This is a genomic window from Azospirillum sp. OGB3, from assembly GCF_014192915.1.
In the GTDB taxonomy this organism is placed as follows: Bacteria; Pseudomonadota; Alphaproteobacteria; order Azospirillales; family Azospirillaceae; genus Azospirillum.
Genome location: NZ_JACHYN010000015.1, coordinates 55,970 through 113,640 on the forward strand (window position 1 = coordinate 55,970; position 57,671 = coordinate 113,640).

Consider the following 57,671-nt stretch of genomic DNA (forward strand, 5'->3'; position numbering starts at 1 on the left):
ACCGTCTCGATGTAGACGGCCCCGCCCAGGACGAAGCCCGCCTGGATGCCGATCACCGGGATCACCGTCACCATGGCGGCCCGCAGCGCGTGACCGAACACCACGCGGCGTTCCGTCAGCCCCTTGGCACGGGCGGTGCGGACGAAGTCCTGGCGCAGCACCTCCAGCATGGCCGAGCGCGTCAGCCGGGCGATCACCCCGGCGGCCACGATGGCGAGCGTCGCCGCCGGCAGCGCCAGATGCCACAGCAGGTCCGGCAGGTCGCCGCCGCCGTAGATGGAGACCATGCCGCTCACCGGCAGCAGGCGCCAGCGGACGGCGAAGACCAGGATCAGCAGCAGGCCGAGCCAGAAGGTCGGCATGGAGATCCCCACCAGGACGGCCAGAGTCACCAGCTTGTCGGCAAGGCCGAACTGCCGCACCGCGGACAGGATGCCGGCCAGCAGCCCCAGCACCGACGCCAGCACCAGCGCCGCACCGGCCAGCACCAGCGTGGCGGCGAAGCGCTCCGTCACCTCGTCGAGGACCGGCCGGTTGAGGCTGGAGGAGCGCCCGAGATCGCCCGTCACCACATTGCACAGCCACGTCGCGTAACGCACCGGCAGGCTGTGGTCGAGGCCGAGGTCCTGGCGGAGCCGCGCCACGTTCTCCGGCGTCGCGTAGGGGCCGAGGATCGCGGTCGCCGGATCGCCGGGGATCAGCGCCATGATCAGGAAGACGATCACGCTGAGCCCGAACAGCACGGGGACGAGCGCCGCGACGCGGCCGAGGATGTAAGACCCCACGGGCGCCCCCTCAGTCCTTCGACACGCGGTCGAGCCGCAGGAAGAAGGACGGCTCCAGCGCGAAGCCGCGCACCGCCGCCGTGGTGACGGCGTTCTGCTTCCAGTGCGCGACGAAGGCCCAGGGCGCGTCCTCCACGATGATCCGCTCGGCCTGCCGGTAGAGCGCCCCCCGCTCGTCCCGGTCGCCGCTGCGCCGCGCCTGTTCGAGCAGCCGGTCAAGCTCCGGGTTCGCGTAGTAGCCGGAGTTGAAGCCGCCCGCCTCCGGCAGGGCGCCGGAGCGCAGGGTCAGGTACGGCAAGGTGTCGGGATCGTTGGTCATCCAGGCCATCTCGGCCATGTCCGCCGCCTCGCCCAGACCGCCGTTCACCCGCGCCAGGAAGCTGTTCCACTCGTAAGTTTCGATGGTGACGGCCAGCCCCACGGCGGCGAGGTTCGCCTGGATCGCCGTCCCCATGGCGACGGGGTCGAGCATGCCGGACCCGCCCTCCGCCGCATAGAAAGTGAGCTTGGCCCCCTCCGCCCCGGCCTCCTTCAGCAGTGCCCGCGCCTTGTCCGGGTCGTAGGGATAGCCGGTGACCGCGGGGTCGGTGGCCCAGGCGAAGGCGGGGGCGGTCGGTCCCTTGGCGGGTATCGCCGTGCCCTGCAAAATACTGTCGGCGATGGCCCGCTTGTCGATGGCGTGGTTCACCGCCTGCCGGACCCGCCGGTCCTTCAGCGGCCCGTGCCGGGTGTTCAGGATCAGGAACCAGAGATGCGGGCCGGCCTGCTCGTGGACCCGAAAGCCATCGCCGTCGCGGAACTGGGACAGCGCGTCCGCCGGCACCTCCACCATCACGTCCAGGCCGCCGGCCAGCATCTCCATCGCGCGGGTGTTCGGGTCGCTCACCGGGCGGAAGATCACCGCGCGCAGCTTGGCCGGCGTGCCCCAATAGTCCGGGTTGCGCTCGATGGTCAGGCGCCGGCTGCCCTGCCACTCGACGAAGCGGAAGGGGCCGGTGCCGACCGGCTTTCGGCCGAATCCCCTTCCTTCCTTCAGGACGGCGGCGGGCGAGACGATCAGCCCGGTCGGGTAGGCGAGGTTCGAGAGAAAGGGCGCGAAGGGTTCCTTCAGCGTGATGCGGACCGTGAGCGGGTCCGGCGCCTCGACCCGGTCGATGGCCGCGAAGAAGAAGGCCAGCGGGAAGGGGCCGGTGTCCGCGGCGGGATGCGCCTTGTCCAGCATGCGGTCGAAGTTGAACTTCACCGCCTGGGCGTCGCAGGGGGTGCCGTCGTGGAAGGTGACGCCCGGCCGCAGCGCGAAGCGGTAGGTCAGCCCGTCGTCGGAGACGGTCCAGCGCTCGGCCAGCGCGGGCTCGACGTCCAGGGTTCCGGGACGGTAGCGGACCAACCCCTCATAGAGGTTGACCAGGATGCGGAAATCGTTGGTGGCGGTGCTGACCGCCGGGTCCAGCGACGCCGGTTCGGCGATCTGGCCGACGACCAGCACGTCCTTCGGCACCGGCGCCGCCCGGAGAGGCACGCCCGGCAGGGCGAGAAGGGCGCCGAGGAGCAAGCCCGCGAGCGCGCGTCGGATTCCGGTCATTGCGTCCCAGCCGTCGAAGTCGATCCGACCTTATCAATGCCGGGAGGCGGACGTTGTTGCGCCGCTTCCGCTCCGCCAAAGGTGCGTTGCGGATCAGTCCGGCTCGCGGCAGGCCGCGAGAACCTGTCCGCGCAGCCAGCGGTGGGCCGGGTCGGCGTCCTGCCGGGGGTGCCACATCTGCGTCACCACGACCTCGCCCAAGACAGTGGCCAGACCGGCGGGAAACGGCAAGGTGCGCACCCCGGCCACGCCCGCGGCGAGCTGGCGTTCGGACACCAGGGCGGTCAGGTCGGAAGCGCGGACGATTGCCAGGGCCGCCGGGAAGCTCGGCACCACCGCCACCACCTTGCGCGTGAGGCCCAGGGCGGCCAGCGCCTCGTCCACCCGGTCCCGCACCAGCCCGCGCCGCGAGGTCAGCACATGGCCGCAGGCGGCGTACTGTTCCGGCGTGACCGTCTCCCGCCGGGTCAGCGGGTGGCCCTCGCGCACGGCGGCGACCAGCCGGTCGCGGAGCAGGCTCTGCACCTTCAGCTCCGGCGTGGTTTCCGAATGCACCCCGATGTCGAGGTCGATCAACCCGTCGCGCAACGCCTGCGCGTCGCGGGTGCCCCGCGGCGCGAAGCGCAGCAGGACGCCGGGCGCCTCGGCGGCGACGCGGCCGACCAGCCGGGCGGCGTAGACCTCGATGAAGCTCTCGCTGGCGCGCAGGGTGAAGCTACGCTCCAGCCGGGCGATGTCGATGGCCTCCGCCGGACGCAGCACCGCGCGGACCTCCTCGGCGAGGCCGGGCACCCGCTCCCGCAGCTGGATGGCCCGCGGCGTCGGGACGAGGCCGCGCCCGGCGCGGACGAGCAGCGGGTCGCCGGTGACCGCGCGCAGGCGCGCCAGGGTGCGGCTCATCGCGGACTCGCTGAGGCCGAGCCGCCGAGCCGCCTTGACGACGCTGCCCTCCGTCAGCAGCGCGTCGAGTGCCAGGAGCAGGTTGAGATCGGGATCGGCCATGGGTGCCGAGGCTAACACAGGGCGTCCCGTGCAGGAATAACCTGCACAGGCGGCGTCTTCCGCCATGTCCGGAGGAGAGCAAAATTAATCCAATTCTTGTTGGAGACGCCAATGCCCCGTTCCACCACCGCCCGGACACCCGATTCCCCACAACCCGACGGGCTGCCCATGCCCCGCCGCGCCGTGGCCGGTGCGTCCGTCATCGCCGCGATCGTGCTCGTCGTGCTCGACGCCGCCATCGCCAACATCGCCCTGCCGACCGTCGCCAACACCCTTGATGTCGCGCCTGCCGACACCGTCTGGATCATCACCGCCTACCAGTTGGCCCTGGTGATCGCGCTCCTGCCCGTCGGCGCCCTTGGGGAGAGCCTCGGGCACCGCCGGGTGTTCGCTGGCGGGGTGCTGCTGTTCACCGCGGCCTCCGCCGGCTGCGCCCTGGCGCCGACGCTGCCCTGGCTGATCGCCGCGCGCTTCGTGCAGGGGCTGGGCGGGGCGGCGGTGATGGCGCTGGGCGTCGCTTTGCTGCGCTTCGTCTACCCGCAGCGGCTGCTCGGCGCCGCCATCGGCTGGAACGCCCTGGCCATCGCGCTCGCCTCGGCGGCGGGACCGACGATCGGGGCGGGCATCCTCGCCGTCGCCCCCTGGCCGTTTCTGTTCGCGGTCAACATCCCGGTCGGGATCGTCGTGCTGGCGACCGCCCGCGCGCTGCCCGCCGTCGAAGGCAGCAGGCGCCGCCTCGACCCCGCCAGCGTCGCCCTCAACGCCGGCTTCTTCGCCGCCCTTGTGATGGGGGCCGAGACCGTCGCGGCGCAGCCCCTGCGCGGCGGCGCGCTGCTGCTGGCCGCGGCGCTCTGCCTCGCCGGGCTGGTGCGGCGCGAGAGGAACCGCGAGGCGCCGCTGGTCCCGCTCGACCTGCTGCGGGTGCGCTCCTTCCGCCTGTCGGTGATCGCCTCCGTCCTCTGCTTCACCGGCCAGATGGCCGCCGCCGTGGCCCTGCCCTTCTACCTGCAGCACGGACTCGGCCAGGGCATCGTCACGGCGGGGCTGTTCCTGGTGCCGTGGCCGCTGGCGACCGCCGTCGCCGCCCCCATCGCCGGCCGGCTGTCCGACCGCGTCGGCACGGGCTGGCTGTGCGCGGTGGGCGGCCTGCTCCTCGCCGCCGGCCTCGCTTTGGCGGCGGTCTGGCCGCTGGAGGAGGACCCGCGGCCGCTGCTGGTCTTCATGGTGATGTGCGGTTTCGGCTTCGGGCTGTTCCAGACGCCCAACAACCGCAATATGCTGCTGACCGTGCCCAAGGCGCGCAGCGGCGCCGCCGGCGGGATGCAGGGCACCGCGCGTCTGGTCGGGCAGACCGTCGGCGCGGTGCTCATGACCGTGCTGTTCTCCTTCCTGACCGGCCCGGAGGCGGCGCCGCGCCTCGGCCTCGCCCTGGCCGCCGCCCTCACCCTGGCGGGCGGCCTGACCAGCCTGCTGCGCGTTCCAGCGAAAGGTGCAGCGGAGGCCGTGGAGGCGCCAGCCCTCCGGTGATCGTCAGCCGCGCCGCGCGGCCTCGATCGCGGCGACGTCGATCTTCGTCATGCCCATCATCGCTTCGAAGGCGCGCCTCGCTTCCTCGCCGCCAGCCGCCAGCGCCTCGGTCAGCACGCGCGGCGTGATCTGCCAGGAGACGCCCCAGCGGTCCTTGCACCAGCCGCAGGCGCTTTCCTGCCCGCCGTTGCCGACGATGGCGTTCCAGTAGCGGTCGGTCTCCTCCTGGTCGTCGGTGGCGATCTGGAACGAGAAGGCCTCGGTGTGTGTGAACGTCGGCCCGCCGTTGAGGCCGAGGCAGGGAATGCCGGCGACGGTGAACTGGACCGTCAGCACGTCGCCCGCCTTGCCGGACGGGTAATCGGCGGGCGCGCGGTGAACGGCCCCCACCGCGCTGTCGGGAAAGACCGTGGCGTAGAAGCGGGCCGCGGCCTCCGCGTCCTTGTCGTACCAGAGGCAGATGGTGTTCTTGACGGTCGTCATGGCGTGTCCCTTCCCTGTCGGTGCGTTGCCGATGCGCGTGAGGATACGCCCCCGCCCTTGTTGACGGGAAGGTTGCAATCCCTTTCGCAGAGGTGGCCCATGAGCGACCCGAAGAAGCCGGACGACGCCGGCATGCATCCCCCGCGCAGCTACGACCCCGACAGCCAGAAGCCGGCCAGCGACCGTGACGAGGCCGCGCCCGGCACGCCGGGAACCGGCGAGGACATCGACCCGAAGACCGGCGAGACCTTCACCGAGGGCATCGGCGGCGCCTGATCAACACTTACCCGCCCAGCCCTCATCGTCCGGCGGCTAAAGCCTGCATGGTCACGCGGGCGGCGCTGGCGATGTGCTCGTCGTAAAGCTGGCGCGTGCGCACCGTGTCGCGGGCGGTCATCGCCTCGAAGATCTCGCGGATTTCGCGGATCGTGTTGGGCAGCCGCCCCGGCTCGGCCAGCGACACCCCGCGCAGAAGCTGGATGCGGTTGTGCAGAGCCTTGAGGATCTGCGCCATCGTCGGGTTGCCGCAGCCGGCGATCAGCGTGTCGTAGAACATGGTCTTCGCCGTGCGGATGCGCGACGGCACGCCTTCCACCGCCGCCGCCTCGAAGGCCGCCATGGCGTCGGCGAGGTCCGCCCACTGCTCCGGGCTGGCCCGGGCGACGAACTCCGCCGCCGCGAGGCTCTCCAGCGCCCCGCGCACCTGATAGATCTGCCGGACATCCTCCGCCGTCAGGGTCACCACCTCCAGCCCGCGCTGGGGCACGTTGTGGACCAGCCCCTCCGCCTCCAACTGGCGCAGCGCCTCCCGCAGGATCGGACGGCTGACCTGCAACGTCTCGCACAGCTCGCGCTCGACCAGCCGGTCGCCGGGGGAATAGCGCCCGTCGGCGATGGCCGCGCGCAGCAGGTCGATCACCTGCTGGCGCAGGGGAGCGGCGACGCGGACAATATTTATCGGCAAATTTGACATAAAATTTCTCTTCTTGTCAGACAGTATGACGAACTGCTTGCGCCACACTACCACCTTCGATTAGCATACGTATCAACGGCGGTCCAAAGCGGCCAACGCCACACCCACCACACCATATCATCACCTCGCACACAGGAGGCAGGCGTGCAGCGGAGTGCACAAGCGAGCGCCGATTCAAAAAGCGCCGGCGAGCCTGCGGCGGCGTCCGACCCCAACCGGCAGAGGCGCCGCGAGCGGCTGCTGCAAATCGGCACGCTGGTCCTGCTGCTCGCCGTCTGGGAATTCGCGGCGCGCGACGCGAACAAGCTGCTGGTCGCCGTGCCCAGCGACATCGCCATCGCGACCTGGGAGCTTCTGCTGAACGGCGAGCTGCTCTCGGCGACGCTGGACAGCATGTCGACCTTCGTCCTGGGCTTCGTCATCGCCTCGGTCATCGGCATCGTGGTCGGCTTCGCGATGGGCACCAACCGCACGGTGGAGGTGATCCTCGATCCCTACATCAACGCGCTCTACGCCATGCCGCTGGTGGCGCTGATCCCGATCCTGATGCTGTGGGTGGGCATCGGCTTCCTCGCCAAGATCACCATCATCATCCTGTTCGCGGTCTTCCCGGTGATCATCAACACGGTCACCGGCGTGAAGAACGTGGACCGGCATTACCTGGACATCGGCAAGGCCTTCATGGCCTCGCGGTTCATGGTCTACCGCCGGATCATCGCGCCCTATGCCCTGCCCTACGTGGCGAGCGGCCTGCGCATCGCGCTCGGCCGCGGCATCATCGCGATGATCGTGGCGGAGTTCCTGACCTCCATCTCCGGCCTCGGCGGCCTGATCATCAACTACACCAACGCGTTCGAGACGGCCAAGGCCTTCGCCCCGGTCCTGGTGGTGGCCCTGCTCGCCAACGCGCTGACGGTTCTCGTTCAAAAGGTCGAAGAGCGTTTCGGCCGTTGGCGCCGCCGCTGAGCGGCGCGCCTCCCCCACACCCCACGCGCCCCACACCACACCGGATTGAGGAAGGAAGAGGGATCATGAGCATGATGTCCCGTTCGCTGAAGGCCGCCCTGCTGGCGGGTGCCTTCTCCGTGGCGATGAGCACCGCCGCGCTCGCCGCCGACGCGCTGAAGATCGGCATGCCGGCCAAGATGTTCCTGAACCTCGTCGAGTTCGTCGCGCAGGACCAGGGCTTCTACGAGAAGAACGGCCTGACGGTGGAGCTGGTGCACATCGCCGACAGCTCCATCCCCGTGCGCTCCCTGATCGCCGGGGAGCTGGACATCAGCCAGGCCGGCATGTCGGAGACGCTGGCGGCGGCCGACAAGGGCGGCACGCTGAAGACCATCGGCGGCGTCCACACCGGCCTGCACTACGCCTTCTACGCCAACGCCGCGTCGGGCGTGAAGGACGTCACCGACCTGCCCGGCAAGAAGGTCGGCATCTCCTCCCCCGGCTCGCTGCCGCACGTCGTCATCACCGCCCTGATGCGCCAGGCCGGCATGAGCGAGGACCAGATCAAGTCGGTCCAGTGGGTCTCGCTGAAGGGCTCCTCGGCCCGCATCAACGGCATCCTGACCGGCACCATCGACGCGACCGTCTCCAACTACGACCCGAAGGCCGCGCACGACAAGAACGCCAAGGTGCTGTTCGTCGTCTCCAAGAAGCTGCCCAACTACGTGATGACCCCCTGGGACGTCAACGACGCGACCATCGCCAAGAAGCGCGACGTGCTGAAGCGCTTCGTCAAGGCGGAGTTGGAGGCGACCCGCTGGATCTTCGACAACGAGAAGGGCGCGCTGGACGTCGCGAAGAAGCACTTCGACTACAACGACGAGCAGCTCGCCGAGTTCTACGAGTTCTACAAGCTCGGCGGCATCTGGAACCCGAACGGCACCGTCACCGCCGATCAGGCCAAGTACATGCAGGAGCTGAACGTCGAAGGCGGCCTGCAGAAGGCCGTCCACCCGGCCGAGAAGGTGCTGGACACCAGCATCGTCCAGGAAGTGCTGGCGGACATCGGCACCTACAAGCCGTAAGCCCGCCGGGGCCGGCGGCGCACCCGCCGGCCCTTCCCCCTTTCCCAACCTCGCCCGCCGTCCCGCTTCAAGACCCGGTGCCGTCCCATGCCCAAGCTGTCCGTCCGCAACCTGACCAAGCGTTTCCCGGTGTCCGGAGGGCCGTCGATGACGGCGCTCGACGGCGTCGACCTGGACGTGGAGGAGGGTGAGTTCATCGCCTTCGTCGGGCCCAGCGGCTGCGGCAAGACCACGCTGCTGCGCATCATCCAGGGGCTGGAGACGGCGACCAGCGGCGAGATCCGCATCGACGGCAAACCGGTCACCGGCCCCGGCCACGACCGCGGCTTCGTCTTCCAGCAATACGGCCTGCTGCCCTGGCTGACCGCCGCCCAGAACATCGGCTTCGCGCTGGAGGCCAAGGGCATCCCCGCCGCCCGCCACGGCGAGACGACGGAGCGCGTGCTCGCCACCGTCGGGCTGAAGGGCTTCGGCGACCGCTTCCCGCACCAGCTGTCCGGCGGCATGCAGCAGCGCGTCGGCATCGCCCGCGCCCTGGCGATCGAGCCGGAGATCATGCTGCTCGACGAGCCGTTCGGCGCGCTCGACGCGCTGACCCGCGAGATTTTGCAGAACGAGATGCTCGGCCTGACCGAGCGCATGGGCAAGACGATCCTCTTCGTCACCCACAGCGTGGACGAGGCCGTCTGCCTCGCCGACCGGGTGGTGGTCATGTCGCCCCGCCCCGGCCGCATCCGCGAGATCGTGCCCATCGACATCCCGCGCCCGCGCGCCAGCCTGGGCGAGGCGCTGCGCGACACGCCGGAATACGTCGCCAAGCGGCACCAGCTGTGGACCCAGCTGATGGATCTGGTCTGAGCGCCCCCCTTCTCCGGAACCCAGGAGGTCCCATCGTGTCGGTCACCCCTGACGATCACGAGTGGCAGTACAACCCCCGCCATTCCGTTCCCGACTTCGCGCGCCACGCCGCGCGCGCCGCCGAGCTGAGCCGCGCCGCTCGGGAACGGAACGCCGGACGGTACGACATCGCCTATGGCGACAGCCCGCTGTCCACGCTCGACGTGTTTCCGGCGAACGCGCCCGGCGCCCCGCTGCACGTCTTCCTGCACGGCGGCTACTGGCGCGGGCGGGACAAGGCCGACTACAGCTACGTCGCCGACGCGCTGGTGCCGCGCGGCGTCACGACCGTGGTCATGAATTACGACCTGTGCCCGGCCGCGACCCTGCCGGAGATCGCGCGGCGCACCCGCGAGGGCCTGCGCTGGATCCACCGCAACGCGGCCTCGCTGGGCGGCGATCCCGACCGCCTCACCGTGTCGGGCCATTCCGCCGGGGCGCATCTGATCGCCATGGCGCTGGCCGAGGACGCCGGGGCCGACCGGCTGGAGGATGGCGCCATCAAGGCCGCCGTCCTGATCAGCGGCATCTACGAGCTGGAGCCGGTGCTGGGCATCACCGTCAACGAGACCATCGGGCTGCGCCCGGAGATGGTCGACGGGGTCAGCCCAATGCGCCACCCGCCATCCACCGCCACGGCCCTGACGGTCGTCGTCGGTTCGGCGGAGACGCCCGCCTGGATCGCCCAGTCGCGCGACTTCGCCACGCTGTGCCGGGGCCGCGGCTCGCGCTGCACCCACCACACGCTGGCCGGGGAGGATCACTTCTCGATCATGGCACGGATGGAAAAGCCGGACGACGCGCTGTCGCGGCTGGTGCTCGACGCCGCGGGAGTAAAAGAATGATCGTCATCGATGAAACCGCCGCCCGCCGTCTGGTCTCCCCCGCCGACGCCATCGACGCCATGGAGATGGCCTTCCGTGAGGTCTCGCGCGGGCAGGCGCGCAACTTCCCGGTGGTGCGCGAACGGCTGCTGCCGGGGCCGGACGTCTACGGCATCAAGGCCGGCGGCGACCTCGCCATCGGGCTGCTCGGTCTGAAGATCGGCGGCTACTGGACGGGCAACCGCGCCCGCGGCCTGACCAACCACCAGTCCACCACCGTGCTGACCGACCCGGAGACCGGCTGCCCGACGGCGCTGGTCAGTTCCAACCACCTGACCGGGCTGCGCACCGCCGCCGCCTGCGCCATCGGCATCCGCGAGCTGGCCCGGCCCGACGCCCGGGTGCTCGCCCTGATCGGCACCGGCGGGCAGGCGGCGCACCATCTGGAGGCGGCGCTGCTGGTGCGCCGCTTCGACCGCATCCTGGTGGCCAACCGCGACCGCGCGCGGGCCGAGGAGTTGGCCGCCTCCTTCGCCGGGCCGGTCCCCGTCGAGGTCGTGGACGCCGAGACCGCGGCGCGCAATGCCGACGTCCTCATCACCCTGACCACGGCGCGCGAGCCGGTGGTCCAGGCCGGCTGGGTCCGCCCCGGCACGCACATCGGCGCCATGGGCGCCGACACCGTCGGCAAGCAGGAGCTGGACCCGGCGATCCTGCTCGGCGGCGCCGTCTGGGTGGACGACTGGGCGCAGGCCTCGGCGCTCGGCGAATGCCAGCACGCGGTCGCCCATGGCCTGACCCGCGAGACCATCCGCGGCACGCTGTGCGATGTGCTGGAGGGCAAGGCGCCCCGCCGCGCCCACGCGGACGAGATCACCGTCTTCGATTGCACCGGCATGGGCATCCAGGATCTGGCGATCGCCGCCTGGGCCGTCCGCGCCGCCGAAGCTGCCACCGCCGCCGGCGACGCCGGCTTACCCATCCACCGCATCGATTTAGCGCGCTGACCCGCAAGAGGGCGCGACCGAGGCCGACATGCAGTTGAAGAATGTGCGGATCGCCGGGAAGATTCTCGGCATCGTCGTGGTGCTGGGCACCGTATCGGTGTCCACCGCTTTGGTCAGCGGCTACGGCCTCGCCACGCTCGGCGGGGAGCTGAACCGGGTCGAGGAGGCGGGTCGCGAGGCGACGCAGGGCGCCCGGCTGAACCGCTATCTGGTCGAGCTGAGCCGCGCCGAGTACCAGATGGGCGCCAACCCGGCCAGCGTCGCCACCATCGAGGCCGTCGTCGCCGACCGCAAGGCCGAGGTCCGCGCCCACCTGGAGCACGCCCGCGCCGCCGCCGACGCGCAGCAGCGCCCCCTGCTGGACGGCATCGAGACACAATACGCCGCCTATGTCAGCAGCCTGGACGCCACGGTGGCGGCGGCGAAGAAGCACGCCGATATGGGCATCACCTACGCCCGGCGCGAGGTGCTGAACAACGTGTCCGGCAGCCAGGAGCAGGTGGAGGCGCTGATCCGCGCCGTCCAGGACTACAACGGCCTCACCGTCGCCAAGACGGCGCGGATTTCCGAGGAGGCGGAAGCGCTGGCCAACCGGACCACCTGGCTGATCGCCGCGGTCGCCCTGCTCGGCATCCTCGCCAGCGGCCTGATCGGGCGCTGGCTGTCGGCGCGCGGCATCGTCGGCCCCATCGTCGAGGCGGTGTCCTGCCTGCGCCGTCTGGCCGGCGGCGATCTGGCGGTGGTCATCACCGGCGCCGACCGCCGCGACGAGGTCGGTGACATCGCGCGGGCGCTCGCCGTCTTCAAGGACAACGCGCTCGACCGCCAGCGCATCCAGGAGGAGCAGGAGGCCGAGGCCCGGCACAAGCTCGACCGCGCCGAGGCGGTCGGCGCCACCATCCTGCGCTTCGACCGCGAGGTCGGCGAGGCCCTGCATGTGATGAAGGACGCCGCCGCCGCGCTGGAGGCCACCGCCAATTCCCTGTCCGCCGGGGCGGAGCAGGCGTCGGAACGGATGACCGTCGTCGGCGCCGCCGCCGAGCAGACCGCCGCCAACGTCCAGACGGTCGCCGCCGCGACGGAGGAGATGACCTCCACCGTACAGGAGGTGTCCCGCCAGATGAACGAGGCGCGCGGCTTCGCCGACGAGGCGACGCGGCAGGCCCAGCAGGCCCAGGAGCGGGTCGGCGCCCTGACCGAATCCGGCCAGCGCATCAACGAGGTGATCGACCTCATCCAGGGCATCGCCAGCCAGACCAACCTGCTGGCGCTCAACGCGACCATCGAGGCCGCCCGCGCGGGCGAGGCCGGCAAGGGCTTCGCCGTGGTGGCGAGCGAGGTCAAGCAGCTCGCCAACCAGACGGCGCAGGCGACCGACGAGATCCGCGGTCAGGTCGGCGCCATGCAGGAGACCATCGGCGGCGCCGTGTCGGCCATCCAGACCATCGCCACGGTGATCTTCCGCCTGAACGAGATGGCCACCGCCGTCGCCGCCGCCGTCGAGCAGCAGGGTGCCGCCACCGCCGAGATCGGCCGCAACGCCGTCCAGGCGGCGCAGGGCACGGCGGAGGTGACCGGGACCATCGGCACGCTGCGCATCGCCTCCGAATCGACGGCCGCCGGATCGGCGCAGGTCCTGCAATCCGCCCGCGAGGTGGCCGGCCGCGCCGTGGCCCTCAAGGGCAGCGTCGACGCCTTCATCGCCGAGGTGAAGACGGCCTGATCGTGTCCTCCAATCAATCGGCCGTGATCAATCGGTTGAGCGGCGCGCCGGCAACCGCCAGAATGCGGCGGGCGAGACGACCGGCGGCCTCCGCCGGTTTCCCTCCTGTGGGCTTTACCGCAGGACCGGTTGGGAGAGGATCACGATGACGGTTGACGGCGCGGCTCGGACCATGAGCTTTGGGTCACTCTATCGCCATGGGATGGCCCGGGTCGCCGCCTGCACGACGCCCTGCACCATCGCCGACCCCATGGCGAACGCCGCGGCGGTGCTGGACAGCGTGCGGGAGTGCGACGACCAGGCGGTCGCCGTCGCGCTGTTCCCCGAGCTGGCGTTGTCCGGCTACGCCATCGACGACCTGTTCCTTCAGGACTGCCTGCTCGACGCCGTGGAGAAGGCCGTCACCCACCTCGTGGAGCAGTCGCGCAATCTGATGCCGCTGATCCTCGTCGGCGCGCCGCTGCGCCACGCCGGCCGGGTCTACAACACGGCGGTCGCCGTGCATCGCGGCCGGCTGCTGGGCGTCGTGCCGAAGGTCCATCTCCCCAATTACCGGGAATTCTACGAGCGCCGCCATTTCGCGTCCGGCGCCGGCACCGAGGGCGGGACGATCCGCATCGGCGCCCAAGACGGTGTCCTCGACGCCCCCTTCGGCCCCGACCTGCTGTTCCAGGCGGACGACCTGGACGGGCTGGTCGTCCATGCCGAGGTCTGCGAGGACCTCTGGGTCGCCGTCCCGCCCAGCTCCGGGGCGGCGCTGGCCGGGGCGACGGTGCTGGCGAACCTGTCGGCCAGCAACATCACCATCGGCAAGGCGGAGACCCGCCGCCTGCTCTGCCAGTCGCAATCGGCGCGCTGCATCGCCGCCTATCTCTACTCCTCCGCCGGGGCCGGGGAATCGACCACCGATCTGGCCTGGGACGGGCAGGCGTCGATCTTCGAGAACGGCGAGACGCTGGTCGAGACCGAGCGCTTTCCCAAGGGCGCCCAGATGGCCGTCGCCGACGTCGACCTCGACGTGCTGCGCCAGGAACGGCTGCGCATGGGCACCTTCGACGACAACCGCCGCCTGCACGGGACGGCCTTCCGCCGGGTCGCCTTCCGCGTCGATCCGCCCGGCGGCGACGTCGGGCTGCGCCGCAATGTCCCCCGCTTCCCCTTCGTCCCGGCGGCGCGGGAACGGCTGGAGCTGGACTGCTACGAGGCCTACAACATCCAGGTCGCCGGGCTGGTGCAGCGGCTGCGGGCTACGGGCATGCCGCGCATCGTGATCGGCGTGTCGGGCGGGCTGGATTCCACCCACGCCCTGATCGTCGCCGCCCGCGCCATGGACCTGCTCGACCGGCCGCGCACCGACATCCTCGCCTTCACGATGCCGGGCTTCGGCACCAGCGACAAGACCAAGGGCAACGCGCTGCGCCTGATGAGCGCGCTCGGCGTGTCTCACCACGAACTCGACATCCGGCCCGCCGCCAACCAGATGCTCAAGGATATGGACCACCCCTTCGCCCGCGGCGAGGCGGTATACGACGTGACCTTCGAGAACGTCCAGGCGGGTCTGCGCACTGACTACCTGTTCCGCCTCGCCAACCAGCGGGGCGGCATCGTGCTGGGCACCGGCGACCTGTCGGAACTGGCGCTGGGCTGGTGCACCTACGGCGTCGGCGACCAGATGGCCCATTACAACGTCAATTCGGGCGTCCCGAAGTCGCTGATCCAGCATCTGATCCGCTGGGTGATCGGTTCCCGCCAGTTCCAGGACGAGGTTCTGGGCACGCTGGGCGACATCCTGGCGACCGAGATTTCGCCCGAGCTGGTCCCCGCCGGCAGCGACCGCGCCCTGCAGAGTTCGGAGGCCGTCGTCGGCCCCTACGAGCTTCAGGACTTCCACCTGTTCCACACGCTGCGCTACGGGCTGCGCCCGTCGAAGATCGCCTTCCTCGCCCTGCACGCCTGGTCCGATCCGGCGCGCGGCGACTGGCCGGCGGGCTATCCGGTGGAGAAGCGCAGCGCCTACACGCTGGCCGAAATCCATTCCTGGCTGCGCGTCTTCATCCAGCGCTTTTTCGGCTTCAGCCAGTTCAAGCGCTCGGCCATGCCCAACGGGCCGAAGGTGACGGCGGGCGGCTCCCTGTCGCCGCGCGGCGACTGGCGCGCGCCATCCGACGGCAACGCCCGCATTTGGCTGGAGGAGCTGGAGCGCGAGGTGCCGAAGGAGTAATCGCTACTCCGCAGCGCCGGTCCGTTCGTTCATCACCAGCCGCCCGGCCGGCCAGGAGCGGACCAGCCCGGCGGCGCGCAGTTCCGGCAGGGCGCGGGCCACCGCGTCGTGCGAGAGGCCCGTCGCCTCGACCAGCGCCGGCCCCGATTTCGCCCCGTCCGCCAGGGCGCGCAGCACCGCCGCGGTCGGTGTCCCATCCTGGGCGAGTGCGGCCTCGCTGCGGGCGGGCCGGTTCGCCCGGCCGGCGGCGACCAGCGCGGCGATGGCGCGAAGCTGCCCCAGCCGGTGCATCGCGTCGGGGCTGCGGTCCTCGCGCAGCGCCAGCGCCGTGTGGCAGCGGGCAACCTCCCGCGCCAGGGCGGCGAGGTTGGCAACCCGATCCTGCACGAGGCACAGCGCCGCCTCTTCCGCCAGCGTGTCCAGATCGGCGTCGGCCTCGTCCCAACGGCCGGCCGCGACGGCGTCCCGGATATCGTCGGCCAGGGTCCGATACGCCTCCCCGCTCATGGACAGCCCTCCGTGTTCAGCTCCGGCCAACGTTGCGGCTCCCAGCGCGCCGCGACGCAGCCGGGCTCCGGTGCGTCGATGGGAAGCGACAGCCGGCGGATGCGCGAGGATTGCGCCGGATCGGCGCGCGGCTGGAAAAACAGCGCGACCCCGCAGTCGGTGATGCGCTTGTCCTCCTCCCCGTCGGCGTCGCAGACACGGTTGAAGCGGTGCGAAAAGGCCATGCTGTTCGCCACCACCACCCGGCAGGACCCGGCGCGCGAGGACTCGTCGCCGGCATGGGCCTGCCACCGCTCCTCCGTCAGGCCGGCGTCCATCACCGGGGTGACGATCCAGTCCAGCAGCTTGGCCCGGCACAGCCACGCCGCCGGCCGCTCGCGCCCAAGGTCCTCGCAGATCATCACCGCCAGCCGGCCCATGTTGGGCAGCTCGACGACGATGACGCCGTTCCCCGGCGCAATGAACTCCTTCGCTTCGTCGAGCAGCCTCCCATCCGGGCCGCGCACGTCGTAGGAGCGGCACTGGTCGGCGTCGAGGTCCCAGCAGTGCAGCTTGGTCTGGCGAAAAATCTCGGCCCCCGTCCGGTCGAGAAGGACCGCCGTGCTGCGCGGCTTCCCTTCCCCCTCCCCGTCCTGACGGACGCCGACGAGGACATAGCGGATCGGCCCGTCCACGGCCTGCCGCCGCACCGCCGCCTGGATGGTGTCGAGCGTCGCGGCATCGGCGGTAACCTCGGGAAAGACGACGATGGTCGCCCCTTCGGCGGCCAGCGCGTCGATGGCCGACGCCGCGCGGGCGCCGAGATCGCCGGGAACCGCGGCGTACCAGTCCGCACCGTCCTGGGAAAAGGTCCGCAGGGCGAGGTCGTCCTCGGCCAGGGCGAGCGGAACGACGCCGACAATGGGCGTCCATTCAGGATCGCTGGGGCACTGGTCGGCGACCTCGGCAACGCGGTGGAAGGCCAGCGAGACGGGCCGTTCGCCGTCCTCACCGTGGGGGCACTCCGCCGCGAGGGTCGGCGGCAGCAGGAGCAGGGTTTGGAAGAGGTCGGCCACATCGAAGGACTCGCGCAGGGGCGTGACCTCCCGGATGTTCACCGAGCGGTCGAACAGGCCGGGCCGCAGGATGAGCTGGCCGTCGGCAACGTCGCTGTTGAAGCGCCCGTGCCGCTTGTACCATTGCCGCGCCCGCAGATGACCATCGGACAGGGCGGGTCGCGACAGGACGCGTGAGGCCAGCGGCGCGAACCATTGGTCGATGGCCTGGGCCGCCAGCACACACCGGTCCAGTGGCTTTCCCTCGTCGGACGTGTCGATCCAAGACTTGAGAGCATCGGCGCCGTCGTCAGCCTCGAACAGCGCCATCAGCCGACGCAGAGCAGCACCCGCATCGTGCGGCGCGAATTCCAGGCGCAGCACGGCGCGCTCGGTCTCCTTCGGGTCTTGATCCAGTTGGTGCCGCAGCGCAACGAACAGATCAGCCAGATGCATGCCTTCAACCACGCAATGCGACGGGACGGAGCGGGCGCGACGGGAGCTATCGGCATCCCCTCTCCCCGGAGGGGAGGGGGCTAGGTCACCTCAAGCACCCAAGCCCATCCTGTTGAACAGCACGGCGGCGGCTTGGTTTCGCGGTTACGTTGTCGAGCGGGGACCGCTCCCGGCCCCAGGTCGCCCCGCCGCGGCATCCCTTTTGACAAGGAACGAAATGGGGTTAGCCGCCCTCTCGCTTAGCGATGCATTAACCATGATCGCCTGACCATCGCTCTCAGACAGCGTGCCTCGACGAGGCGAACCAGGGGAGCGTGGCTCATGACGGGACGGGTGCTTGGCGGAGTGTTGGCCGCTTGGGTGTTGTGGAGCGGTGCCGCCGCCGCGTCGGCGCTGTGCCCGGTCCCGCCCGGTGCCGATTCAGCCGCCGCCGGACTGGCGCACAGCCGGGCCGCCCTGGCCGCCGGTCACCCGCTGACCGTCGTCGCCATGGGGTCGTCCAGCACGGAAGGCGTCGGGGCCACCACCATCACCGCCACCTACCCCGCCCAGCTCGACGCCATTCTGGAGCAGCGTCACGCCGCCTCGGCCATCCAGGTCCTGAACAAGGGCATCGGCGGCGAGACGGCGGGAGCCAACCTCGTCCGCTTCGACAAGGACGTGCTGGCCGCCAAGCCGGACCTCGTGGTCTGGCAGGTCGGGACCAACGACAGTTTCCAGAAGGTGCCGCTCGACGCCTTCGCCGCCACCCTGCGCGACGGCATCGCCCGCATCCGCAAGACCGGCGCGGACGTCATCCTGATGAACCCGCAGTCCTTCCCTGGCGAGGCCAAGGTCGACTCCTACCCCGCCTACGCATCCACCGTGGTGGCGCTCGCCCGCGAACTCGACGTGCCGGTGCTCGACCGCTACCGCATCATGGCGTGGTGGCTGGAAAGCCGGCACTTCGCCGCCGATCAGGTGCTGAGCACCGACGGCCTGCACCTGAAGGACCTCAGCTACCGCTGTCTGGCGGAGTTCGTCGCCGACATGATCGACACCCCGCGGGTGGTCAGCGAGAAGACCGCGGCGCGCTGAGCCCACAGCATACGTTCCCAGGCAAGGGCGCCGGCGGTCATGCCACCGGCGCCCTTATGCTGTCACACGACCAGTTGCGCGCCGAGGAACTGCCGGAGTTCCGGGGTGCGGGGGTTGCCGAAGACCTCCTCGGGCGGGCCGATCTCGTGCACGCGGCCCTGGTGCATGAAGACCACACGGTCGCAGACCTCGCGGGCGAAGCGCATCTCGTGGGTCACCATCATCAGCGTCATGCCGTCGGCGGCCAGCTCCTTCACCACCGCCAGCACCTCGTTCACCAGCTCCGGGTCGAGGGCCGAGGTGATCTCGTCGCACAGCAGGGCCATCGGCTGCATGGACAGTGCCCGCGCGATGGCGACGCGCTGCTGCTGCCCGCCGGAGAGCTGGTCGGGGTAGGCGTCGAACTTGTGGCCCAAACCCACCCGCTCCAGCATGCGGCGGGCCATCGCCTCCGCCTCGCGCGCCGGCGTCTTCTTGACGACCATCTGCGACAGCATGACGTTGCGCCCCGCCGACAGGTGCGGGAACAGGTTGAACTGCTGGAAGATCATGCCGACCTTCAGCCGCAGCGCCTTCAGGTGCAGGTCGTCGTTGATGAGCTGGGCGCCGGCCACCATGATCGAGCCGTCGTCGATCATCTCCAGCCCGTTGACGCAGCGCAGAAGCGTGCTCTTGCCCGAACCGCTCTTGCCGATGATGGCGACGACCTCGCCGCGCTCGACGTCCAGGTTGATCCCCTTCAGGACTTCGACGTCGCCGAAGCGCTTCTTCACCTCAGTGATCGCGATGAGCGACATTGAGCTTCCTTTCCAGAATCTGGCTGCTCTTGGACAGGGGCCAGCACAGCGCGAAGTAGATCAGGGCGACCAGCCCATAGACGGTGAAGGGTTCGAAGGTCGCGTTGGTGACGACCGTGCCGGCCTTGGACAGCTCCACGAAGCCGATGATCGAGGTCAGCGCCGTGCCCTTCACCACCTGCACGGAGAAGCCGACGGTGGGCGGGACGGCGACGCGCACCGCCTGGGGCAGGATCACGTAGCGCATCTGCTGGACGTAGCCCATGCCGAGGCTGGCCGACGCCTCCCACTGGCCGCAGGCGACCGATTCCACGCAGCCGCGCCAGATTTCCACCAGGAAGGCCGCCGTCCACAGGATCAGCGCCAGCCCGGCGGCCAGCCAGGCCGGAACGTCGATGCCGAACAGGCCGAGCCCGAAGAAGGCGAGGAAGAGCTGCATCAGCAGCGGCGTGCCCTGGAACAGCTCGACATAGCCCTGGACGAAGATCCGTCCGGCCCGCGCCTTGCCGATCCGCAGGTAGAGCAGCGCCATCCCCAGCAGACCGCCGCCGACGAAGGAGACCAGCGAAAGAACGACCGTCCAGCGCGCCGCCAGCAGCAGGTTGCGCAGGATGTCCCACAGGGTGAAGGTCATCATCGCGCGGCCCTCCGTGGGAACAGCATCCGCCCGACGCCGCGCAGCGCCTGCCGCAGCGCCAGCGCCAGCAGCAGATAGAGGCCGGTGGTCAGGAAATAGCTCTCGAAGGCGCGGAAGGTCCGCGACTGGATGAAGTTGGCGGCGAAGGTGATGTCCTCCGCCGCGATCTGCGACACCACCGCCGAGCCGAGCATGACGATGACGATCTGCGACGACAGCGCCGGCCAGATCCGTTGCAGCGCCGGGATCAGGACGACGTGGCGGAAGGTTTCGAACCGCGTCATGGCGAGGCTGGCCCCGGCCTCGAACTGGCCGCGCGGGGTGGCCTCGATGCCGGCGCGGATGATCTCGCCGCTGTAGGCGCCGAGGTTGACGACCATCGCCAGAACCGCCGCCTGGAACTCGGTCATCTGCACGCCGAGCGACGGCAGACCGAAAAAGATGAAGAAGAGCTGGATCAGGAAGGGCGTGTTGCGGATCAGCTCGACATAGGCGACGACCGGCGGGCGCAGCCAGCGCGGGCCGAGCGACCGCGTCCAGGCGCAGGCGATGCCCAGCGCCACCCCGAACAGCGTGCCGATCAGGGTCAGTTCGACCGTCGTCACCAGACCCTTCAGGATGACGGGCCAGTATTCGGCGATCCACGAATAATCGAAGCGGTAGGTCATGCGGCCCTCCGGTCAGCCCTCCGTACGCCGGGACGCCGCGGTGGCCGAAGCCGCCCGCGCCGCCCCGGCCCTATGGTCGTCAGAGGTCCTTCGGCAGGTCGGCGGACAGCCACTTCTGCGCGATGGCGTTCAGCGAGCCGTCGGCCTTGGCCGCCGCCAGGATGCCGTTCAGCTTTTCCAGCAGGGCCGGCTGCTCCTTGCTCAGGCCGATGTAGCAGGGGGAGTTCTTGATGAGGAACTTCAGCTCCGGCCGCTTCGGCGGGTTGCGGGCGAGGATCGCCGCCGCCACGACGTTGCCGGTCGCCACCACCTCGACCTGACCGGACAGGAAGGCGGAGATGGTGCCGTTGTTGTCCTCGTAGCGCTTGATGACCGCGTCGGCCGGGGCGATCTTGGTCAGCTCCAGATCCTCGATGGCGCCCCGGGTCACGCCGACGGTCTTGCCGGCCAGATCCTCCGGCTTCGCGGCGGTGACGCCGGCCGGGGCGAAGACGCCGTTGAAGAAGGGCGCGTAGGCGTCGGTGAAGTCGATGACCTTCTCGCGCTCGGCGTTCTTGCCGAGGCTGGAGATGACCAGATCGACCTTGTTGGTCTGCAGGAAGGGGATGCGGTTGGCGCTGGTCACCGGCACCAGTTCCACCTTCACGCCCATCTTGGCGCCGATCAGCTTCGCCACGTCGATGTCGTAGCCGAGCGGGGTCATGTCCGGGCCGACCGAGCCGAAGGGCGGGAAGTCCTGCGGGACGGCGACGCGCAGCGTGCCGCGCTTCGTGATGTCCTGCAGGGCGTCGGCCCGCGCGGCGGGGGCCTGGGCGATGGAAAGGCCGGCGACGGCGGCGACGGCCAGGGCGAGCAGGGTCCTGCGCTTCATGTCTCTAACTCCTCCGGTTGGTCTGGATGGAATGGTTTTGTGAAAGGGGTCAGGCGGGGGCGCCGGGCGAGAGGATCTCGCGCAGGCCGGCCAGGGGATCGGGGGCGGCGGCGAGGTCGAGGCCGTCCTCGACGCGCCGGATGTGCTCGTCCATCAGCCGCGCCGCCCCGGCATAGTCGCCGTCGGCCAGCAGCGTCACGATGCCGGCGTGGTCGTCGCTGGACGCCGCGGCGTCCTGGTCGGACTGGTAGAGCATCGAGACCAGCGTCGTGCGCGCGGTCAGGTCGCGCAGGATGTCGGTCAGGAAGGCGTTGCCGAAGGCGTGGGCGAGGTGGATGTGGAAGTCGCCGAGCAGGCAGGTGCGCGACCCGACATGGCCGGAGTGCAGCGCCTCGCGCTCCTCCTCGACATGGGCGCGCAGGTGGGCGACGGCGTCGCCGGGCAGCGTGTGCAGATCGCGCAGCATCCCGGTCTCGATCACCCGCCGCGCCTGGAAGGCGGCCCGCGCCTCCGTCGCCGAGGGCTCGACGACGAACCAGCCGCGCCGGGCGCTGACATGGACGATGCCGCGCGTCTCCAGCCGCATCATCGCCTCGCGCACGCGGGTGCGGGACACGCCGTAGACCTCGGCCAGCTTCGCCTCGCCCAGCCGGGTGCCGGGCCGCAGCCGGCCGCCCAGGATGGCGGAGATCACGCTGTCTTCGATGCTGTCGGAAAGCTGGGTCATCAAGCTGCCGCACCAATCTTGTATACAAGACTGTTGAGCAAGCGGCGTGCCAACCGGAAAGGCGCGGAAACGCTGGCCCCCGGCCCTTGTTGCGATCAAAAATTGGGCATGGCGTCGACCTGATTAAGCCTTATGCACTTTTCTGCGGCATCGCTTCGATCCGCCTGCTCCGAATGGCGAAGGGCGGCGGCGGATAAGGCGGAACCAACGGCCGCCAGCTCCAGTTGGGTTGAGGGACTCTCCCGCTTCGCAAAGAGGACCGTTCCCATGGCTCGTGCAGCCACCCATTCCCTTGCCGTCGTCACCGGGGCGTCCACCGGCATCGGCCTCGAACTCGCCAAAGAATGCGCCCGGAACGGCTTCGACCTGCTGATCGCCGCCGACGACCCGGCCATCGAGGAGGCCGCCAAGGAGCTGCGCGCGCTCGGCGTCACGGTCGAAGCGGTGCAGGCGGACCTCGCCACCCTCGACGGCGTCGACACACTGTGCGCGGCGGTGAAGGGCCGGCCGGTCGACGCCCTGCTCGCCAACGCCGGCCACGGGCTGGGCCACGGCTTCCTCGATCAGGACTTCCAGGAGGCCCGCCACGTCATCGACACCAACATCACCGGCACGCTGTACCTGATCCAGAAGGTCGGGCGCGGCATGCGTGACCGCAAGCAGGGCCGCATCCTGATCACCGGCTCGATCGCCGGCTTCATGCCCGGCACCTATCAGGCGGTCTACAACGGCACCAAGGCCTTCATCGACTCCTTCTCCTTCGCGCTGCGCCACGAGATCAAGGACTCCGGGGTGACGGTCACCTGCCTGATGCCCGGCGCCACCGACACCGAGTTCTTCGAGCGCGCCGGCATGGAGGACACCAAAATCGGCCAGGGCAAGAAGGACGACCCGGCGATGGTCGCCAAGGTCGGCTTCGACGCGATGATGCGCGGCGACGGCGATGTGGTGGCCGGCTGGAAGAACAAGCTGCAGACCGCCATGGCCGCCGTGACGCCCTCCGGCGTGCTGGCCGAGCAGCACCGCAAGCAGGCCGAACCCGGTTCCGGCCACCACTGACGCTCGGCACGCCCGCCCCCTTTCCCCACCCCCCACGGAGGAGCTTCCCATGAAAGCCCTGGTCTGGCACGGCACCGCTGACGTCCGTTACGACACCGTTCCCGACCCGGAGATCGAGCAGCCCCGCGACGCCATCGTCAAGGTCACGTCCTGCGCCATCTGCGGTTCGGATCTGCATCTCTACGACCACTTCATGCCCGGCATGGAGAAGGGCGACATCCTGGGCCACGAGTTCATGGGCGAGGTCGTCGACGTCGGGGCCGAGGCCAAGAGCGCCCTGAAGGTCGGCGACCGCGTCGTCGTCCCCTTCACCATCTGGTGCGGCGAGTGCGACCAATGCCGCCGCGGCAACTATTCGGTCTGCGAGCGCTCCAACCGCAACAAGGCGATGGCCGACAAGCTGTTCGGCCACACCACGGCCGGGCTGTTCGGCTACACCCACCTGACCGGCGGCTATCCCGGCGGGCAGGCGGAGTATGTGCGCGTCCCCTTCGCCGACCGCACCCATGTGAAGATTCCGGACGGGCTGACCGACGAGCAGGTGCTGTTCCTCGGCGACATCTTCCCCACCGGCTGGCAGGCGGCGGCGCAGTGCGACATCCAGCCGACCGACACGGTGGCGATCTGGGGCTGCGGCCCGGTCGGGCAGATGACGATCCGCAGCGCCATCCTCTTGGGCGCCAAGCAGGTCATCGCCATCGACCGCGTGCCCGAACGCCTGTCCATGGCCAAGGCCGGCGGCGCCATCACCATCAATTTCGAGGAGGAAAGCGTCGTCGAGCGGCTGAACGAGCTGACCGGCGGCAAGGGTCCGGAGAAATGCATCGACGCCGTCGGCATGGAGGCGCACGCCACCGCCACGCTCGATTCCATGTACGACCGCGCCAAGCAGGCGCTGGCTCTGGAATCCGACCGCGCCCATGTGCTGCGCGAGATGATGTATGTCTGCCGCCCCGCCGGCACGCTGTCGATCCCCGGAGTCTATGGCGGGCTGATCGACAAGGTCCCCTTCGGCATGTCGATGAACAAGGGCCTGACCTGGCGCATGGGCCAGACACACGTCAACCGCTGGACCGACGACCTGCTGCGCCGCATCCAGGAGGGCCAGATCGACCCGTCCTTCGTCATCACCCACACCGTGGGTCTGGCCGACGGGCCGGATATGTACCAGACCTTCCGCGACAAGCGGGACGGCTGCATCAAGGTCGTGCTCAAGCCGTAACCGGGAGGTGCATCATGGCGTATTACCGACGGAATTCGTCCGCGGACCGGATGGCCCGCGGCCTGGGCTGGTTCAGCATCGGGCTGGGCGTTGCCGAACTGGTGGCCGCCCGCCGTCTTGCCCGCTGGATGGGGATGGAGGAGCAGGCCGGGCTGATCCGGTCCTACGGCGCGCGCGAGGTGGCGACCGGCGTCGGCCTGCTGGCGATGGGTGACGCCCGTCCCTGGATGTGGGGACGGGTCGCCGGGGACGCGCTGGACCTCGCCACGCTGGCGTCGGCGCACCACGACGGCAACCCTCGCCGGGAGAATGTCGCCACGGCGTTGGGCGCGGTCGCGGCGGTGACGGCGCTCGACGTGCTGTGCACGGCGATGCTGCACCGGGAGGAGGCGGCGGCGTGGACTCCGCCCCGCGACTACAGCGACCGCACCGGCCTGCCGCGCCCGCCCACCGCCATGCGGGGCGCCGCCAAGGACGCCCCGATCCCCGCCGACATGCGGACCCCGGATATCCTGCGCTTCCAGCCGGCTTGAGCGGCTCGGTCATAGCCCTCTCCCCCCTGGGGAGAGGGGACAACACCCCCTCAGCAACACCCCGCCTTGCCGGCGCCGTAGCGCGCCTGCAGACGGTTGTCGAGGAACTCGGTGTAGGTCATCGCCGACTGGTCGGGGTGCCGGGTCCGCATGTGCTCCAGATAGGTGTCGTAATCCGGCACCCCGATCATGAGCTTGGCCGTCTGCTCGAAGTAACCGCGGAACCGGCTGAGGTTGCTTTTCAAGCCGCTCATCGGTGGTCCTTTTCCAATAGACCGTTCCCTCACTCCCGAAGGAGTGAGGGAACGGTGTGACCCTGCTCAATCCCCCGCCCGCGCGGTGGCGCCGCCGGTCGGGATCTCCCGGGTGGTCGGGCGGTCGCTGCGCAGCGCCTTCAAGCAGGACAGGATGCCGAAGACCAGCACCGCCAGCACCACCAGAACGAACAGCGAGGCCAGCGCCGCGTCCAGGTAATCGTTGAAGATCACCTGCCGCATCTGCTCCATCGAGGTCGCCGGAGCGAGCAGCCGGCCCTCGTTGGCGGCGGTGCTGAACCGCTCGGCGTGGGCGAGGAAGCCGATCGCCGGGTTGCTGTGGAAGACCTTCTGCACACCCGCGGTCAGGGTGCAGATCAGCAGCCACGCCGCCGGCACCATGGTCACCCAGGCGTAGCGCTCCCGCTTCATCCGGAACAGCACCACCGTCGCCAGGATCAGGGCGATGCCCGCCAGCATCTGGTTGGAGATGCCGAACAGTGGCCAGAAGGTGTTGATGCCGCCCAGCGGATCGACCACGCCCTGATAGAGGATGTAGCCCCAGGCGGCGACGCACAGGCCGGTGGCGATCAGGTTGCCGGCCCAGGACGCCGTGCGCTGCAGCGGCTTGAAGAAGACGCCCAGCAGGTCCTGCAGCATGAACCGCCCGGCGCGGGTGCCGGCGTCGACGGCGGTCAGGATGAACAGCGCTTCAAACAGGATGGCGAAATGATACCAGAAGGCCATCATGCCCTTGCCGCCGAACAGATCGGAGAAGATCTGCGCCATGCCGACGGCCAGGGTCGGCGCGCCGCCGGCCCGCGACAGGATGCTCACCTCGCCGACGTCCTGCGCCGTCTGGGTGATCATCTCCGGCGTGATGACAAAGCCCCAGTTGTTGATGACCTGGGCCGCCGACTCCGCCGTGGTGCCGAGCAGCGCGGGCGGGCTGTTCATGGCGAAGTAGATGCCCGGCTCGATGCAGGAGGCGGCGACCAGCGCCATGATGGCGACGAAGGACTCGGTCAGCATGCCGCCGTAGCCGATGAAGCGGGTGTGGAGTTCGTTCTCCACCATCTTCGGCGTGGTGCCGGAGGAGATCAGGGCGTGGAAACCCGACACCGCGCCGCAGGCGATGGTGATGAACAGGAACGGGAACAGGCTGCCCGACCACACCGGGCCGGTGCCGTCGACGAAGCGGGTGACGCTGGGCATCTTCATCGGCGGCGCGACGAGCAGGATGCACAGCGCCAGCATCACGATGGTGCCGACCTTGAGGAAGGTCGACAGGTAGTCGCGCGGAGCCAGCAGCAGCCACACCGGCAGCACCGACGCCACGAAGCCGTAGCCGATCAGGATCCAGGTGATCTGGATGCCGGTTAGCGTGAAGACCGGCGCCCACGTCTCGCTCTGCGCGACCTGTCCGCCGAGCAGGATCGCGGCGATCAGCAGGAAGAAGCCGATGATGGAGATTTCGCCGATCCGGCCGGGGCGCAGGAAGCGCATGTAGATGCCCATGAACAGGGCGATCGGCACGGTGGCGGCGACCGTGAAGAAGCCCCACGGGCTGTTGGTCAGCGCCTTGACGACGACCAGGGCCAGCACCGCCAGGATGATGACCATGATCATGAAGGTGCCGAACAGGGCGATGACGCCGGGGATGTCCCCCAGCTCGGCCTTGATCAGCTCACCCAGCGAGCGCCCGTCGCGGCGCATCGAGACGAACAGGATCATGAAGTCCTGGACCGCCCCGGCGACCACCACGCCGGCGAGAATCCACAGCATGCCCGGCAGGTAGCCCATCTGGGCCGCCAGCACCGGGCCGACCAGCGGGCCGGCGCCGGCGATGGCCGCGAAATGATGGCCGAACAGGACGTACTGGTTGGTCGGGACGTAGTCCAACCCGTCGTTGTGACGCATCGCCGGAGTCGGGCGCGCCGGGTCCAGCCGCATGACGCGGGTGGCGATGAACAGACTGTAGTAGCGGTAGGACACCAGGTAAGTACAGACGGCGGCCACGACCAGCCAGAGGGCGTTGATGGTCTCGCCGCGCGCCAGGGCGACGGTGCCGAGCGCGAAGGCGCCCAGCACGGCGAGGACCAGCCACGGCGCGTGATTGAGGATGCGGGGCATGCGTACTCCTCCCAAACGATTCGCAATCGTTGAAAAGCACGATGAACCTGATGAATACGATGGAGAATCATCCTCTCATCACGCCCGAACGGAAAGAGCAAACTCACCGGTCGCGACAAAATGGGCCAAAAATAAGGCCTACCCTCAATTTGAGCGGGCAGCCCGCCGCCCCCGGGCGATCAGCGCGCCATGGACGACTCCGGCGCCCAGGCTGGTGTGGCCGCTGAACATGACGAGGCCGAGTCCCCAGCCCTGCCACGCCACAAGCAGGCCCAGAGCCCCCAGAAGGGACGCCGCTCCGCCGACGCGCAGGGCGACCGTCGCGGGCGCCGGCAGCGCCCGTCCGAACAGGTCATGCTGCGGGCGATCCATGGCGACGGCCAGCGCGGCGAACCCCGTCAGGCACAGGATGAAGGACGACAGGTGGATCATGCTCATCCCTCGCGCAACACGGCGGCGCCGGCGGGTTTGTTGACGGCTTTGCGGGCGGGCCGTGTCTTGGGCTGGTGGCGGAGCGTGCGGACCGCCAGGACGGCGTGGAGCGCCGCCAGCGCCCAGCACATCAGGTCCATGCCGGCGAACACCCAGTCGCCGTCGGCCAGGCTGCGCCAGAGCGGCCGCTGCGTGGTCGCGGCGTTGAGCACGGGCAGCAGCGCCAGCAACGCCGCGGCCAGCCACAACTGCTCGACCCAGGCCTTCTTCGCCGGGCGCAGCACGCCGTGCAGCAGCGTCAGCGCCCAGACGATGAAGAAGCCGTGGATCTCCCAGTTGGCGCGGTCCGCCAGGGTCTCTGGCAGCAGGCGGTTCGCCCAGAGGAAGGCCGCCATGGCGACCGACAGGCCGGCGATGCTGGCGATGTTCAGCCGTTCCACGACGTGGAAGCCGATGTGGGGCCGGGCCGGATCGGGCAGCTTCTGCCGGCGCTTCACCGTCCACATCACCAGACCGGTGCCCACCATGGCGGTGCCGGCGAGGCTGACGAGGAAATAGAGCCAGCGCGTCACGCTGTCGCTGAAACGCCCCAGATGCAGGGCGTAGAGCACGCCGCGCGTCTCCGCCGCCGGCCCCACCCCTTCATGGACGGCCAGCAGCTTGCCGGTGGTCCCTTCGAATTCCAGATATTGCGGGCTCATCGAAACGCGCCCGCCGTCACCCCGCGCCACCGCCACCCGCGCCGCCGCGTCGCCCGGATGGGTGGCGGTGACCCGCCCGACGCCGTCCCGGCCCCAGCGCTCCTGGGCCTGGCGCACCATGTCCTCGATCGAGGCGAGCGGCGCCTTTTCGCCGCTGGGCTTGCCCGGCTGGATGAAGGCGCTGAGTTCGGCGTTGAGCTGCCGGCGGTCCTCCGCGGTCTTGATTCCCGCCTGCTGGCCCCAGGGCATGTAGAGCGCCATCAGAGTCACCAGTCCGGTGTAGGTGATCATGGCGTGGAACGGCAGCCCGAACACCGACAGCGCGTTGTGCGCGTCGAGCCAGGAGCGCTGCCCCTTGCCCCAGCGGAAGGTGAAGAAATCGACGAAGATCTTCTTGTGGGTGATGACCCCGCTGACGATGGCCACCAGCATGAACATGGCCGCGATTCCGGCGATCCAGCGCCCCCACACCACCGGCATGTAGTGGAACTGGAAATGGAAGCGATAGAAGAAGTCGCCGCCCAGCGTCGCGCGCGACGACACCGTCCGCCCGGTCGCCGGGTCGAAGTTGCCCTCGCCGAAGCCGCGCTGCCCGGGAGCCGCCCCGGCGGTGCGCCAGAAGGCGTAGACGCTGTTGTTGCGGGCGTCCGGCAGGCGCAGGCTCCATTGTGGGCTGCCCGGCACCAGGGCGACCAGCTCGTCGGCCACCCGCTGGGCCACCAGGGCCTGATCCGGAACCCCGCTCAGCGCCGGCAGTTCGGGGCGCATCCATTGCGACAGCTCGTCCTTGAAGTAGGACACCGTCCCGGTGAGGAACATCGCGTAGAGCACCCAGCCGAGAAGCAGCCCGACCCACGTGTGCAGGTCGGACATGCTCTGGCGGAGGCCGCGGCCGTCGGGGCGCGCTTGCTGGTCCGTCGTCACGCTCGGGCTCCCCATCACCAGACCGACCACGCCGCCAGCAGCAGCGGCGCGGCCACGACAAGAAGGCCCGCCCAGGCGCGCAGGGCGCTGCGGACCGCGAAGACCCAGATCACGGCGGCGGCGTAGATGACGAAGCTCGCCATCTCGCCGGTGAGCACCGCCTGGGGCTTGCTCATGGGAAGGGCCAGCACCGCCACGCTGGCGAGTGCCGCCAGCGCATAGCCGCCGAACAGGGCGGCGACTATGCGCGAGACGAGCGGGCCGCCCCAAGCATCAAAGGCTGCGCGCACCCGTCCGGCCACGGAGGTCATTTGTTGGGCGTCGCCGCCGGGCCGGCGGGGACCGGCGCCAGACCCTCGGGGTGGACGTAGGTCACCGTGGTGACGTAGCTGACGCCGTCATACTTCTCTGCGCCGTTGGCGCCCTGGCGCTCGCCGGGGGTGCGCTCGTTCAGGCTGACCTCGGCCACGTAGGTGCCCTTCCACGGCAGGTCGAAGGTGACCAGACCCTGCTCGTCGCTGTGCTCCTCCTTGGCCCAGCCGGACTGGGTGACCAGCATCACCTTGGTCTTGGCCTTGGGCTGGCCCTGGAAGACCAGCTTGAACTGGCCCGGCTTGCCGGTGGGCACGAGATCCAGCGCCAGCTTCGGCGCCTGCTCGGCGAAGCCGGTGATCAGCCGCGCGGCGGGATGGAACCAGTTGGTGGTCTCCTTGTCGCCCTGCTTCCACGTGTAGAGCGGGTAGAGCGTGTCCTCGGCGACGATGCTCTCGCCGTTGGCGGCCTTGAAGGGCAGCGCGAAGCCGTCGGCGGTCTTGGCGGCCTCGGCCTTCTGCTCGCCCTTGGCGGAGAGGAGGGTGCCGGCCGGCTTGCCGAACTTGTCGAGCAGGCCGGGCGAGACCTCGCGCAGGTTCTCGCCGAACTCCCCGAAGCGGATCGTGGCGTTGCCCTGCTCGGGCTGCTCGATCCAGATCTGGTGGGCTTGGGCGGGCATGGCGATGGGCATGGCGAAGCCCAGCGCGGCGATGAGGGCAAGCGACAGTTTGTTCATGATGAAATCCAGGAAGATCGGGAGGTTCAGAAATCGACGGTGGCGGACAGCAGCACGGTGCGCGGCGAACCGACGGTCACGTAGGTGCCGGTGGTCAGCCAGTACTCCTTGTCGAAGAGGTTCTCGACGCTGGCGCGCAGCACGACGGGCTTGCCCGACACGTCGGTGGTGTAGCGGGCGCCGATGTCGAAGCGGGTCCAGCCGTCGAAACGCAGCGTGTTGGCGTTGGTCAGGTAGGAGCCCGAGGTGTGGATCACGCGCCCGTTGAGGGCGAGGCCCTCGACCCACGGGGTGTCCCAGTCCAGGCTGGCGGAAAAGCTCTTGTCCGGCACGCCGGCGGCGTCGTTGCCCTCTTCCGAGGCGACGGCGGTCTTCGTCAGCTCCGGCTTCAGGAAGGTCGCGCTGGCCATGGCGCGCAGGCCGGGGAGGATCTCGCCATAGGCGGACAGTTCCAGGCCGCGGTTGCGCTGCTCGCCGTCATAGGCCAGCTCGTTGGACGCGGTGCGGATTGAGCTGGGGCGGGTGATCTGGAACACCGCGGCGGTGGTCGTGATGGTGCCCCAATCGACCTTGACGCCGCCCTCGAGCTGCTTCGACTTGTAGGGTTCGAGCACCGCGCCGGTGTTGGCGTAGCCGGCGCCGACGATGGTGCCGCGCGACAGGCCCTCGGCGTAGTTGCCGTAGACCGCGACGTTCTCCAGCGGCTTGACGACCAGACCGGCGAGCGGCGTCGTGGCGCTGGCGTCGTAGTTGCTGGTCTGCGCGCCGGTCGTCGTGCTGTAGCCCTTCACCTTCACCGTCTGGTCGCGCACGCCGAGCGTCAGCAGGACGCGATCGTTGACGAAGGACAGCGTGTCGGCGATGGCGATGCTGCTCAGCGTCGTCTCGGCCGACTTGCGCGGATCGGTGCGCGGCGCGGTGATGACGGGCAGCGGCGCCGGGTTGTAGATGCTCGACGGGGCCGAGCCGGCGGCCTGGATGTAGGCGTTGCCCTCCTCCCGCTGGAAGCCGGTGTATCCGATGTTGACCTGATGGCGGACGGGTCCCGTCTCGAAGCGCAGGCGCGCGCCGGCCGTGCCGCTGACCGTCTCGCTGTAGGAGTCGTAGTAGGAGTTGCGGACCGTGAAGTTGCCGAGCGCGTTCACGGCGGGGTTGGACTGCGGGAACACCTGATCGTTGGTGCCGTCCCGGTAGCCGATGCCGGCGTAGGCGGTCAGCCAGTCCGTCACGTCGAACTCGATGTTCGAGGCGATGGTCTTGTCCTTCTGGACCAGCGTCGTGTTCGGGTACCAGTTGCTGCGCGCGTCGGGCGGCGACGGGATGGCCGTCGTCGTGGACAGGATGCTGATCTGCGGGCGGAAATTGTCGGTGTCGTCGCGCTGGATGATGCCGTCGAGCGACCAGCGCAGCCGCTCGCCCCGGTAATCCACCGCCAGCGAGCCGAGGCCGGTCTTGACGTCGCCGTCCTTGATCGAGGCCTCGCCGCCGCGCAGCAGGCCGTTGAAGCGCACGCCCCAGGCGTTGTTCTCGCCGAAGCGGCGGCCGGTGTCGACATGCACGCCGAAATTGGAGTCGCTCTGGTAGAGCCCGGTCACGCGGGTCAGCGGCTGGTCGCCGGCCCGCTTGCTGAGGATGTTGATGCCGCCGCCGATGCTGCCGTTGGGGGCGATGCCGTTCATCAGCGCCCCCGGCCCCTTCAGCAGCTCGATCCGCTCGATGATCTGCGAGGGCACGCGGTTGGAGGACACCAGCCCGTACATGCCGTTGAAGCCGACGTCACCCGACGGAACGGCGAAGCCGCGAATCTGGAACGTGTCGTCGAAGCCGTTGCCGCCCGTGGTCGTGCGCACCGACGAATCGTTGACCAGCGTGTCCGCCGCCGTGCGCGCCTGCTGGTTCTCGATCAGTTCTGAGGTGTAGTTGGTCGTGCTGAACGGCGTGTCCAGCGTGTTCCTGGTGCCCAGCAGGCCCAGCGAGCCGCCGCGCGCCACCTGACCGCCGGCGTAGGGCGGCGGCGGTTCACCGGGAAGCGCTCCGGCGTTGGCCGACACCTGGACGGAGGGCAGCACCGTCGCCCCGGCCGGCGCGTTCACCACCGGCGCGGACCCTTGCGCGACGATGCCATACCCCGACGGCGTGCCCGCGATCTGGTAGCCGCTGCCGTCCAGCAGACGGCGGAAACCATCCTCGACCGTCGTCGTTCCGCGCAGCCCCTGGGAGGTTTTGCCCCGGACCTGCGCCGGGTCCACGGCGATGCTCACTCCGGCCTGGGCGGCGAAGCTGCGCAGCGCGGCGTCCAGCGGCCCCGCCGGCACGTTGGCGTTGATCGTGCGCGCCGCCGCCGTCTGGGCCTGGGCGGCCGGCGCGAAGGGAAGGCCGCCCGCGAGGACGGCGCTGGCAAAACAAACGGCCACGGCGACCGGGCGCAGCCCCGGTGCGAAGACGTCATGCGCGGCGCCGCGGCGGCGGGCGGTCAGGCGCAGGGCGTCCTTGCCGCAAGATTGAAGCATCGTGCCAGATCCTCTACCAAAAGGTGTACATGTGGCGCAGCGTTAGCGACCGGCACCCTGTCCGTTTCACAAAAGCCGAACGTCCGCGCTGATCGCCTGAATGCGAATGATTTTCATTCTAAGCATCAGGGTGAGGATCGCGCAAGGGGGCAACGTCACCGTCCTGGTGATCGTGTGCGCCTTTATACCCCTGATATCATTATGGGAATTTCGGGTGCCTCAACGCTCCCTCCCTTCCGGGGAGAGGGTTGCGAGGCACCTTCAGGCGCTGCCCCGCACCAGCAATTCGAACCCCACGTCCTGGGTGCGGTTCTCCACCTCGCCGCCCTGCATCCGCCGCAGCAGGAGGTTGGCGGATTCCGTGCCGATCTTGCGGCTGGCGATGGCGATGGTGGTCAGGCCCGGCGTCAGTTGCCCGGCGATGTCGTAATTGCCGAACCCGGTGATCGCCAGATCCTTCGGCACCGAGATCCCCAGGCCGCTGCAGGCCAGCAGGGCGCCGGAGGCCAGCACGTCGCTGACGAACACCACGGCGTCGGTGTCGGGATGCTGCTCCCGGACCAGCTTCAGCAGTTCCACGCCGGTCGCCATCACCATCGGCCCGCTGGCCACCGTGACGACTCGCGGCGCCACGCCCGGGAAATGACGTTCGTGGGCGTCCTGGAAGCCTTTCAGACGCTCCTTGGCGCGGTGGTCGCCCGGCTTCATGACGCCCGTGAAGGCCAGCCGGCGGTAGCCGCGCCCCACCAGATGGTCGACCACGCTCATCAGCGCGGCGTGGTTGGAGAAGCCGACCAGCATGTCGACGGGGCGGTTCGTCCAACTCCAGCTTTCGACCACCGGCACCCCGGTGCGCTTCAGGAGGGCCGTGGTCTCCTGGGTGTGGCGGGTGCCGATGATGAAGAAGCCGTCCGGGCGCCGCCCGCTGAAGCTGCGAACCAGCGATTCCTCGCGCCCCGCCATATAGTCGGTGTGGCCGAGGAAGACCTGATAGCCCTCCGGCAGCAGGACGTCGGTCAGGCCCTGGATGGTTTCCGCGAAGATCGAGGCGGAGATGGTCGGGATGATCGCCGCCACCGTCATGCTGCGGTTGGAGGCGAGGTGGCTCGCCGCCAGGTTCTGCACGTAGCGGGTTTCGCGAACCGCTTCCTCGATGCGGGCGAGCGTGTCCGGGCCGACGCTGCGCGGATCGCGGAGCGCGCGCGACACCGTCTGCGTGGAGACGCCGGCGGCCTGCGCCACATCGGCCATCGTCACCGCGCGGGTCGCGGAGCGCCGCCGTGACTCCGCCTTCCTGAGCGAAAGCTGTCCTTCGTCCGACACCTGGGATGACCTCTTATCCTGCCTCCGCCGGCCCGCCTTCGGGCACCGGCCGGCCGCCTTCTTGTGCATGGCCGCGCCCGCCGTTGCAAGCCGGGTGCGGCCCCGTTTCCACAATCCATAGCGCATTTCATGTTAGCGGTCACGTGAACGCTCACGTTATCGGTCACGAAAGATGCTTGATTGCCCCAACCAATCATGTTACCGGTCACGTTAGCGGTCACTCCGAACAAACGCGAAGGCGGACGATCCGGGGACTGCGGGGAGGAACACCGCGGCGGCCCGATGGCCGGACGGCGGGCAAGCAACAAAGACAAGCAACGAAGCAGGCAAGACATGAGCGTTCTTGCGGACAGCGTCGCCTGGATCACCGGCGGCGGCAGCGGAATCGGGGAGGCCGGCGCGCGGGCACTGGCCCAGGGCGGTGCCACCGTCGTCCTGTCCGGACGGCGCGAAGACGCGCTCCACCGCGTGGCGGAGTCCATCCGCGCCGCCGGCGGCAGGGCCGAGACCGCGGTCCTCGACGTGGCCGACGAGGCGGCGGTGCGGCGCGTGGCGGCGGCGATCCTCGACCGCCACGGGCGAATCGACACGCTGGTCGCCAGCGCCGGGATGAACCTGCCCAACCGCAGCTTCCGCGACGTCGGGACGGAGGGCTGGCGGCGGCTGGTCGACGTCAACCTCAACGGCACCATGCACGCCATCCAGGCGGCGCTGCCGTCGATGAGGGAACGCCGGTCCGGCACCGTCATCATCGTGTCCTCCTGGGTCGGGCGGCACGCGCTCGTCCTCGGCGGCCCCGGCTACAACGCGACCAAGCAGGCGCTGGTGACGCTGAGCCACAGCCTGAACATGGAGGAATGGCGCAACGGCCTGCGCTCCTGCGTGGTCATGCCGGGCGAGGTGGCGACCGACCTTCTGGGCCAGCGCCCCTCTCCGCCGCCGGCGGAGGAAATGGCGCGCCTGCTCCAGCCCGAAGACCTGGGCCGCACCATCCGCTTCGTGGCCGAGATGCCACCCCACGTCTGCGTCAACGAAATCCTCATCAGCCCCGTCTGGAACCGCGCCTTCTTCACGGAAGCGCCGGCGACCAACGGCTGACCGAACCCTTCCTTCCGCCCCATCCCTCCACGTGGCCGGCGGACCCACGGCAACAAGACCCGGACATCATGGACAAGAAACGCAACATCCTCAGCGGTTACCGTGTGCTCGACTGCTCCATCGCCATGGCCGGCCCGCTGGCGGCGCAGCGCCTGGGCGACCTCGGCGCCGACGTGGTGAAGGTGGAGCCGGTGACCGGCGAGTGGCAGCGCCACACCGCGGCGGGCGGCATCACCGGCAACAAGGTGAACGTCTCCTTCCTGTCGCTGAACCGGAACAAGCGCTCGCTCGCCGTCGACCTGAAGAACACCGAGGGCAAGGCCCTGCTGATGGAGCTGGTCAAGACCGCCGACGTGTTCCTCCAGAACTACCGGCCCGGCGTCGCCAAGCGCCTGGGCGTGGACTATGAATCGCTGTCGGCGATCAACCCGCGCCTGATCTACCTGTCGATCTCCGGCTATGGCGAGACCGGCCCCTACGTCCAGCGCCCGGGCCAGGATCTGCTGTTGCAAGGCATGTCCGGCGCCATGCTGTCGGCGGGCCGCGAGGGCGAGGCCCCGACCCCCGCCGGCCAGTATCTGGTGGACGCGATCACCGGCTACACCGCCTTCGAAGGCGTGCTGGCCGCCCTGCTCCACCGCGAGCGCACTGGCGAGGGCCAGCTCGTCCAGGTGAACATGCTGGACGCCATCACGACGATCCAGATGCAGGAGCTGTCGGTCTTCACGGTCGGCGGCAAGCCGCAGACCCGCTCCGCCGAGCCGCACGCCCACGTCTACATCCGCGCCCCCTACGGCGCCTTCGCGACCAGCGACGGCTTCATCATCGTGGCCTTCCCGCCGCTGAAGCTGCTGGGCGAACTGATCGGCGAGCCGTCCTTCCTCGACATGGAGGACGAGACCGACAGCTGGTCGCGCCGCGACGAGATCTTCGCCAAGACCCGCGACCGGCTGACCGCGAAGACCTCCGCCGAGTGGCTGGAGCTGTTCAACGCCGCCGGGGTTTGGGCCGGGCCGGTCTATGGCTACGCCGACCTCGTGAACGACCCGCAGATCAAGCACAACGGCACCTTCGTCGAGTACGACCACCCGACCGAGGGCCGCGTCAAGACGCCGGGCTTCCCGATCAAGTTCTCCAAGACCCCGTCAGAGGTCGAGCGTGGCGCCCCCCTGACCGGCGAGCACACCCGCGAGGTCCTGGAGGCCGCCGGCTTCACCGCCGAGGCCGTCGACCGCCTGCTGGCCGCCGGCGTCGTCGCCGCGACGGAACCGGAGGCGGAGGAAGAGGAGGTTCGGGCATGCGCTACCGCGCGCTGACCTGGGACCACCCGCGCGGCTACAATGCCTTGGCGGCAGCCGCCGCAGGGCTGGACGAGGGGCGCGACGGGCTTGCCATCGACTGGGACAAGCAGCCGCTCGAAGGCTTCGAGGCCCATCCGATCGGCGACCTCTGCGCCCGCTACGACCTGATCGTGCTTGACCATCCCCATGTCGGAGAGGCCGTCGCGGAACGCGGCCTGATCCCGCTGGAGGACCTGTTCACCGCCGAAGACATCGCCGGCTGGCAGCGCGACAGCATCGGGCCGAGCCTCGCCAGCTACCGCTTCGCGGACCGGCACTGGGCGTTGCCGCTCGACGCGGCGACGCAGGTGATGGCCTGCCGCGCCGATTTGCTGGGCGGGCCGATCCCCGTCACCTGGGCGGAGGTGGCGAGCCTGTCCGAGCGGGCGCCGGTCGCCCTGTCGCTGGCCGGGCCGCACGCCTGCCTGACCTTCCTGTCCATGGCGGCGGCCTTCGGAGATCCGCCCGCCGTGGCCGATCCCGACCGGCTGGTCTCGGCCGAGATCGGGGAACGGGTGCTCGACCTCATGGCGACGCTGGCCGGGCGGATGCCGGCGGCGGTGCGAGGGCTGAACCCAATCGGGCTGCTCGGCCACATGGCCCGCACCGATGACGTGGCGCTCTGCCCGCTGGTCTACGGCTACGTCAACTACGCCGCCCCCACGGCGGCGGAAGACAAGCCGGTCGCCTTCGCCGACGCGCCGCGCGCCACGGCGGACGGGCGTCCCGGCTCGACGCTGGGCGGCACCGGCATCGGCGTCTCCGTGCGCTGCGAGGTGACGCCGGCCCTGCTCGACCATCTGCGCTGGCTGCTCGGCGCCGAGGCGCAGCGGACCTTCATCCCGGCCCACGACGGCCAGCCGAGCCGCCGCGACGCCTGGGCGGACGAGGCGGTGAACGCCCGCTGGGGCAGCTTCTACCGCAACACCGCCGCGACGCTGGAGGCCGCCTATGTCCGCCCGCGCCACGCCGGCTACATCGCCTTCCAGACCGACGCCGCCGCGATGATCCGCGACGCGCTGGCCGAGGGCACGCCGCACGCCGCCTTGCTCGACCGCCTGCAACACCGCTACGCCGCCAGCCGTCCGGCTGCTGGCGCCGAACGATAAGGCCCATCCCATGGACTCGCTCAACACCCCCGATCCGGCGCTCGGCGCGGTCACCGTCACGGTGGACGGCTTCGTCGCCACCATCACGCTCGACCGCCCGCAGAAGCTGAACGCGGTGACCCCGGAGATGGCCGCGGAGCTGGTCGCCGCCGTCGCCCGCTGCAACGCCGACGACGACATCCGCTGCGTCGTGCTGACCGGCGCCGGGCCGCGCGCCTTCTGCTGCGGCTCCGACATCCGCGAGCTGGACCGCTACGACACCGCCTGGAACTTCCGCAACCGCGAAGACTATTGCGACGCCATCCGGGGCCTGCGCAAGCCCAGCATCGCCGCAGTCAACGGCTACGCCTTCGGCGGTGGGCTGGAGACGGCGATGAGCTGCGACATCCGCATCGCGTCGGAGAACGCGCAGTTCGGCGCGCCGGAGATCAAGCTCGGCTGGATCGGCGGCGGCGGCGTCGCGGCCTTCCTGTCGCACTCCATCGGCACCTCCAACGCCGCGATGATGATCCTGACCGGCGACCCGATCCCGGCGGACAAGGCGCTGGCCTGGGGCCTCGTCAGCGAGGTTGTGCCCGCCGACCGGCTGCTCGCCCGCGCGCAGGAGATCGCCGCCATCGTCGCCAGCCGCGCGCCCATCGCGGCGGAGACGGCGAAGCTGAACCTGAAGGCCGCCCACACCATGCCGGTTGAGAAGGCCATCGAGTACGAGCGCGACCTGCAGACCATCTGCTTCGCCACGGCGGACGCCGCCGAGGGGCGCGCCGCCTTCAAGGAAAAGCGCAGCCCGGTCTTCCGGCGCAAGTAAGACGAGGAGCGGACACCATGAGCAAGCGACCCCTTCCCCTCGACCCCGCCGCCGCCCTGCCCACGGACGAGGGCGCGCTCCTGGTCGGGCGCGCTTGGCGTCCCGGCGTCGGCCCCTCGGTCATCGCCGTGCGTGGCCGGGACGTCTTCGACATCACCAGCCGCGACGCGCCCACCGTGCGCGATCTGGTGGAGACCGGTAGCGCCGCGGCCATCGCCCGCGACGTGCCCGGTGAGTGGATCGGCACCGCCGCCGCCATCCTCGCCAACTCCGACGAGGACCGGCGGGACCCGGAGCGGCCCTGGCTGCTGGCTCCCATCGACCTCCAGGCGGTGAAGGCGTCCGGCGTGACCTTCGTGGTCAGCCTGCTGGAGCGCGTCATCGAGGAACAGGCGCGCGGCGCCCCGGACAAGGCGCTGGCCATCCGCGCCGACATCGACGCGCTGATCGGGCGCGACCTCTCCAGCCTGAAGCCCGGCTCGCCGGAGGCCATGGAGGTCAAGAAGGCGCTGATCGCCCGCGGGGTGTGGTCGCAGTATCTTGAGGTCGGCATCGGCCCCGACGCCGAGATCTTCACCAAGGGCCAGCCGATGTCGGCGGTCGGCACCGGAGCCCATGTCGGCATCCCGCCCTATTCCGTGTGGAACAACCCGGAGCCGGAAATCGCTGTGCTCGCCTCCAGCCGCGGGGAGATCGTCGGGGCCACGCTCGGCAACGACATGAACCTGCGCGACGTCGAGGGGCGCTCCGCCCTGCTGCTCGGCAAGGCGAAGGACAACAACGCCAGCGGCTCCATCGGCCCCTTCATCCGTCTGTTCGACGACCGTTTCACGCTCGACGGCGTGCGCAGCGCCGAGCTTGGGCTGGTGGTCGAGGGCAGCGACGGTTTCCGGCTGGAGGGCTCCAGCTCCATGTCGCAGATCAGCCGCGACCCGGTGGAGCTGGTGGAGGCCACCATCGGCGAGAACCACCAGTATCCGGACGGCTTCGTCCTGCTGCTCGGCACCATGTTCGCGCCGGTCGAGGACCGCGACCGTCCGGGCGAGGGCTTCACCCACAAGCTGGACGACGTGGTGACCATCACCGCCCCGGCGCTGGGCAGCCTGACCAACCGGGTCCGCCATTGCGCCGACTGCACGCCCTGGGACTTCGGCGCCGCCGCGCTGATGCGGAACCTCGCGGGCCGCGGCCTGCTCGGCTGATGCCGCCCCGAGACCGAGAGCAGAGAGACCAAGAAAGGACCCGCCCGTGACCCTCACCGGCATGATGCTGATCGGCGCCGAGAGCCACCGCGGCCGCAACGGCGAGATCCACGCCATCGACCCGTCCACCGGGGCGACGCTGGAACCCGCCTTCGGCGGCGGCGGGGCGGCTGAGGTCGACCGCGCCTGCCAGCTCGCCTGGGACGCCTTCGACCGCTTCCGCGAAACCGCGCCGGAGGACCGCGCCGTCTTCCTGGAGGCGGTCGCCCGCAACATCCTCGACCTGGGCGACGCTCTCATCGTCCGCGCCATGGCCGAAAGCGGCCTGCCGCGCGCCCGGCTGGAGGGGGAACGGGGCCGCACCGTCGGCCAGCTTCGCCTCTTCGCCGCGGTGGTGCGGGAAGGAAGCTGGATCGGCGCCCGCATCGACCCGCCCCAGCCGGAGCGCGCACCGCTGCCCCGCCCCGACCTGCGCCAGCGCCGCATCCCGCTCGGCCCGGTGGCGGTGTTCGGCGCCAGCAACTTCCCGCTGGCCTTCTCGGTGGCCGGGGGCGACACCGCGTCGGCCTTCGCCGCCGGCTGCCCGGTGGTGGTCAAGGCCCACTCCGCCCATCCCGGCACGTCGGAGCTGGTCGGCCGCGCCGTCCAGGCCGCCGTCGCGGAATGTGGCCTGCCGGAGGGCGTCTTCTCGCTGATCTTCGGCGCCGGCTCGTCGGTGGGCACGGCGCTGGTCGCCGACCCGCGCATCAAGGCGGTCGGCTTCACCGGGTCGCGCCGCGGCGGCGTGGCGCTGATGGAGGTGGCGGCCAAGCGCCCGGAGCCGATCCCCGTCTATGCGGAGATGAGCAGCATCAACCCGGTCTTCCTGCTGCCGGCGGCGCTCGCCGCGCGGGCCGAGGCGCTGGGCAAGGGCTTCGTCGCCTCGCTGACCATGGGCGCCGGGCAGTTCTGCACCAACCCCGGCATCCTGCTGGGTGTCAACGGGCCGGACCTCGACCGCTTCGTGGCCGCCGCCGTGGAGGCGCTGGGCGGCAGCGCGGCGCCGACCATGCTGACGCCGGGCATCCACGCCGCCTTCGACGCCGGGGTGGCCGCCCTGGCCGGCAACGCCCGCGTGGCGACGCTGGCCCGCGGGCTGGACGGCGACGGCCCCAACCGGTGCCGGGCGGCGCTGTTCGCCACCACCGCCGACGCCTTCCTCGACGATCCGGCCCTGCGGGAGGAGGTGTTCGGCGCCGCCTCCCTGCTCATCCGCTGCCCGGACCTGGACTCCTTGCGCGCGGTGGCGGAACGGCTGGATGGCCAGCTCACCGCGACCCTGCACATGGACGCGGCGGACACCGGGGCGGCGGCGGCCCTGCTGCCGACGCTGGAACGCAAGGCCGGCCGCATCCTGGCCAATGGCTGGCCGACCGGCGTCGAGGTCTGCCACGCCATGGTGCATGGCGGCCCTTTCCCGGCCACGTCGGACGGCCGCACGACCTCGGTCGGCACGGCGGCCATCGAGCGGTTCCTGCGGCCCGTCTGCTACCAGGACATCCCGGCCGACCTGCTGCCGGAGGCCCTGCGCGACGGCAACCCGCTGGGGCTGTGGCGCCGGTTCGACGGAGCGTTGTGCCGGCACTGAACCCCGACCACCGGCCCGCATACTCTGGTATGGTTCCGGGATTGCGGGCCAAACCAACCAAAAAAGACAGCAAACGAACAAATTCAGAGGAGGACGCAGCATGAAGCCGTTTCTGAGCGCAATCACGGGCATCACCCCAATCCTGGCCGGCGGGCTCGCCGCCGCCCTGGCGCTGGGCACCGCGTCGGTCGCCCTGGCCCAGTCGTCGGGCAAGACGGTGGTGACCTTCGCTGCGTCCCACTTCGCCGAGGTCGGCCGCGGCGACCGGCTGAAGGCCTGGGTGGAAAAGTTCAACCAGTCCCAGCCCGACATCGAGGTGAAGCCGGTCACCATCCCCTTCTCCTCCTTCGCCACCACCATCTTCACGCAGATGGGCGGCAACGGCGGCCCCGACGTGATCCGCTTCGACCTGCCGGAATTCTACGCCGCGGTGGCCGCCAAGTCGGTCCTGCCGATCGACGACATCGTGAAGGACGGCGCCCACAACTTCACCGCCGCCGACCAGTACATGAAGATCGAGGGCAAGCGCTACGGCTTCGCCTTCGACACCGCCAACTACGCGATGGTCTACAACGCCGCGCTGCTGCCCAACGGCACGCCGCCCAAGACCTTCGAGGAGTTCGTGAAGCTCGGCAAGGAGGCGACGAAGGACGGCAACTACGGCTTCGCCTTCCGCGCCACGATGGCCGAGCGCGGCGGCGTCTGGTACGACCTGACCAACTTCGTCTACGGCTTCGGCGGGCGCTGGTCCAAGCCGGACGGCACGCCGACCTTCAACAGCCCGGAGGTCGTGGCGGGCGTCGCCGCCTACAAGACCGTCTATGACGCCGGCATGATCCCCAAGGGCACCGACGCCGCCACCTACCGGCGGATGTTCTGGGAAGGCAAGGTCGCCATGGAGATCGACAACGGCGGCGTCGCCACCATCCTGACCTCGCAGGGCAAGGCGCACCCCATCGCCGCCGCCCCGTCGCCCTTCCCGCACAAGGAGCAGGGCATGATCCTGGCTCCGGTGACCATCAACGCCAACACCAAGGTGAAGGACGCCGCCGGCAAGTTCCTGCAATGGGCGCTCCAGCCGCAACAGCAGCAGGAACTCCAGACCCTGCTCGGTGCCGCCAACGTCGCGACGACGGTGGAGCGCACGCCGGAGGAGCTTCAGGCCATGCCCTGGCTGAAGGTCTACGACGCGCAGACCCCGAACAGCGTCCCCGCCCTGCCGCAGGGGCTTGAGACCAAGGCGCCGGAGATCCAGCAGATCATCGTCCAGCAGCTCCTCAAGGTGCTCCAGGGCGGCGTCGCCCCGCAGACCGCCATGGACGAGGCGCAGCGCCTGATCACCGCCCGCGTGCTCGCCCAGAAGTAAGGCTTTCACCGGCGGCGCCCCGGCGCCGCCGGTCCCAACTCCGGATACCGCATCATGATGAGCAGGACCGTGAGCCAGCCCAGGGCCGCCGCGCGGCGCGCGCCGATCGACCATGGCCGCTGGGTTCCCGCACTCTTCGTCGCCCCGGTGGCGCTCTACCTCCTGGTCTTCCAGGGCTACCCGCTGGTGCAGGAATTCCTGCTCAGCGTCACCTCCACCTCGCTGCTCTCGCCCGGCCAGCAGACCTATGTCGGGCTGGACAATTACCGCGAGCTCGTCTTCGACCCGGAGTTCCATCAGGTCCTGCGCGTCACCGCGGTCTACACGCTGGTCTGCGTGGTCGCCTCCATCGGGCTCGGCCTGCTGGCGGCGCTGCTGCTCGACGGCACCTTCCGGGGGCGCGGCATCGCCCGCGCGCTGGTCACCATTCCGTGGGCCGCCCCCCCGGTCGCCGCGGCGCTGATCTTCGTGTGGATGTTCAACGCGCAGTACGGCCTGTTTAGCCACCTCGCCCAGTTCCTGGGCTTCGTCGACGGCGGGGTGAACTGGCTGGACGAGCCGTCCTTCGCCCTGCCGGCCATCCTGATCACCACGATCTGGCAGATATTCCCCTTCTCCTCCGTGGTCATCCTGGCCGCCCTCCAGGGCGTGCCGTCGGAGCTGCGCGAGGCGGCGGTGATCGACGGGGCCGACCGGCTCAGCATCTTCCGCGCCGTCACCTGGCCGACCATCCGCCCGTCGGTGGCCCTGCTGACCCTGCTCATCACCGTGTGGTCGCTGCGCCGCTTCGACGTGATCTGGCTGATGACCCAGGGCGGCCCGCTGGGCGAGACCAACACGCTGGTCATCGACCTCTACCGCCGCGCCTTCGTCTACCTCGACCTCGGCCGGGCGGCGGCGGTCGGCATCATCGGGCTGGTCGTCGCGATCCTGGTGACGCTGGTCTATTTCTGGCTGTCGACGCGGGCGGAAAAGGCCGCCGGAAAGCGGTGATGTCATGAAACACAATTCCACGGCCCGCACGCTCGCCGTCCTGGTCCTCCTCGGGGTGGCGGCCTTCCCGCTCTACTGGATGCTGGTGACCTCGCTCACCCCGTCGGAGCGGCTGTTCGACGACACGCCGAACCTGCTGCCGACGCTGTCGCAGATCGGCACCTACGCCGCCGCCTTCACCGAGACCTCGCTGCGCCAATGGCTGGTCAACAGCCTGATCGTCGCGGTCGGAACCACGGTGCTGAGCATCCTTTTGTCGGTGCTGCCGGCCTACGCGCTGTCGCGCCTGACCTTCAACGGCAAGCTGCTGCTCGGCTTCGCGCTGTTCATGACGCAGATGCTGCCGGAAGCGATGCTGGTGGTGCCGCTCTACGACATCTTCACCAAGCTGTCGCTGCTCAACACGCTGCTCGGCCTGATCCTGGCCAACACGGCCTTCACGGTGCCGGTGGTGACCTGGATCCTGAAGGGCGCCATCGACGGCGTGCCGTCGGAGATCGAGGAAGCGGCGCGGGTGGACGGCTGCTCCCGCCTCGGCATCGTGCTGGCGGTGGTGGTTCCGCTGATCGCGCCGACGCTGGCGGCGGCGGCGGTGATCGCCTTCTTCCACGGCTGGAACGAGTATGTCTTCGCCCAGACCTTCATCAGCGACGACGCCCTGCGCACCGCCTCGGTCGGCCTCGCCAGCTTCGTGGGCGAGCTGAGCACCCCGGTGCACACGGTCATGGCGGTCGGCTTCATCTACACGCTGCCGGCGGTCGTCTTCTACCTGTTCGTCCAACGCTACGTGGTCGCCGGCATGACGACCGGCGGCGTCAAGGGCTGACCGTGGGCCGATCCCGCCCCCCTTGCACCGACACGCCCGAGAGATAAAAGGGAAAAGCCCATGGCTATCAAACTGCAGAACGTCACGAAGTCCTTCGGTTCGCTGACCGTGATCGACAACGTGAGCCTGGAGGCCGGCGACGACGAATTCCTGGTGCTGCTCGGCCCGTCGGGCTGCGGCAAGTCCACCATCCTGCGCATGATCGCGGGGCTCGAAACGGTGACCAGCGGCGAGATCCATCTCGGCGGCAAGCGGGTGGACGAGCTGCCGCCCAGCGACCGCGACATGGCCTTCGTCTTCCAGTCCTACGCGCTCTACCCGCACATGACGGTGCGCCGGAACATCGCCTTCCCGCTGATCATGCGGCAGTTCCGCTGGTGGTTCCACGTCCCCTTCATCGGCGACTACTTCAAGCGCCGCATCGAGAACTCGCCGGAGGTGCGGGAGCTGGTGGAGCGCACCGCCGACACGCTGGCCCTGACCAAGGTGCTGGACCGCCACCCGCGCACCCTGTCGGGCGGCCAGCGCCAGCGCGTGGCGCTCGGCCGCGCCATGGTGCGCGAGCCGTCGGCCTTCCTGATGGACGAGCCGCTGTCGAACCTCGACGCCAAGCTGCGCACCGCCATGCGGGCGGAGATCACCCAGCTTCACCAGCGGGTCGGCGGCAACTTTGTCTACGTCACCCACGACCAGATCGAGGCGATGACCATGGGCACCCGCATCGCGCTGATGCGCGACGGGCACCTCCAGCAGTACGGCACCCCGCGTGAGATCTACGAGAAGCCGGCCAACACCTACGTCGCCCGCTTCATCGGCACGCCGCCGATGAACCTGATCGACGCCGAGGTCGAGGGCATGACCGTGCGCATCGGCAACAGCGTCCTGCCGTTGCCGGACAAGGCGGAACGGCCGGGCGGCAGCAGCCGCATGAAGGTCTGGCTGGGCCTGCGCCCCGGCGCGCTCGCCATCGTGCCGCAAGGCCAGGGGAAGAGCCTGCCGGGCACGGTCACCCTGGTCGAGCATGTGGGGGCGGAATCGCTGATCTCGGTGAAGCTGTCCGGAGTCCACACCGCCCATGACGACGATGGTGGCCTGACCGACGAGGTGATGGTCTCCGTCCCCGGCTACAGCGAGCTGCGCGTCGGCGAGGCGGTCGGGATCGACTGCCTGCTGAAGGACTTCTCCCTGTTCGAGAAGGACAGCGGCGTCCGCGTCGGCGGGCGGGCCGCGGAGGATTTCCTGGCCGGCGGACGCGTCGGCACCATCCGGACGGCCTCCTGACGCGATCCGTGCGGACGGCGCCGCATCCGCCATCCCAGAATGGGTTGGCGGATGCGGCGCCATTCCCGAACACTACTTTTCAAAAAGGCAACTCCGCCCCTTTTACAACCAAATCCTCAAATATGTCAATAATTGACAATTTGCTTCCGCATGATCCAAAATTCATGCAGTAACCATCCCCGCCCTGCGGGGATTTCGTTGTTGTATGTCCACCGATCCAAGAAGAATTAACTTCCGATCAGCCGAAAGATCGGCATCGTTCAGAATTTCTTTAACAAATCACTTTGTTATTGGCCTTCCCGATACGCGACCGCCGCGATGGCGAGAGGGCCACTATGCCGGACACCCTGGACGCCACCGCCCCGCTCCTGACCATCCCCGATGCCCTGGCGTCCGAAGCGGCGGCGGTGCTGCTGGGCGGCGATCCCGCCGCGCTGAAGGCCGTGCAAGAGAAACTGGCGGCGGCGCTGACCGGACAGGGCTTGCCGGAAGGCGCAGCGGGCAGCGTGGCGGACGGCTGGATGCGCGACGTCGCGGCGGGGGTCGGCGCCAGCGCCACGCCCGACGACGCGATCGCCCAGGCAAGCCGGATCGCCGCCGGCACGGCGGCGCGCATGGCGGAAGCCGCCCAGGAATCCGCGGCGCTGACCGGGGAGCAGCGCCTGGCCGTCGCCCTGGCGCAAGGGCAAGGCCTCGGGCAGGGATCGGGGCCGGGCGGCGCGAACGATCCCAAGGCGGCGTCCGACCTGTCGGCCGCACTGTTCAGCGGGGTGATGGACCCGGCGGCCCGCCCGGCGGGCGCCGCCGACCCGATCGCCGCCCTGTCGCAGGCTCTGACCGCTCCTCCCACCGCTCCGGCGGCAGCGGACACCGTTCCCGTCTCGCCGTCCGACAAGCTCGCAGCGGCGCTCGCCTCCGGCGTTGGGGTGCAGGACGCGGTGACGGCGCTCGGCCCCGGAGCGGGCGGTCACTTCGCCGAAGCGCTGGAACACGCCCTGTCCAGCGGCGCCGACGCCGCAGGCGCCATCGCCGAAGCACAGGCGTTGAGCGCCGCCGGCGCAGTCCAGACCAATTCCGTGGCGGTCGAGCAGACCGATGGCGCGCGCCTGCTCGGCGCCCTCGCCGCCGGCAAGACGGATGGCGCGGGCGGCAACCCCGCTTTCACCAGCGTCCTGAACGACGCGCTGGCGCAGGGCGCGCAGCCAGACGCGGCGCTCGGCGCCTCGTCCCGGGCGCAGACGGACATGGCGGCCCGGCAGGAGGCCGCCGCCGTGCCGGCGAAGCCGGCGGACGCGCTGGTCGCCTCGTTGTCGTCCGGGCAGAATGTGGCGGCCACCGTCAAGACCTTCGCCGCCGCCGCCGGGATCGACGGCGCGGCGACCGGCGGCTTCGGGGAGGCGCTGGGGCGGGCCCTGTCCAGCGGGACGGACATGTCCGGCGCGCTGGGCTCGGCGCAGCAGGCCGTCACCACCGCGCTGGCCCTGTCGGCGGAAAGCGCCAAGGGCGTCAAGAGCGACGGGCTGATCGCGGCGCTCGCCAGCGGGCAGAACGTCCAGCAGGCGGTGCAGGCGCTCGGCGGGTCCGGCGCCGCCTTCAACGCTGCGCTCGGGCAGGCGCTGGCGGACGGGCGCGCCACCGGACCGGCGCTGGCCGCCGCCCGCCAAGCGGCGGAGACGGTGCAGCAGAACGCCCAGGGCAGTGAAGTTCCCGTTTCCGCCGAGAACAAGGCGCTGGCCGATCTCGCCAACCCGCCGCCCGCGGGAGAGGCGGCCAAGGAAGGCGCCAAGGAATCCGGCGACAAGAACGCCGGGGAGAAGGCCGCCGAACAGGTCGCCGAAGCCCCGGCCGAGGGCAAGGAGGGCGGCGAGAAGGAAGTCGCCAAAGAAGAAGACGCCAAGGAGGACGGGGCCAAGGAGGACGGGGCCAAGGAGGACGGGGTCAAGGAGGACGCAAAGGGCGAAGCCGCCGACGCCACTCCGGCAGAGGGCGAGGCGTCTCCGGCCCCGGGCAAATCCAGCATGGGAAGCGAACCCGCGCTGAAACCGATCAGCTTCGACGCGGCCGGGACCGTCAAGAGCGCCGACACCGCCGTGCCGAGCGCCACGGCCCCCGCCCCCTCCACCAGCCTCACGCCCGCTGCCCCGCCGGTCACCAAGACGCTGACCAGCGACCCCTTCGCCGTCGCCGCGCAAATCCAGCAGCAGGTGGCCCGCGCCATCGAGGCGGCCGCCGCCACCCAGCCCGCGACGGTGCCGCCGGTGGCGGCCCCCACCCTCTCGACCGGCTTCGACGCGGCGGCCTTCGCGAAGGCCCTGGCGATCGCCGAGGGCACCGCGGCCCCGGCCGGCTTCGCCGTCTTCCACCTGATCGAGGCGATGTTCCGGCCCGGCGAGGCCGGCGGCAGCGTGATCGGCGTTGCCGTGGTGGCCAACCCGGACTCCCCCTTCGGCGTCTGGCAGTACAGCCTGGACGGCGGCGCGTGGCTGGCGGTGGGCGCGGTCGGCGACGGCGCGGCGCTCGTGCTTCCGGACAGCGCCCTGCTGCGCTTCCTGCCGGCCGCCAACTGGAACGGCATCGCGCCGTCGCTCGGGCTGCGGGCGGTGAACAGCGAGTGGGCCGAGGGCTTCAGCGGTGCCGAGCACCGGTTGTTCACGCTGACCGGTGTCGGCGGCACAACCCCGCTGTCGGGGGACGTCGCTCCGTTGACGCTGGAGGTGACCCCGGTGAACGGCGCCCCGGTGACGACCGGTGCGCAGGCGGTCCTGCCCGCCGTCTCGGAAGACAGCGCGGACCCGGCGGGCGCCGGCGTGGCGTCGCTGTTCGGCGGGCTGTTCTCCGACCCGACCGACGCGGTGTTCGGCTCCGCCGGCAACGGCTTCGCCGGCGTGGCGGTGGTCGCCAACCCGGCGGACGCCGCCCAGGGGCAATGGCAGTATTGGACCGGCTCCGCCTGGAGCGCCGTGGGAGCGGTGTCGGACGGCAACGCCCTGCTGCTGTCCGCCGACGCCAAGCTGCGCTTCGTTCCCGCCACGGACTGGAACGGCGTGCCGCCAAGCCTGATGGTGCGCCTGATCGACGATTCGCAAGGACCGCTCACCAATGGCGCACGGGCGGACGTGACGGGTGCCGGCGGCGACAGCCGCTACAGCCTCGGCACCATCACCCTGACCACCGCGGTCGGCGCCGTCAACGACGCCCCCGTGGCGACGGGCACGACGGCCACCCTGCCGACGATCGCCGAGGACACCACCAACCCGGCGGGCGCCACCGTCACCAGCCTGTTCGGTCAGCTGTTCTCCGACGCCGCCGACGCGGTCAACGGCGGGTCCGCCGCCAACGGCTTCGCCGGCGTGGTGGTGGTCGGCAACGCCGCCACCGCGGCGCAAGGCGCGTGGCAATACTGGACCGGCACGGCCTGGGCCGCCATCGGCGCGGCAAGCGACTCCAACGGACTGCTGCTGTCCGTCGGCACGGCGCTGCGCTTCGTCCCCACCGCCAACTGGAACGGCACCACGCCGGCCCTGACCGTCCGGCTGGTCGAGGACGGCGGCGCGCCGCTGATCACCGGCAACCGCGTCGACCTGACCAACGGCGTCGGCGGCAGCACCGTCTACAGCGCCGGGACCATCGCCCTGACCGGCGCCGTCACCCCCGTCAACGACGCGCCGGTCGCCACCGGAACGACCGCCACCCTGCCGACCGTCGCCGAGGACACCGCCAACCCCACGGGCACCACCGTCTCCAGCCTGTTCGGTCACCTGTTCTCCGACCCGGCGGACGCGGTTGGCGGTGGCTCCGCCGCCAACGGCTTCGCCGGGATCGCCATCGTCGGCAACGCGGCGACCTCGCAGGGCGTCTGGCAATACTGGACCGGCACGGCCTGGGCGGCCGTGGGCGCCGCCTCGGACGGCAACGCCCTGCTGCTGGCGGCGAACACGGCGTTGCGCTTCGTTCCCGCCGCCAACTGGAACGGCACCACCCCGGCTTTGACCGTCCGGCTGATCGACGACTCCCAAGGGGCCGTGACCAGCGGCGGGCGGGTCGCCCTGGCGAGCGTGGGCGGCGACAGCCGCTACAGCGCCGGCACTGTCGCGCTGACCGGCACCGTCACTCCGGTCAACGACGCGCCGGTCGCCACCGGCGCCGCGGCCACCCTGCCGACGCTCGCCGAGGACGCCGCCAACCCGGCGGGCGCCACCGTCACCGGCCTGTTCGGTCACCTGTTCTCCGACGCTGTCGACGCGGTCAGCGGCGGGTCGGCGGCCGACACGCTGGCCGGCGTCGTGGTGGTCGGCAACGCCGCCACCGTAGCGCAAGGGGCATGGCAGTATTGGACCGGGACGGCCTGGGCCGACATCGGCGCGGTCAGCGGCGGCAACGGCCTGCTGTTGGCGGCGAACACGGCGCTGCGCTTCGTTCCCGCCGCCAACTGGAACGGCACCACCCCTGCCCTGACCGTCCGGCTGGTCGACACGTCGCACGGTCCGGTCGCCAGCGGCGCACGGGTCGACGCGACGAGCGTCGGCGGCAGCACCGCCTACAGCGCCGGCACCATCGCGCTGACCGGCACCGTCACCCCCGTCAACGACGCGCCGGTGGCGACAGGGACGACGGCGACCCTGCCGACCATCGCCGAGGACACCGTCAATCCGACGGGCACCAGCGTCACCGCCCTGTTCGCCCACCTGTTCTCCGACCCGGCGGACGCGGTGGCGGGCGGCTCCTCCGCCAACGGCTTCGCCGGCGTCGCCATCGTCGGCAACGCGGCGACCGCCGGGCAGGGCGTCTGGCAGTATTGGTCCGGTTCCGCCTGGATCACCGTGGGCGTGGTGGCCGAGGGGGCGGCGCTGGTCGTCGCCGCCAGCGCGCTGCTGCGCTTCGTTCCCGCCGCCGACTGGAACGGCACCACCCCGGCCCTGACCGTCCGGCTGATCGAGGACGGCGGCGCGCCCGTCGTCACCGGCGGCCGCGTGGACCTGACGACCGGCGTCGGCGGCAGCACCGTCTACAGCGCCGACACCATCGCCCTGACCGGCACCGTCACCCCCGTCAACGACGCGCCGCAGATCACCGCCGGCACGACGGCGCTGGCGACGGTGAAGGGCGTGGCGGTGGCGGTCACCGGCCTGTCGGTGTCCGACGTCGACGCCGGCGCGCTGCCGATGCTGGTCACGCTGACCGCCGGCCACGGCACGCTGACCCTGGCCGGCGCCGGGTGGGACGCCGACATCACCGGCAACGGCACGGACAGCGTCACCATCCGCGCGACGCTCGCCACCATCAACGGGATGCTCGGCGCCGCCAATGGGCTCCTCTACACCGCCAGCGCCTACACCGGGGCCGACGCCATCCGGATCGTCGTGAACGATCTCGGCAACGGCGGGGCCGGCGGGCCGCTGACCGCGACCGCGACCATCGGAGTCACCGTGGCGCCGCCGAACGCCTCCCCCGTCCTGATCGACACCAACCTCGACGTGGCCGTGGCGGCGGAGGCCCTGGCCGCCCCCACCGCGGGCACGCTCGGCTTCGCGGTGTCCAAGCTGGTCGGGCTGAACGGCAGCGGCCCCGCCAACGTCACCGACACCGACGCCGGGGCCGTCGTCGGCATCGCCCTGACCGGCGCCAACGAGAGCTATGGCCGCTGGTGGTTCTCCACCGACAACGGCGCGACCTGGAGCCTCGTCGGGACGGTCAACGACAGCGATTCCGCCCTGCTGCTGCGCGCCACCGACCGGCTGTACTTCCAGCCCAACGCCGCGGTGCCGGCCACCGTCAACGGCGCCCTGACCATCCGGGCCTGGGACCAGACCACCGGCAGCGCCGGCTCGAAGGCCGCCGTCACGCTCGGCGCCGGCAGCGCCTTCTCCGCCGCCACGGACACCGTCACCCTGCATCCCGGCGTGCTGATCCCCAACGGCACCTTCGACAAGGGGCTGACCGGATGGAGCTACACCGGCGGCGCCACGGTGGGTGCTACGGGCGACGGGCATGAGGGCACCCTGACCTCCGCGGGTGGCCAGTCACCGACTCAGCTGGAGGATTTCCTCGGCCTCGCCCACGGCTCCATCGCCGCGGCGACCGGGACCATCCCGTCCTTCGGCAACGCGATGAAGCTGGCCACCACCGTCACGGTGACGAAGGACACGACGCTGACCTTCGACTGGACCTTCATCTTCTCCGACCCCGGCTATCACGACTTCGCCTTCGTCAGCGTCAACGGCGTGGTCACGCTGCTTGCCAAGGACGCCAGCGCCAGCGGGAAATTCAGCGTGGTGATTCCGGCCAACACCACCCTGACGCTGGGCTTCGGCACCTCCGACACCAGCGACAACAGCGTCAACCCGATCCTGCGCGTCGACAACGTCAAGCTGACCACCGTCGCCAGCGACCCCATCGTGCTGGATATGGGCGGTGACGGGCTGGCCCTGCGGGCGCTGACCGACGGTGTGCTGTTCGACGTCAGCGGCGACGGCGTGGCCGACCGCACCGGCTGGGTCGGCAAGGGCAACGCCCTGCTGGTGCGCGACGACAACCAAAACGGGCAGATCGACGACGGGCGCGAGCTGGTGTCGGAGCATTTCGGAGCCGGCTCGAGCGGTGGCGGCTTCAACAGCAGCCTGGAGGCGCTCGCCTCGCTCGACAGCAACCACGACGGACGCATCGACGCCGCGGACGAGAGCTTCGCCACGCTCCAGGTCTGGCAGGACGCCGATGGCGACGGGGTGAGCCGGCCGGGCGAGCTGCGCACGCTGGCCGAGGCCGGAATCCTCTCCATCGCCACCACGGCGACGCCGAGCGATGCGACGCTGGCGGGCAACCAGATCCTCGGCACCACCAGCATGACCATGGCCGACGGCAGCAGCCGACTGGTGGCCGGCGTCGCCTTCGACGCCCAGGCCGCCGTCGCGGCTCAGCTGCACAGCCAGCCGCTGGCCGCGTCGCCGTCGCCATTTCCGTCGTCTCAGGCCGATCACGGGCGCTTCGACTACGCGGCGCTGATCTCCTCCGGCCTGGGTCTGCCGGACAATATTCCGGTTGCACAAAGCAGTCAGGACACTCACAACGGCGATTGGGCCATGGCGCTTCACACCGCGGATACACACCACGCCACAACCCATGCCTCGACGATTGTGCCGGTCGCAGAAAATTCATGATCGACCGACAGAATTCGACGCATTTTTAGGTATTTGGATACTGTTTTGTCCTAAATGAGTATGAGAGTTCTCGACTAAGATCATCTTCGCTGTAAGCCGAATGGCCTAAACATGCGCCGATCTCCAGGACCCTCATGCACAAGTTTTGTCTCATCGCCACGGTTGCGCTTCCGCTCCTGACCGGAGCGCCACAATCTCTAGTTGCAGCTCCGCGCGACGAGGTGGTGGCGCTGATCGGCAAGGCGACGGAAAGCCACGACCGCCTGCGCGGGGCGGAGGCCGCCGCCGACGGGGCCCGCAACGCCCTGCGGGTCAGCCATGGCGGCTGGTTCCCGACGCTCAGCCTGTCGGCCAACGGCGGGCGCGAGAGCACGACCAAGCCGGCGGGCCTGCCCAACACGGACATGAACGCCTCGCAGTTTTCGGCGCGGGCGACGCAGCTGATCTGGGACTTCGACGCGACCAACGCCGACATCCGGCGCGCCCAGGTGACGCTGGTCCGCGCCGACATCGCGGTGGAGCGCGCCCGGCAGGAGCTGCTGGTGGAGGGCCTCACCGCCTACGCCAGCCTCGTCCGCGCCCACCAGCTGCTCTCCTTCGCGCGCCAGTCCGAAGACAACATCCGCCGCCAGACCGGGCTGGAGGAGGTGCGTCTCCAGGAGGGCTTCGGCTTCTCCACCGACGTTCTCCAGGCCAAGAGCCAGCTCGCCGGCGCCCAGGCGCGCCGCGTCGCGGCGGAGGAGGCGACGCAGAACGCGCAGAGCCGCTTCCAGGCCTTCTTCGGCCATGTCCCCTTCCAGGTCAGCAACGCCCAGGTCCTGGCGATGACGCGCGCCGGCCTGCCCGTCTCGCTGGACGCGGCGGTGGAGGAGGCGCGCCGCCACAACCCGCGCCTCCAGGAATTGGCCCTGACCACCGCGGCGGCGCAAGAGGCGGTGACCTCGGTGCGCGGCCGCACGCTCTACCCGCGGATCGACGGCTTCGTGGAACACAACATCAAGCGCGACGTCGCCGGCCAGTCCGGGCGGCAGAACGAGCTGCTGTTCAAACTCCAGGTCACCTTCTCGCTGAACACCGGCCTGACCGCGCTCAACAGCATCCGGCTGGCCGAGGCCGACCTGCGGGCCGCCGACGCCACCTGGGCCGACCAGGAGCGCACGGTGCTGGAAACCGTCCGCAACAGCTGGAACCGCCTGGAAAGCGCCCGCGCCCAGGTGCAGCTGTTGAACGATCAGGCGAGCCTCGCCGCCGGCTTCCTCGACGTGGCGCGGTCGGAGCGCGAGCTGGGCACCCGGTCGCTGATCGACATCCTGTCGGGTGAGACGACGCTGATCAACGCGCGCAGCGACGCCGCGGCGGCGGAGACGGAGCTGGTGCTGGCCGGCTACCGGCTGCTCGCCGCCATGGGCCGGCTGAACGCCACCGACATCCAGACCAAGCCGATGCCGAAGCTGACCGCGCCGGGCCGCGGCGCTTTCCGCGATCAGGGCCAGCGCGATCAGGGCCGGCGCGGCACGGGAGACCAGCGATGAGCGGCGGCGCCATCGGCCTGCTGGTGCTGCGGCTGCGCGCCAACCTGCGGCTGACCGCCCGCGTCTTCGCGGCGTCGCTGGCGGCGAACCTGCTCGGGCTGGCCTCCTCCTTCTACACGATGCTGGTGCTGAACCGCTACGTGACACACGGTGTCGATTCCACGCTGGCGGCGCTGACCGTCGGCGTCGTGCTGTCCATCGCCTTCGAGCATCTGTTCCGCCACGTCCGGCTGGGCATCGCCGGGCGCATCGGCCGCGCCGAGCACGAGCGTCTGACCACCGGGGCCTTCGGCATCCTGATGACGGCGCGCAGCGGCGCCGGATCGGCGGAGGGCGACGCCGCGCGGCGCGAGGCGCTGCGGGCGCCGGAGCAGATCGACTCCGCGCTCGGTTCGGCCAATCTGGCGACTCTGTTCGACCTGCCCTTCGCGCTGGGCTTCATCCTCGTGGTGGCGCTGATCTCCTGGCCGCTCGCGGCGATCTGCCTCGTCTTCACGCTGCTGGCCATCGCCGCCGGGCTGCTGGCCCAGGCCGACATGCGCGCGGTCGGGCGCGACCTCGCTCAGGCCGGCGCCGACGCCCAGGGGCTGGTCACCACCGCCATCGTCGGGCGCGACGCGGTCGCCCTGTTCGGCGGCGCCAAGCCGCTGCTCGGCGACTGGCAGCGCGCCGCCAAGGCTCTGCGCGTCGTCCGCGAGCGCATGTCGATGCGCCAGGGCCGCGCCCAGTCGGCGGCGCAGAGCCTCCAGGCGCTCCAGGGCGTGGCGGTCATCGCCACCGGCGCCGTTCTGGTGGTGCGCGGCGAGCTGGACGTCGGGTCTCTGATCGGCATCAACCTGCTGGTCGGCCGCGCGCTCGCCCCCTTCACCCGGCTGGCCCAGATCGGCGAGTCCCTGGCGATGGCCCGGCAGGCGCAGGTCCGGCTGGAGCAGTTCGCCCGCACCGCGGTCGAGCCGACCGGCGGCACCAGCCTGCCCCGCTACGCCGGCACGCTGGAGCTGCGCGACCTGACCTTCACCCCGCCGGGCGGCGTCACGCCGCTGCTGCGCCGGCTGACCCTGTCGGTGCCCGCCGGCAACATCCTGGTGCTGAAGGGCCGCAACGGCTCGGGCAAATCGACGCTGATCCGCCTGATCGCCGGGCTGGCCGACCCGCAGGAGGGCGCCGTGCTGGCCGACGGGGTGGACATCCGCAAATTCGCCCCCTCCTGGTGGCGCCAGCAGATCGGGCTGCTGCCGCAGGAGCCGGTGTTCCTCAACCGCACGATCCGCGAGAACCTGCTGCTCGCCAACCCGCGCCTGTCGGAGACGGAGCTTCACGCCGTCCTGCACCGCGCCGGGGCCGACCGCACGGTGGCCGACTGCGCCCAGGGCCTCGACACGCCGCTGCGCAACTTCGGCCACGAATTGCCGACCGGCCACCGCCGCCGGCTGGCGCTGGCCCGCGCCCTGGCGGTCGGCGGGCGGCTGATCCTGCTCGACGAGCCGACCGACGGGCTGGACTCGGAAGGCACCGCCACCGTCTACCGCACGCTGATCGAGCTGGCGCGGGGCGGTCACACGGTGATCATCGCCTCCCACGACCCGCGCATCCTCCAGGGCGCTTCGCTGGTGCTCGACCTCGACCAAACGAACGGCGCGGCTGTCGTCCGCGAGCCGGCGGGGCTGGTGACGCCATGAAGCCGCTTCCCCTGCTGACCCGCAAGCCGGCCACCGCCCCCGCCGCGTCCGTGCCGCCGGTCATTCCGACGGGCATTCCGGCTGCTCTCCCGGCCTCCCTGACGGGGGCGCAGCCCGCCGACCCCGAAAGCCGCTTCGGCGACGGCCTGTTCGTCGTCAGCATCGCCGCCTTCCTCGCCGCACTCGGCTGGGCGGCCATCGCCGAGCTGAACGTCTCCAGCAGCGCGCCCGGCGACGTGGTGCCGCTGTCCTACAACCAGTCGGTTCAGCATTTCGAGGGCGGCATCGTCCGCGACATCCTGGTGCAGGAGGGCGATTCGGTCACCGCCGGCCAGGTGTTGGTCGAACTTGACCAGACCAAGATCCGCGCCGACCTGGAGGAGCTGAAGCTGCGCCTCGGCTCGCTGTCCGCCGACACCGCGCGGCTGGAGGCGGAGGTCGGGCGCCGCGAGGCCATCGACTTCCCCGAGCGGTTGCAGCGCGAGCGGCCCGATCTGGTGGCACAGACCCGAGACCTGTTCCGCGCCCGCCGCGACCGGCTGGCCTCCGACCTCGACATCCAGCGCCAGGACATCGCCCAGCGCGAGCAGCAGGTGGCCGCCGTGCGGGCGCGCATCGGCGGCTCGCAGGTGGCGCAAGGGCTGATCCGCGAGCAGCTTTCCATCAGCGAGACCCTGCTGAAGCGCGAGATCACCAACCGCATGAAGCACTTGGAGCTGCTGCGCGACGACGCCCGCGTCAGCAGCGCCATCGCCGAGGACCGCGCCACGCTGGCCCAGGCCGAGGCGGCGCTGGCCGAAGCGCGCAGCAAGCTGGTGTGGATCGGCCGCAAGTACGAGGAGGAGAGCCGCAACGCCCTCGACGAGGCCCGCCGCAACCACGACGAGTTGTCGCAGCGCCTGACCCGCTACCAGGACAGCCTGGACCGCAGCAGCCTGCGCGCCCCCATGGACGGCATCGTCAAGACGCTGGCCGTCTCGACCAAGGGCGCCGTGGTCAAGGCCGGCGAGACGGTGGTGGAGCTGGTGCCGCGCGACGGCAAGCTGGTGGTGGACGCCCGCCTGCCGGTGCAGGACATCGGCTATGTCCGCCCCGACCAGCCGGTGGTGGTGACGCTCGCCGGCGGCGACGCCTCGCGCTTCGGCCACATCGAGGGGCGGGTGCGGACGATCAGCCCCGACACGCTGCTCGACGCCAACAAGCAGTCCTACTACAAGGTCCGCGTCGAGCTGCCGGTGACCCGTTTCGACTACGGCGGCAAGACCTACGAGCTGTTCCCCGGCGTGCGCGTGACCTGCAGCATCCTGACCGGGCGGCGCACCATCCTCGACTATGTGTTCTCGCCGGTCCTCAACGGCCTCCAGCACGCGATGCAGGAGCAATGAGGATGGGCACCCCTTTCCCCGCGTCCATTCCCCTCTCCCGTCCCGGGAGAGGGAGGGACCCGCGCGAAGCGCGGGAGGGTGAGGGTCGTCCAACGGCGCGACCACCCGATCCTTGCATTCACCCTCACCCTTCCCGCTTCGCGGGCCCCTTCCCTCTCCCGGGGCTCTCGGCGGCCAAAGGCCGCCTGACGCCGTCAGCGCCCGCATGCGGGCGCGAGAGGCGGGAGAGGGAAACGACCGCTGACCGCCCGAGGCCCACCCCATGCTGAGCTCGCTCCAGCCCCGCTCCCGGCCGCCGCTG

Annotated in this window: 48 protein-coding genes (2 of these 48 running past the window's edge); 28 read left to right on the plus strand and 20 right to left on the minus strand. The window is 70.3% G+C overall.

The features are described from left to right. The 3 genes from FHW79_RS24395 to FHW79_RS24405 form a co-directional block, all read right to left on the minus strand. Positions 1–785, minus strand: the 5' portion of a protein-coding gene (locus FHW79_RS24395) for an ABC transporter permease (protein WP_183181299.1). The gene continues 163 nt to the left of window position 1, outside the view; 785 of the gene's 948 nt are visible here — the first part of the coding sequence; it begins with the start codon at positions 783–785; the stop codon falls past the left edge of the window. A gap of 10 nt (positions 786–795) precedes the next feature. Next, the gene (locus FHW79_RS24400; RefSeq protein ID WP_183181300.1) at positions 796–2,367 is read right to left on the minus strand and encodes an ABC transporter substrate-binding protein; all 1,572 of its coding nucleotides are present in this window, start codon (positions 2,365–2,367) and stop codon (positions 796–798) included. A 93-nt stretch (positions 2,368–2,460) separates the two neighbouring features. Then, a complete protein-coding gene (locus tag FHW79_RS24405) occupies positions 2,461–3,369 on the minus strand; it encodes a LysR family transcriptional regulator (protein ID WP_183181301.1) in 909 nt (302 codons plus the stop codon). A gap of 111 nt (positions 3,370–3,480) precedes the next feature. On the opposite strand from FHW79_RS24405, the gene FHW79_RS24410 reads away from it, so the two are divergent. Continuing rightward, positions 3,481–4,896 (plus strand): MFS transporter, encoded by a 1,416-nt coding sequence (locus FHW79_RS24410; protein ID WP_183181302.1) that lies wholly within the window; start codon positions 3,481–3,483, stop codon positions 4,894–4,896. Between the two features lie 3 nt (positions 4,897–4,899). On the opposite strand, the gene FHW79_RS24415 is transcribed toward FHW79_RS24410, so the two are convergent. Next, positions 4,900–5,379 carry a VOC family protein gene (locus FHW79_RS24415; RefSeq protein ID WP_183181303.1) on the minus strand — a complete coding sequence of 160 codons (480 nt, stop codon included), beginning with the start codon at positions 5,377–5,379 and terminating at the stop codon, positions 4,900–4,902. A gap of 99 nt (positions 5,380–5,478) precedes the next feature. Between FHW79_RS24415 and FHW79_RS24420 the strand changes: the two genes are divergently transcribed. Next, complete coding sequence (locus tag FHW79_RS24420) at positions 5,479–5,655, plus strand: hypothetical protein (RefSeq protein ID WP_183181304.1); 177 nt, start codon at positions 5,479–5,481, stop codon at positions 5,653–5,655. Between the two features lie 22 nt (positions 5,656–5,677). Here the strand turns inward: FHW79_RS24420 and FHW79_RS24425 are convergent, their stop codons facing one another. Further along, a complete protein-coding gene (locus FHW79_RS24425) occupies positions 5,678–6,352 on the minus strand; it encodes a GntR family transcriptional regulator (protein WP_211108470.1) in 675 nt (224 codons plus the stop codon). Between the two features lie 144 nt (positions 6,353–6,496). Between FHW79_RS24425 and FHW79_RS32860 the strand changes: the two genes are divergently transcribed. From FHW79_RS32860 to FHW79_RS24460, 7 genes are all read left to right on the plus strand, one after another. Beyond that, positions 6,497–7,318: an ABC transporter permease gene (locus FHW79_RS32860; protein WP_183181305.1), complete on the plus strand. Its 822-nt coding sequence runs from the start codon at positions 6,497–6,499 to the stop codon at positions 7,316–7,318. Positions 7,319–7,383: 65 nt separating this feature from the next. Beyond that, entirely contained in the window at positions 7,384–8,385 is a 1,002-nt protein-coding gene (locus tag FHW79_RS24435) for an ABC transporter substrate-binding protein (protein ID WP_183181306.1), read from the plus strand. A gap of 87 nt (positions 8,386–8,472) precedes the next feature. After that, positions 8,473–9,243, plus strand: a complete 771-nt coding sequence (locus FHW79_RS24440) for an ABC transporter ATP-binding protein (RefSeq protein ID WP_014197869.1) — start codon at positions 8,473–8,475, stop codon at positions 9,241–9,243. A gap of 35 nt (positions 9,244–9,278) precedes the next feature. Then, a complete protein-coding gene (locus tag FHW79_RS24445) occupies positions 9,279–10,127 on the plus strand; it encodes an alpha/beta hydrolase (RefSeq protein WP_183181307.1) in 849 nt (282 codons plus the stop codon). Further along, a complete protein-coding gene (locus tag FHW79_RS24450) occupies positions 10,124–11,113 on the plus strand; it encodes an ornithine cyclodeaminase family protein (protein WP_183181308.1) in 990 nt (329 codons plus the stop codon). Before FHW79_RS24445 ends, FHW79_RS24450 begins: the two co-directional genes overlap by 4 nt. Positions 11,114–11,141: 28 nt before the next feature. Beyond that, positions 11,142–12,836 (plus strand): methyl-accepting chemotaxis protein, encoded by a 1,695-nt coding sequence (locus tag FHW79_RS24455; protein WP_183181309.1) that lies wholly within the window; start codon positions 11,142–11,144, stop codon positions 12,834–12,836. Positions 12,837–13,008: 172 nt separating this feature from the next. Then, on the plus strand, positions 13,009–15,057 hold the full coding sequence (locus FHW79_RS24460) for an NAD(+) synthase (protein ID WP_183181377.1): 2,049 nt from the start codon (positions 13,009–13,011) through the stop codon (positions 15,055–15,057). Positions 15,058–15,060: 3 nt separating this feature from the next. Here the strand turns inward: FHW79_RS24460 and FHW79_RS24465 are convergent, their stop codons facing one another. Both FHW79_RS24465 and FHW79_RS24470 read right to left on the minus strand, forming a co-directional pair. Next, on the minus strand, positions 15,061–15,564 hold the full coding sequence (locus FHW79_RS24465) for a hypothetical protein (RefSeq protein WP_183181310.1): 504 nt from the start codon (positions 15,562–15,564) through the stop codon (positions 15,061–15,063). Next, the gene (locus tag FHW79_RS24470) at positions 15,561–17,054 is read right to left on the minus strand and encodes a hypothetical protein (RefSeq protein ID WP_183181311.1); all 1,494 of its coding nucleotides are present in this window, start codon (positions 17,052–17,054) and stop codon (positions 15,561–15,563) included. Before FHW79_RS24470 ends, FHW79_RS24465 begins: the two co-directional genes overlap by 4 nt. 321 nt (positions 17,055–17,375) lie before the next feature. On the opposite strand from FHW79_RS24470, the gene FHW79_RS24475 reads away from it, so the two are divergent. Continuing rightward, a complete protein-coding gene (locus FHW79_RS24475; RefSeq protein ID WP_183181312.1) occupies positions 17,376–18,131 on the plus strand; it encodes a GDSL-type esterase/lipase family protein in 756 nt (251 codons plus the stop codon). 62 nt (positions 18,132–18,193) lie between these two features. Here the strand turns inward: FHW79_RS24475 and FHW79_RS24480 are convergent, their stop codons facing one another. The 5 genes from FHW79_RS24480 to FHW79_RS24500 all read right to left on the minus strand — a co-directional run bounded on the left by FHW79_RS24480 (position 18,194) and on the right by FHW79_RS24500 (position 21,831). Beyond that, entirely contained in the window at positions 18,194–18,928 is a 735-nt protein-coding gene (locus FHW79_RS24480; protein WP_014197879.1) for an amino acid ABC transporter ATP-binding protein, read from the minus strand. Beyond that, a complete protein-coding gene (locus FHW79_RS24485) occupies positions 18,906–19,565 on the minus strand; it encodes an amino acid ABC transporter permease (RefSeq protein ID WP_183181313.1) in 660 nt (219 codons plus the stop codon). Before FHW79_RS24485 ends, FHW79_RS24480 begins: the two co-directional genes overlap by 23 nt. Beyond that, positions 19,562–20,233: an amino acid ABC transporter permease gene (locus FHW79_RS24490; RefSeq protein ID WP_183181314.1), complete on the minus strand. Its 672-nt coding sequence runs from the start codon at positions 20,231–20,233 to the stop codon at positions 19,562–19,564. The genes FHW79_RS24485 and FHW79_RS24490 overlap by 4 nt, the downstream gene beginning before the upstream one ends. A gap of 79 nt (positions 20,234–20,312) precedes the next feature. Further along, positions 20,313–21,104: a transporter substrate-binding domain-containing protein gene (locus tag FHW79_RS24495; RefSeq protein ID WP_035677591.1), complete on the minus strand. Its 792-nt coding sequence runs from the start codon at positions 21,102–21,104 to the stop codon at positions 20,313–20,315. 49 nt (positions 21,105–21,153) lie between these two features. Then, positions 21,154–21,831: a GntR family transcriptional regulator gene (locus tag FHW79_RS24500; RefSeq protein ID WP_183181315.1), complete on the minus strand. Its 678-nt coding sequence runs from the start codon at positions 21,829–21,831 to the stop codon at positions 21,154–21,156. A gap of 267 nt (positions 21,832–22,098) precedes the next feature. On the opposite strand from FHW79_RS24500, the gene FHW79_RS24505 reads away from it, so the two are divergent. The 3 genes from FHW79_RS24505 to FHW79_RS24515 are packed head-to-tail and all read left to right on the plus strand — an operon-like array spanning position 22,099 to position 24,645. Further along, the gene (locus tag FHW79_RS24505; RefSeq protein WP_183181316.1) at positions 22,099–22,890 is read left to right on the plus strand and encodes an SDR family NAD(P)-dependent oxidoreductase; all 792 of its coding nucleotides are present in this window, start codon (positions 22,099–22,101) and stop codon (positions 22,888–22,890) included. Positions 22,891–22,939: 49 nt separating this feature from the next. Continuing rightward, positions 22,940–24,112, plus strand: a complete 1,173-nt coding sequence (locus FHW79_RS24510; protein ID WP_183181317.1) for a zinc-dependent alcohol dehydrogenase — start codon at positions 22,940–22,942, stop codon at positions 24,110–24,112. Positions 24,113–24,126: 14 nt separating this feature from the next. After that, positions 24,127–24,645, plus strand: a complete 519-nt coding sequence (locus FHW79_RS24515; protein ID WP_183181318.1) for a cyclase dehydrase — start codon at positions 24,127–24,129, stop codon at positions 24,643–24,645. Between the two features lie 50 nt (positions 24,646–24,695). Here FHW79_RS24515 and FHW79_RS24520 read toward each other — a convergent pair whose 3' ends face one another. The 8 genes from FHW79_RS24520 to FHW79_RS24555 all read right to left on the minus strand — a co-directional run bounded on the left by FHW79_RS24520 (position 24,696) and on the right by FHW79_RS24555 (position 33,970). Then, entirely contained in the window at positions 24,696–24,899 is a 204-nt protein-coding gene (locus tag FHW79_RS24520) for a CstA-like transporter-associated (seleno)protein (protein ID WP_211108471.1), read from the minus strand. A gap of 66 nt (positions 24,900–24,965) precedes the next feature. After that, positions 24,966–27,032 carry a carbon starvation CstA family protein gene (locus FHW79_RS24525; RefSeq protein WP_183181319.1) on the minus strand — a complete coding sequence of 689 codons (2,067 nt, stop codon included), beginning with the start codon at positions 27,030–27,032 and terminating at the stop codon, positions 24,966–24,968. Between the two features lie 144 nt (positions 27,033–27,176). Beyond that, positions 27,177–27,464, minus strand: a complete 288-nt coding sequence (locus FHW79_RS24530) for a DUF3325 domain-containing protein (RefSeq protein ID WP_183181320.1) — start codon at positions 27,462–27,464, stop codon at positions 27,177–27,179. Positions 27,465–27,466: 2 nt separating this feature from the next. Further along, positions 27,467–29,089 carry a PepSY-associated TM helix domain-containing protein gene (locus tag FHW79_RS24535; RefSeq protein ID WP_348984265.1) on the minus strand — a complete coding sequence of 541 codons (1,623 nt, stop codon included), beginning with the start codon at positions 29,087–29,089 and terminating at the stop codon, positions 27,467–27,469. A 14-nt stretch (positions 29,090–29,103) separates the two neighbouring features. Then, positions 29,104–29,400: a DUF3649 domain-containing protein gene (locus FHW79_RS24540; RefSeq protein ID WP_183181321.1), complete on the minus strand. Its 297-nt coding sequence runs from the start codon at positions 29,398–29,400 to the stop codon at positions 29,104–29,106. Further along, positions 29,397–30,137, minus strand: a complete 741-nt coding sequence (locus tag FHW79_RS24545) for a cobalt ABC transporter substrate-binding protein (protein ID WP_183181322.1) — start codon at positions 30,135–30,137, stop codon at positions 29,397–29,399. Before FHW79_RS24545 ends, FHW79_RS24540 begins: the two co-directional genes overlap by 4 nt. A 26-nt stretch (positions 30,138–30,163) precedes the next feature. Continuing rightward, the gene (locus FHW79_RS24550) at positions 30,164–32,647 is read right to left on the minus strand and encodes a TonB-dependent receptor (protein ID WP_183181323.1); all 2,484 of its coding nucleotides are present in this window, start codon (positions 32,645–32,647) and stop codon (positions 30,164–30,166) included. 261 nt (positions 32,648–32,908) lie between these two features. After that, positions 32,909–33,970, minus strand: a complete 1,062-nt coding sequence (locus tag FHW79_RS24555; RefSeq protein ID WP_183181324.1) for a LacI family DNA-binding transcriptional regulator — start codon at positions 33,968–33,970, stop codon at positions 32,909–32,911. 333 nt (positions 33,971–34,303) lie between these two features. Here FHW79_RS24555 and FHW79_RS24560 point away from each other — a divergent pair, with 333 nt between their 5' ends. The 15 genes from FHW79_RS24560 to FHW79_RS24630 form a co-directional block, all read left to right on the plus strand. Beyond that, on the plus strand, positions 34,304–35,068 hold the full coding sequence (locus tag FHW79_RS24560; protein WP_183181325.1) for an SDR family oxidoreductase: 765 nt from the start codon (positions 34,304–34,306) through the stop codon (positions 35,066–35,068). A 68-nt stretch (positions 35,069–35,136) separates the two neighbouring features. Beyond that, positions 35,137–36,384 carry a CoA transferase gene (locus tag FHW79_RS24565; RefSeq protein WP_145678100.1) on the plus strand — a complete coding sequence of 416 codons (1,248 nt, stop codon included), beginning with the start codon at positions 35,137–35,139 and terminating at the stop codon, positions 36,382–36,384. Continuing rightward, positions 36,366–37,517, plus strand: coding sequence for an ABC transporter substrate-binding protein (locus tag FHW79_RS24570; RefSeq protein ID WP_183181326.1), 1,152 nt, complete (start codon positions 36,366–36,368; stop codon positions 37,515–37,517). The genes FHW79_RS24565 and FHW79_RS24570 overlap by 19 nt, the downstream gene beginning before the upstream one ends. A 10-nt stretch (positions 37,518–37,527) precedes the next feature. After that, entirely contained in the window at positions 37,528–38,325 is a 798-nt protein-coding gene (locus FHW79_RS24575; protein ID WP_051140522.1) for an enoyl-CoA hydratase-related protein, read from the plus strand. A 17-nt stretch (positions 38,326–38,342) separates the two neighbouring features. Next, positions 38,343–39,527 (plus strand): fumarylacetoacetate hydrolase family protein, encoded by a 1,185-nt coding sequence (locus tag FHW79_RS24580; protein ID WP_183181327.1) that lies wholly within the window; start codon positions 38,343–38,345, stop codon positions 39,525–39,527. Between the two features lie 46 nt (positions 39,528–39,573). Beyond that, positions 39,574–41,154 carry an aldehyde dehydrogenase (NADP(+)) gene (locus FHW79_RS24585; RefSeq protein ID WP_183181328.1) on the plus strand — a complete coding sequence of 527 codons (1,581 nt, stop codon included), beginning with the start codon at positions 39,574–39,576 and terminating at the stop codon, positions 41,152–41,154. Positions 41,155–41,254: 100 nt separating this feature from the next. Beyond that, on the plus strand, positions 41,255–42,520 hold the full coding sequence (locus FHW79_RS24590; RefSeq protein ID WP_183181329.1) for a sugar ABC transporter substrate-binding protein: 1,266 nt from the start codon (positions 41,255–41,257) through the stop codon (positions 42,518–42,520). Between the two features lie 54 nt (positions 42,521–42,574). Further along, positions 42,575–43,513 (plus strand): sugar ABC transporter permease, encoded by a 939-nt coding sequence (locus FHW79_RS24595; protein WP_211108473.1) that lies wholly within the window; start codon positions 42,575–42,577, stop codon positions 43,511–43,513. A gap of 4 nt (positions 43,514–43,517) precedes the next feature. Further along, positions 43,518–44,339: a carbohydrate ABC transporter permease gene (locus tag FHW79_RS24600; protein WP_035677626.1), complete on the plus strand. Its 822-nt coding sequence runs from the start codon at positions 43,518–43,520 to the stop codon at positions 44,337–44,339. 60 nt (positions 44,340–44,399) lie between these two features. Beyond that, on the plus strand, positions 44,400–45,620 hold the full coding sequence (locus FHW79_RS33350) for an ABC transporter ATP-binding protein (RefSeq protein WP_183181330.1): 1,221 nt from the start codon (positions 44,400–44,402) through the stop codon (positions 45,618–45,620). Between the two features lie 335 nt (positions 45,621–45,955). Then, positions 45,956–52,774 carry a hypothetical protein gene (locus FHW79_RS32875; RefSeq protein WP_183181331.1) on the plus strand — a complete coding sequence of 2,273 codons (6,819 nt, stop codon included), beginning with the start codon at positions 45,956–45,958 and terminating at the stop codon, positions 52,772–52,774. Positions 52,775–52,908: 134 nt separating this feature from the next. Beyond that, positions 52,909–54,306: a TolC family protein gene (locus FHW79_RS24615; RefSeq protein WP_247884587.1), complete on the plus strand. Its 1,398-nt coding sequence runs from the start codon at positions 52,909–52,911 to the stop codon at positions 54,304–54,306. Continuing rightward, complete coding sequence (locus tag FHW79_RS24620) at positions 54,303–55,985, plus strand: ATP-binding cassette domain-containing protein (protein ID WP_183181332.1); 1,683 nt, start codon at positions 54,303–54,305, stop codon at positions 55,983–55,985. The genes FHW79_RS24615 and FHW79_RS24620 overlap by 4 nt, the downstream gene beginning before the upstream one ends. Continuing rightward, positions 55,982–57,370, plus strand: coding sequence for an HlyD family type I secretion periplasmic adaptor subunit (locus tag FHW79_RS24625; RefSeq protein WP_183181333.1), 1,389 nt, complete (start codon positions 55,982–55,984; stop codon positions 57,368–57,370). The genes FHW79_RS24620 and FHW79_RS24625 overlap by 4 nt, the downstream gene beginning before the upstream one ends. 262 nt (positions 57,371–57,632) lie before the next feature. Continuing rightward, positions 57,633–57,671, plus strand: the 5' portion of a protein-coding gene (locus FHW79_RS24630; protein ID WP_183181334.1) for an ABC transporter substrate-binding protein. It continues 3,048 nt past the right edge of the window; 39 of the gene's 3,087 nt are visible here — the first part of the coding sequence; its start codon is at positions 57,633–57,635; its stop codon lies beyond the right edge, outside the window.

Coding starts and splice junctions, on each gene's coding strand:
- FHW79_RS24440 (WP_014197869.1), top strand. CDS start 8,473: ATGCCCAAGCTGTCCGTCCGCAACCTGACCAAGCGTTTCCCGGTGTCC.
- FHW79_RS24545 (WP_183181322.1), bottom strand. CDS start 30,137: ATGAACAAACTGTCGCTTGCCCTCATCGCCGCGCTGGGCTTCGCCATG.
- FHW79_RS24450 (WP_183181308.1), top strand. CDS start 10,124: ATGATCGTCATCGATGAAACCGCCGCCCGCCGTCTGGTCTCCCCCGCC.
- FHW79_RS24425 (WP_211108470.1), bottom strand. CDS start 6,352: ATGTCAAATTTGCCGATAAATATTGTCCGCGTCGCCGCTCCCCTGCGC.
- FHW79_RS24560 (WP_183181325.1), top strand. CDS start 34,304: ATGAGCGTTCTTGCGGACAGCGTCGCCTGGATCACCGGCGGCGGCAGC.
- FHW79_RS32875 (WP_183181331.1), top strand. CDS start 45,956: ATGCCGGACACCCTGGACGCCACCGCCCCGCTCCTGACCATCCCCGAT.
- FHW79_RS24485 (WP_183181313.1), bottom strand. CDS start 19,565: ATGATGACCTTCACCCTGTGGGACATCCTGCGCAACCTGCTGCTGGCG.
- FHW79_RS24420 (WP_183181304.1), top strand. CDS start 5,479: ATGAGCGACCCGAAGAAGCCGGACGACGCCGGCATGCATCCCCCGCGC.
- FHW79_RS24415 (WP_183181303.1), bottom strand. CDS start 5,379: ATGACGACCGTCAAGAACACCATCTGCCTCTGGTACGACAAGGACGCG.
- FHW79_RS24400 (WP_183181300.1), bottom strand. CDS start 2,367: ATGACCGGAATCCGACGCGCGCTCGCGGGCTTGCTCCTCGGCGCCCTT.
- FHW79_RS24620 (WP_183181332.1), top strand. CDS start 54,303: ATGAGCGGCGGCGCCATCGGCCTGCTGGTGCTGCGGCTGCGCGCCAAC.
- FHW79_RS24495 (WP_035677591.1), bottom strand. CDS start 21,104: ATGAAGCGCAGGACCCTGCTCGCCCTGGCCGTCGCCGCCGTCGCCGGC.
- FHW79_RS24465 (WP_183181310.1), bottom strand. CDS start 15,564: ATGAGCGGGGAGGCGTATCGGACCCTGGCCGACGATATCCGGGACGCC.
- FHW79_RS24510 (WP_183181317.1), top strand. CDS start 22,940: ATGAAAGCCCTGGTCTGGCACGGCACCGCTGACGTCCGTTACGACACC.
- FHW79_RS24600 (WP_035677626.1), top strand. CDS start 43,518: ATGAAACACAATTCCACGGCCCGCACGCTCGCCGTCCTGGTCCTCCTC.
- FHW79_RS33350 (WP_183181330.1), top strand. CDS start 44,400: ATGGCTATCAAACTGCAGAACGTCACGAAGTCCTTCGGTTCGCTGACC.
- FHW79_RS24590 (WP_183181329.1), top strand. CDS start 41,255: ATGAAGCCGTTTCTGAGCGCAATCACGGGCATCACCCCAATCCTGGCC.
- FHW79_RS24520 (WP_211108471.1), bottom strand. CDS start 24,899: ATGAGCGGCTTGAAAAGCAACCTCAGCCGGTTCCGCGGTTACTTCGAG.
- FHW79_RS24540 (WP_183181321.1), bottom strand. CDS start 29,400: ATGACCTCCGTGGCCGGACGGGTGCGCGCAGCCTTTGATGCTTGGGGC.
- FHW79_RS24530 (WP_183181320.1), bottom strand. CDS start 27,464: ATGATCCACCTGTCGTCCTTCATCCTGTGCCTGACGGGGTTCGCCGCG.
- FHW79_RS24405 (WP_183181301.1), bottom strand. CDS start 3,369: ATGGCCGATCCCGATCTCAACCTGCTCCTGGCACTCGACGCGCTGCTG.
- FHW79_RS24550 (WP_183181323.1), bottom strand. CDS start 32,647: ATGCTTCAATCTTGCGGCAAGGACGCCCTGCGCCTGACCGCCCGCCGC.
- FHW79_RS24595 (WP_211108473.1), top strand. CDS start 42,575: ATGATGAGCAGGACCGTGAGCCAGCCCAGGGCCGCCGCGCGGCGCGCG.
- FHW79_RS24625 (WP_183181333.1), top strand. CDS start 55,982: ATGAAGCCGCTTCCCCTGCTGACCCGCAAGCCGGCCACCGCCCCCGCC.
- FHW79_RS24490 (WP_183181314.1), bottom strand. CDS start 20,233: ATGACCTACCGCTTCGATTATTCGTGGATCGCCGAATACTGGCCCGTC.
- FHW79_RS24615 (WP_247884587.1), top strand. CDS start 52,909: ATGCACAAGTTTTGTCTCATCGCCACGGTTGCGCTTCCGCTCCTGACC.
- FHW79_RS24525 (WP_183181319.1), bottom strand. CDS start 27,032: ATGCCCCGCATCCTCAATCACGCGCCGTGGCTGGTCCTCGCCGTGCTG.
- FHW79_RS24575 (WP_051140522.1), top strand. CDS start 37,528: ATGGACTCGCTCAACACCCCCGATCCGGCGCTCGGCGCGGTCACCGTC.
- FHW79_RS24435 (WP_183181306.1), top strand. CDS start 7,384: ATGAGCATGATGTCCCGTTCGCTGAAGGCCGCCCTGCTGGCGGGTGCC.
- FHW79_RS24565 (WP_145678100.1), top strand. CDS start 35,137: ATGGACAAGAAACGCAACATCCTCAGCGGTTACCGTGTGCTCGACTGC.
- FHW79_RS24480 (WP_014197879.1), bottom strand. CDS start 18,928: ATGTCGCTCATCGCGATCACTGAGGTGAAGAAGCGCTTCGGCGACGTC.
- FHW79_RS24470 (WP_183181311.1), bottom strand. CDS start 17,054: ATGCATCTGGCTGATCTGTTCGTTGCGCTGCGGCACCAACTGGATCAA.
- FHW79_RS24505 (WP_183181316.1), top strand. CDS start 22,099: ATGGCTCGTGCAGCCACCCATTCCCTTGCCGTCGTCACCGGGGCGTCC.
- FHW79_RS24475 (WP_183181312.1), top strand. CDS start 17,376: ATGACGGGACGGGTGCTTGGCGGAGTGTTGGCCGCTTGGGTGTTGTGG.
- FHW79_RS24455 (WP_183181309.1), top strand. CDS start 11,142: ATGCAGTTGAAGAATGTGCGGATCGCCGGGAAGATTCTCGGCATCGTC.
- FHW79_RS24410 (WP_183181302.1), top strand. CDS start 3,481: ATGCCCCGTTCCACCACCGCCCGGACACCCGATTCCCCACAACCCGAC.
- FHW79_RS24580 (WP_183181327.1), top strand. CDS start 38,343: ATGAGCAAGCGACCCCTTCCCCTCGACCCCGCCGCCGCCCTGCCCACG.
- FHW79_RS24570 (WP_183181326.1), top strand. CDS start 36,366: ATGCGCTACCGCGCGCTGACCTGGGACCACCCGCGCGGCTACAATGCC.
- FHW79_RS24500 (WP_183181315.1), bottom strand. CDS start 21,831: ATGACCCAGCTTTCCGACAGCATCGAAGACAGCGTGATCTCCGCCATC.
- FHW79_RS24460 (WP_183181377.1), top strand. CDS start 13,009: ATGAGCTTTGGGTCACTCTATCGCCATGGGATGGCCCGGGTCGCCGCC.
- FHW79_RS24515 (WP_183181318.1), top strand. CDS start 24,127: ATGGCGTATTACCGACGGAATTCGTCCGCGGACCGGATGGCCCGCGGC.